The organism is Desulfotruncus arcticus DSM 17038, assembly GCF_900113335.1.
Lineage (GTDB): Bacteria > Bacillota > Desulfotomaculia > Desulfotomaculales > Desulfallaceae > Desulfotruncus > Desulfotruncus arcticus.
Window position 1 is genome coordinate 1 of sequence record NZ_FOOX01000006.1, and the last position, 57,671, is coordinate 57,671.

The window sequence follows — 57,671 nt, forward strand, 5'->3', positions numbered from 1 at the left end:
CGTCAACCTGTTTCCAGAAAAAAATACCATGACCAAGGTAAGTATATGCCAAAACTTTTTTGTATTGACAAGAAATGAATTTATAGGCTATAATCCTGACTTTGACAGCATAAGAAGGTAAAAATAGGCCGCAACCCATATAAATAAAGGGGTTGCGGCATTCACATATTTTCAAAAATATGTAGGGGAATACTTTATTTTTTACTGTTAGCTAAAATATTTTTTATATCACTGAGCCGAAGTCTTTTTCTTGTAAAATCGATGTCGAGAGCATTGCCGATGGCATCGGAGATCTCGCTTCGGTAATCGAACATGTAGAGGTTATCCTGCTCATTGGAGCAGGCGATTCTGTTTAGGCACTCAACAATCCTTTCCGACGAGTAACGCCGATTCGTTTTCTTCTGAATAAGCCGTAAGATAACGAGAGCAATGAAACAGGTGAGGAAGTGCGCAGCGATGCGGTCTTCCCGGGAGACGTATACCGGGCGCGTCTCAAGCGTACCCTTCGTGACCCTGAAGGTTTCCTCAATCTCCCACAGCCCGCGGTATGTGTCAATAATCTCCCCATCGGACATCTGCAGTTCACTGGTAACGATTGCATAATAACCATCGTACAATTCGTCTTGCACAAGTTTATCGGAATGAAAGCATGGACGTTGCTTACTTACAAGGACTTCACCGGTCTCCTTATCGAATTCCAGGTGTTTGACGTACTTGGCCGCGCCGTAGGTTATAGCTTTGTTGTACTTCTTTGGATCCGCCACAAGATCCAAAGCCTTTTTCACAACCTCTTCCCGTTCCGCCCTTGCTTTGTCCGCGTACTTCTTTGCCCAGAACACAACTTGCTTTTCATACACGGTCTTCTTTGCCGTTTTACCGCTTTTCATGTTTACAATTATATCTCGCGCAATCCTCCTGCTTTTGATTTTGAACTCGGCATCCTCGCCGGCCGGCTTGCCGTCAGAACCAACATAACCCTCGTTATCAAGCACATAATTCCTGAAAGCGTCCGTGCCGCCGCGGACAGAAAAACTAAACACATAACCGTTCCTGTTTTTCCCACTAGTCAGATAATAAATGTTGTCGCCTGTGATGATCCCCATGTCGGCGACCACCACGATCCTGCCTGTGCCGTAATTCTTCCTGACTTCGCCGATGACGGAGCGGAATGTTTCCTTATCCAGCTTGTTTCCGGGGAAAAGTTCATAATGGAGCGGAATCCCGTCCGCGTCCATAGCAAGTCCCATTTGGACGACCGGATCGTGACGATGCTCTTTCGATCTGCCGTATTTACGTAATTCATCCGCCTCGTCAATCTCAAAGTAGAAATTCGTGACATCATAATAAATCGTCTTTGTGTTGCTCCCGTATTTTTCAGCGATCTGCCCGTGCAGATACCGCTGGAATTCTCTGAAAATCTTTGCAAAATGCGAAAGGGCACGGTACACGTCCCCCAGCGAAAAATTAAAGCGCTCAAAATAGCGGCGCCGTTCTTCGAACGCCTTCTTCTTGGAGCCGGGCGAGAGTAGCCTGGAGACAACAAGCAGCATCATAATGGAATTAGTGTTGAACTTGAAGTCTTGATTGCGTGCCCGGTTGTTGAAAAAGCGATGCAATCCGAGTTCATGGTAGATCTTTAAGATTGCGACATAGCCGAAGTTTTTCCTGTCATCAGCTCCTTGGGCGAGCTGCTCATCCATGTTGATGGTTAGTGTTAGCTTTTTCTTCGTGTTTTCTTCCTCCGTCATCTTGCGGGCGACTTCCTTGAAATGAGCTATGGGATCGTCATATTCCTTTTCCAGCTCGTCCAAGTAACCCAGGGACTTTATGGTTCGATCAGTCGAAATATTGGTTACGGGGTTTCTGTATTTTTGGGCGATAACAAGATAGGTTCTGCCTGATTCTTTTCGATACGTTTTTTTGAGATACATAACAAGAAACCTCCCATATCTGCATAGTCAGACCATATCTCTATCATAACATATTGTGCCAAATTATGCCACATAAAAATGAATAAAACTTAAAATAAAAAAACCCCTTGCGGCCTTATGTCGCAAGGGGTTTCGAGTTTTATCTAGTCAACTAGGCTGTTAAACTAACGAGGCTTGTAGAGATTTCTATATTAAAGCAAGTGTCAAAGACCCATTTTATACTATACCAGATTTTTTATGCCGTCAACCTGTTTCCAGAAAAAAATACCATGACCAAGGTAAGTATATGCCAAAACTTTTTTGTATTGACAAGAAATGAATTTATAGGCTATAATCTGCAAAATAATAATGTAATACGAAGACGTATTATTTTTTCGCCACAAGCAAAGAAGCTGCCTGGTTAAAGGCAGTTTTTTATTTTTTATAAACTTATACCTAAGCTCATATACGCTACCCCTGGGAGTTGAATATGTTGAATATTATGTACCTGATCTACCTACTGGCCGGAGCTGTCATAGGAGCCGCTTTATGCTTTTGGCTAACCAGCCGGACGGTTAATAAAAAGCAGCAACAACTCCATAAAATGGAAAGGACAATTGAAAGTTGGTCCGCTGTTAGCCTGCCCATGATTAAAGAGCAAACTTTCACAGGTGAATTTTCCAACCTGGGTAAGGCAATATCCCGTATCATTGACATAACCAGATTCCTGGCCCGGGAGATACAGCTTACAGCCCATCAAGTGCGGGCAGGTTCAGAGCAAACAGAAACAGCAGCCCGGTCTGCCGCTGACATTAACCAGGCCTTCCAATCGATGCGCAACATGGCGATAGCCCTGAGCGAAGCCAGTGCTGCAATGGAACAAGATTTCCAAAAAAACTCTCTAGCCATTAATGATATAAGTTGCGCCGTTGAACAGGTAAACAATGCCGTTACGGGCATTACCGGCAACAGCCGCCTGCTGCAAGAACAAACAGGCACGATGGAAACAGCGGTGGCACAGGTAAAACTAATATCTGAGAGCATTGGGGAAATATCCAATCAAACAAAATTGCTGGCTTTAAACGCTTCCATAGAAGCAGCCCGGGCGGGAGATCACGGCCGGGGTTTTTCGGTGGTGGCGGCGGAAATTGGCAAACTTTCCGACCGTACAGCAACGGCAGTGCAGCAAACCTTTAATATACTGTCAGAACTGCAGCAAAACGTGGGCACAGTAGTGGAAAGCATTAATACCAGTCTGGATTCTTCCCATGCAGTAACCAGTCAGGTAAAAAATGTCGGCAACGTACTCTCCCAAAGCCTTGGATCCATTGAAAAGGTTAACAATTCCGCATTGGAGACTTTTAGCAATATCAGCACCAGGCTGCAGCAAACAGCTCAAGTTCTGGAATATCATCTGCAGGATCTGGAATCAGTCATGCAGACAGGACAGTTGATGGCTGATCTCGCTGAAACACTGGAAAAAACTGCAACCGGCAATCAACTGTCTTACACGATGAACAACGAGCTGGCTTCGCATGTTGAAGACATCAGAAATCTGCTGGTGCAAGCCTCAAATCAGGCGGACATTGTAGCCATGAAACCGGATACACATAAGGCCGCATTATCTAAGTTAAAAAACAAATATCAGGATATAGAAGCTATTTGGTCCAATGATAACCATGGAAAGTTCCTTTTTTCTCAGCCGCCGGCCGCCCTGGCCAACGGCAAGGTACGGGAATGGTGGCAAAAGGCCATATCCGGTGAGAGATTTATCTCTCCCGTATACATATCTGCCATTACCCGGCAGCCCTGCCTGACGGTGTCGGTACCTATATTTAACAACGAGCAAATAATCGGGGTTCTTGGCGCAGATGTTAAGCTAAACCAAATTCAAATTAAATTAACGGGTATTTAGTATATGCAAAATTACAGCCAAGCTATCAACATACATCAAATAATTGAAGAAGAATCAATAGACACATATTTTCAACCGCTGGTTTCCGCAAAAATGCGTTCTATCGTAGGGTTAGAGGCTTTAACCAGAGGTTTTTGCCAACCATCAGGCGAAATTATCATGCCCAACCTCTTATTCAAACTTGCTGAAGAAAACAATTTGACACTGGAGCTGGACAGATTATGCCGCAAGAAGGCCCTTGAAAAATTCCGGCAAGTTTTTTCTCAAAACAATGAAATGCTGTTGTTTTTGAACTTTGACACTTCGATTATTGACCTGGGAGTTGTGGGTTCCGGCTACTTGCAGCGCCAGGTAAAACATGCGGGAATCAACCCGTGTAATATCGTGCTGGAAATCATTGAATCCAAAGTTAATGACATTGGTGCCCTGCAGAACTTTATTAACGCACACAAAGAATTAGGATTTTTATTCGCTCTGGATGATATCGGCTGCGGCTATTCCAATTTGGACAGAATTGCTTTTGTAAAACCCGACCTAATTAAGGCTGACCGCGCACTGGTCGATAATATTAATCAAGATTATTACAAACAAGAAGTACTGAAATCTCTGGTCAACCTATCCCAAAAAATAGGCGCGTTAGTAGTGGCTGAAGGGGTGGAGAAAAAAGAAGAAACAATTATGGCCCTTGAATTAGGCGTAGATATGCTGCAGGGTTTTTACTTTGCCAAACCCACATCAAAAACCACATGTTCAGCTGAACTCTATACCCGTATCGCCGAAGTCTCCAGTAATTTTAAAAATCATATGATCGAGCAAATGCATGCCAAGAGGCAACTACACAGGAACTATGATTTACTGATTAAGAAATTCTGTGACAAATTATCGGAACTGACTATTGATGAATTTGACAGCCTGTTGCAGAGGGTGGTCAATAGCCAGTCCAACCTGGAATGCATATACATACTTGACGAAGCAGGCATCCAAGCCAGTGATACTTTTTGCAATCAAGATAACTTAACCAGACGCCAGGGTCCTTTTTTCAAACCTGCCCCCAAAGGAACAGACCACTCCTTAAAAGAATATTATTATTTGCTCGCCCATACCGGCCTTAGTAAATATACCACCGAGCCTTATATATCCCTGGCTTCCGGCAACTTATGCATCACTAAATCTACATTTTTTCAAAGCTATGATTGTAAAAACTACATTTTATGCATCGACGGAAATAGCCCCGTGTAACAACGATTAGCGTTGGACTGTTCTTGGCATGTCAATTGGCAAGCCCGGGATTTTTACCGGCCTGCCCCTTTTTATTCAGCGTTAAGGCAAAAATACCGGCAATTAGCGGCAGCCATAATAATAAGCGCACTGCGGCCATAAGGCTAAAAACATCAGCAAATTTACCCACCAATGTTACTGCCAGGCCACCCACACCTATAGCAAAGCCCATGCTTAGCCCTGCCGCCATAGCTTTATTATCCGGAATAGCCTCCTGGGCCGCTACCACCGTCACAGAAAAGGATGCCAGCAAAGCAGCTCCTCCCAGACCCAAAAAGATATCGCTCAATAATCCCTGAGTAGCTAAAAAACCATAAAAGAACGGTGTCGCTAATACCAGAGAACCGGCAATCAACGGCCGGCGACCGTATTTGTCGGAAATAAAGCCCCCTGCCAGCCCACCGGCCGCACCGGCAAAAAGCATCAGGAATAATAGATAGCTAATTCTGCCGGGGTCCATTTTTTCAGACTTGAAATATAATGGCAGCATGGTGATTAAGCCGGTGTATACCAGAGAGCGCAGAGCCACCACGACCATTAACTTGTTTAATTCACCCAGCGCCGGTCGCATGGAAGAAATTATTTCATTCAAACTTTTTTTCTGAATGGTTTTCTTTTCAGTCCGAGGAGCAAAAATATATAGAAATAGAGCCGCTACAATTCCTGGGATAACCATAACAGTGGTTCCTTTAGCTCCGTAAATGGCAAACAGGGGAACCAAAACTACAGGTGCCACCGCCCAGCCGACATTGCCGGAGGCCACAAAAGCCGACATAATAAAGCCTTTGCGGTTACCGCTTACTGCAGATACCATAGCCGAGGCCTGAGGGTGAAAAGCGGCGGTTCCAATGCCTGCTGCAGCAGCCATTATCAGCAACAACCCATAATTTACGGTCAACCCGGTTAAACTCAATATCACCGCCATCCACAAAGTACCAACAAAGACCAGCCAGCGCTGATTTTTCTGGTCAACCAGGTAGCCGAATACCGGCTGCACCAGTGACGAAGTGATGGTAAAGGCCGATACCAGTGAGCTGGCCTTGGTTACCGAAAACCCGGCCGTAGCCACAATAATAGGCAAGAGCTGTGGCAAAAAGTTATTATACATATCATTAATCAGATGGGCAATAGATAATACTCCAAGGGTCACCGTTCTAAATTTAGTTTCATGCATAGGATATCCTCCCCGCTTTAGCTATCCAGGCTTTAAATTTTCTTGTTCATGTTCTTTTCTTTTAATGATTGGAAATTAGTCAAAAAATAGTTGAGGTTGCGCATCCGCATGATTATATCTGCTTCAAAGTAATCCAGCATCTCCCATCCCTTCTCCGTAATCGTGTAAATTTTTTTAGCCGGCCCAGGCTCTGTAGTATCCCACCGGAAAACCACAGCCCCGTCCTTTTCCAACTCCTGCAGCACCCGGTAAACCGCGCCGCTGTCCACATGGGGCTTAGGAAGCCTCTCCTGGAGCACAGCCAGCAATCCCCCGCCATGCGCGTCTCCTTCGGCCAGGAACAATAATAAAAAGGCCGGAAGATGCCGATAATTCTTTCCTTTTTTAGGGCTGCCCAATACCATTTGCTCCTCTCGTTAAGTTAAAAACAGCATACTGCAAATAACAGTATACTGCAAACGTCATTCAAGGTCAATTAATTGGCATTGTAAAACGCACGACATTAAACTGCATAAAAAATAACTTTCTCTTTTATACAGTCCACCCAGACTTAATATAATAAAAACACGTACGCTTAATCAATTCCATCAGCGCACGTGTTTTATCTTTAATATTACCTCATGTAATATACAAATATGTTACATTTATAATAGCGTAAAAAACTTTGTCATAAGGGCATAGTATATTTGTACATATTGTGAATTTTTTTTCATTCACTTATAATTAACTAAAAAAGTATTACTCAGTTTCGGAAAACCTTCTCATAATCAACGGGATTCCAAACGCACCCAGCAAAACCATTGCTATAGCTGTAAGCATATCACTAACCTCCCGGGTTATTTGATCATTTACTGCTTTAGACTTACCAGCTATCAAAAATGTTCCTTCATTAAGCTAAAAAAAGCAAAAATTTTCATTTTCAAGGAGGTATTATTGATGAAGATATTAATCCCAATCGACGGTTCGGAATATTCTACACGCGCTGTTTGTTTCGCCGCCGGGTTGCTGAAAAAATGTTGCGATATGGAAGCCGTTCTTTTATCCGTTACTTACCCATTTAAAGAGAGTAACGCCGGCAGCATTTTAGAAAATGCCAGAAAAAGCTTCGGTGAAAACAGCGCCAGGGTAAGAGAACTTATTTTGGAAGGTGAACCGGCTGAATCAATTATCAAATACGCCAAGGAAAATGAAATAGAGCTGGTCATCATGGGAAGACGCGGCTTGGGAACTATCAAGGGAATGATGCTGGGAAGCGTCAGTTATAAAGTTTTAAGCGGGGTAAATATACCTGTAACCATTGTCAAATAACTTAAATAATCATATCCCCACGGTTAAAAAACTGCCACAAATTTAAAAACAGCTAATCCAGGTCACCATAATTGAATTGCGCACGGGACATCCCTCCGGCGGTGAAAGAGGCATGTCTCTTTTCATTTTTAACATCTAATGGGGACATTCCTCCAACTGTAAAGCACGGCTCAATATGGAGGCCTGTCCTTTTTCATTTTAAGAAATACTTAAGAGATACTTAAAATAAGTTTAATTTGTATAATCTAATATGAATACAACTTAAAGTTAACTAAGGGGAGGAATTTTAATGACTGAACTAAATCAGGTTTACAAATGTAACGTTTGCGGAAACATCGTAGAGATTGTGCACCCGGGTAAAGGCAGTCTGGTATGCTGCAACCAGCCAATGGTATTATTTAAGGAGAACACGGTTGACGCTGCAAAAGAAAAGCACGTTCCGGTGCTCACCAGAGAAGGTAACATTGTAACTATAAAAGTAGGCAGTGTGGAGCACCCAATGGAGGAAAAACACTACATTGAATGGGTTGAAATTATTGACGGGGGGAAAGTGTACAGGCAGTACCTGAAGCCGGGGGAAAAACCCGAAGCCAAGTTTAATGTTGACGGACCGAGCGTAACGGCCAGAGGATATTGTAACCTGCACGGATTATGGAGCGCCCAGGAATAACCGGGGTAGGACCGGCGCCGGGAAAACCGACCTGCCTGGCCCTGGCTTGCAGCCCCCGCATTAACGGAAATACCTCACAGCTCGCCGCTGCGGCACTGGAAGAGTGCCGTTTAGCGGGCTGTGCTACGGAGTTTATCCAGCTTGCAGATTACCGCTTTGAACCCTGTCGGGCCTGCGGGGCATGCAACACCACCGGAAAATGCGTAATCAAAGATGATGCCCTGCAACTATTTGATAAGATCCGGTCAGTCGACCGTTTAATTGTTGCCGCACCTATTTTTTCAATGGGCATCAATGCGCAGGCTAAAGCGTTGATTGACCGCTCCCAGCAATTCTGGGCCGTAAAATACCTGTTGGATCAAAAAGTGGTTAATTTAGGGGAAAGACCTGCGCGCAACGGAATCTTCATTAGCTGTGCCGGAACTAACCTACCGGGCGTTTTTGATGGAGCTATACGGGTGATTAAATATTTTTTCATGATTATGGAAGTTAAACTGGTTAAAACGTTATGTTACAGTGATGTGGATCTTAAAGGAGAAATATTGGAACATCCCGGAGCGCTGGAGGAAGTAAAAGAATACGGCAGGAAGTTGGCGGAAATTTAAAACCGGCGGGCAAAACCCATATCCCGCCGGACTTCATTATTGTACGACGCGTTTTCTCGAATGGGGAATCTTGTTTAGCATATGATTTGTAATTACGCATATAATCCCGCTTGCCGTATAAGATTCTCGATACAAAAACATTTCCACCTTCATACCTATAAAATATCAGGTAACTGGCACAAACAAGAAAACGATAGTCTGTCTGAATATCCACTATGGAAGATAGCGGTGCCCCAATTCCAGGATGCTCCGCCAGCCTGCGAATTTTTTTCGTAATTTTAGAAATCAGACTTACAGCCGCCTGTGGATTACTAAGTTCCCGGGAAATGTAGCTTTTAATTTTACAAAATCCTCTTTGGCTTCGGGCGAAATTTTTAGCTTATAAGAGCAATGTAATGAAGGAAATAATTAAGAGCACCGAACTGCCCGGTGCTCTTTTTGTCACATTGGCTTTTCAAAGATGTTAGCAAGTTGAGCAATTCTACGAACGTTACGAATTAAGTCTCCTAAAAATGTAATTCCCGCTGATGGGGTGGTGCTGTAAATTTAAGTAAATCTTACGTAGTGGCAAAATAACCACCTTTATTTTTTTATTTCCTGTTTTCATGCGGGTTTGAGCCAGGTTAACTGATAAAGTCAGGAGAAAGATTCTTCGAGTGAGAACTGGCACAACCCCGTGTGCTGATTGCGGGTTTTTTAAAGTCATAATGCCAGATGCTATACAACGCAAATGTCCGCTTTCTTTTTCAAAAAAAGCCATAGCTCGACACGGCCTAGGGCCGCACCATCAGAATATGGTATAATGTAACAAATGTCGTTTTCATGGAGGAATTTTCTATGGATGTGATCAGGGAATGGTACCAGCTGTGGCAGACTTATCCTTATCACAACGAAATTAATTTCATGGTTTTTATCCCTTTGTTCTTTGTCTTGCGCTCCTGGCTAGTCAAAAAACTAAATCTTTATTTTAATTCCAAACAGGAAAACAACGACCTTTCGCCCTTTATTCAATCATTAATTAACTGGGGCACTTTTTACGCCATTATTGTTTATGCTATTATTTACTTCAGGGACACCCTGTGGCTGGGCGAAACGTGGTTTAAAATCGGCGACACGCCGGTGACCACTCTGACTTTTATTGTGCCCGCCATAATCATCAGCCTAAGCATCAAGTTTTCCAATTTCATATCCAGGTTCCTGCTCCACCGGGTCTACAGCCGTTACGAAATGGATCAGGGCATGCAATACACATTTTCTAGGCTGATGCACTACGGGATTATCGTCGTTTCCATCCTGGTAGCCCTGCCGGTGATAGGCTTTGATTTAAGCATTTTGACCGTTTTTGCCGGGGTCGCCGGCATCGGGATCGGCTTCGGTATGCAAAATATCATCTCCAATTTTATCTCGGGCCTAATCGTTCTTTTTGAACGGCCCATCAAGGTAGGGGATAGGATTCAGCTTGGCGACCTGCACTGCGACGTCGAGCACATCAATATCAGGTCCACTATCGTGCGCACCAGAAACAACGAGCACATCATCATCCCCAACAGCCAGTTTATCGAAAACCAAATCATGAACTGGTCTTATGGTGACCCCAAGGTGCGGCAGGAGATACTCATCGGGGTCGCTTACGGCTCCGACGTGCAGCTACTGGAAAGACTGCTGTTGCAGGCAGCACAAGAGCATGAAGAAGTGTTGGACGACCCGCCACCCCGGGTGGACTTTCTTAATTTCGGCGAATCCTCCCTTGACTTTCGCCTGTTGTACTGGATACCGCACCCCGTGCTGCGCACCATGATTAAAAGCGCCCTGAACTTCCGCATCAACGACCTGTTGCAGGAACACGGCGTGGAAATCCCCTTCCCGCAGCGCGACCTGCACCTACGCAGCGTCGACACCTTGCTATTAAGCAACCTGCAAGTGGAAATGGAGCAAAAAAAGGAACTGCAGGCGGAAAATTAGTGGGGTTTATCTCCAGATCGTCATTGAGTATCTGACCGGTTTCGTCCTCCCGGGTATGGAATATATGGTGGTAGCGACTTTCGTCCGGGAACCGGATGAAGCCCAATACATTAACGGTTACCGTTTTGCGCAGGTCGCTGATTGTTGCCCGCTGGTCAACTGTCCGTAATAGAGTCCGGCCCAGTAGTATATTGTCCGCTTGTCTATGTTGTACTGGTTAGCTACCTGAGCTTCTATGTTAATTAGGATTATCTTTTCTTGCCTGGCGGAGGTTGCAGTTTTGGACTATTTGCAATCCGTGCTCTGAATGTCGCACTATCAATTCCGCCTATGACATAGCATGTCGGAAGGATCGCCTGCTCAATCACCAGTTTTGCATCCACTTCTCCAATAGTCACTCATCCATCAAATATGGGTGTTTTCAAACAAAGAATATAGCACCGGAACCAGGACCAGGGTAATGAGAGTATGAAAAATCAAACCGAAGATAACTACAACAGCCATCGTCGACTCCAGATCCGATCCTTCGCCGAAGTTGAGCGCCAAAGGCAGCAAGGCCAGGATGGCGGTCAATTTGGTCATCAAAATCGGCCGCACCCGGTTATGCGCCCCTTCCATTATTGCCGCATGCAGGTCATACCCTCGTGAACACAGTAAATTAAGTCGGTCTATAAGCAAAATTGCATTGGATACCACAATGCCGATAAGCATGAATAGTTAGTATTTCTTATCCCTTTAACTTACGTTTTCAAGCTTCAGCTTATACATTCGTTAAAGTTAAAAGAACTAAATCTTAATCAGCTGCTTTAAAATTGTAGATTGGTTTGATAATTTCTATAATGTCAACCGTGTCTGCGGTGTTATTTACAATATCACTAATGGTTTTATAAGCAAGGGGACATTCGTCTATCGTATCTTTATTGACCGATGTGGTGAAAATACCATCCATTAGTGTTTTATACTGCTTAAGTGTAAAAGAGTGCCTGGCTTGCGTCCTGCTCATAATTCTCCCGGCCCCGTGCGGGGCGGAAAAATTCCAATCCGCATTTCCCTTGCCAAGGCAAATAAGGCTGCCGTCACGCATATTTATTGGTATCAACAGCTTTTCATCCCTTTGGGCTGAAACAGCGCCCTTTCTTAAAATCATGTTTTCGGTATCAATGTAATTATGAATGGTTGTGAACTGTTCAATGACATTAACCTTCAGGCCTTTACTTATTTCCTGCAGGATAGCTTTACGGTTAAGCTCGGCATAACGCTGCACTATTTTCATATCGTGAATGTAATCATTAAAGAGTTCCCCCGACACATAAGCTAATGGCTTGGGAATATCAGTTAAAATCTCTGTTTTTTTTCTCTTTAGTTCCTTTTTAATTTCCTTCTGACGTCCCGCTGCTTTTAGTTCCGCGATATAAGCATCAATGTCGTGTTTAGTATTCTTGTTCAGCGCTTTATAAGCTTCCTCCTGATAGAGTTTGGCAACTTCATTGCCTAAATGGCGGCTGCCGGAGTGGATTACAATATATAAATTCTCCCCGCTGTCCCGGTTGACTTCAATAAAATGATTCCCGCCACCCAAGGTTCCAATACTGCGCCTTGCTCTAACAAGGTTGACTTCACTCTTACATTTCAGATTGTTTAAATCTATAGCATCGTTGAAACTATGTTCTTTATTCCTGATGTTAAATCCACTCGGTACTTTCTCATAAATCAATTTGTCGAGTCTTAGCAGCTCAATATGCCGGTTTTGGAGCTTAACCACCTCCATGCCGCAACCGATATCAACACCAACAAGATTAGGAACCACTTTATCCGTTATCGTCATTGTGGTGCCTATGGTACAGCCAACTCCACTATGTACGTCCGGCATAATCCTTATTTTGCTGCCTTTTACAAACTCTTGATTACACAAGGTTTTGATCTGCGCGATCGCATTGGGATCAATATTATCAATGTAAATTATTGCGTTATTATATTTTCCCTTTATCTCAAACATAACGGTGATCCTTCCAATTACAGCTTTGTAAGGTTTTATCTTTTCTAGCTTCAGGGTTATCGGCCATTTTCCTTCCGCCGTTTGGACAAGAAGAGGGTGTATAGCTTTGTTAATCTGTCATTCATATGTTAGAATAAAGTCAGAATAATACCATACGGGAGGAGCGTTAGAATGCATATTAAACCTTCTACAACAATTCGGCAGGACTATAACGGTTTTTCAAAGCTTTGCCATGAGCTTGACGAGCCGGTAATACTTACGCGAAACGGGGAAGCCGACCTGGTTGTCATGAGTCATGAGGCATTCCGGCGCATGGAGGCCCGCATTAAATTACAATCCAAATTACTGGTCGCCGAAAAACAGATTGCCGAGGGTGAACAATTGATTGAGCATAATGACGTCATGGCCAGAATGCGGAGGAAGATTGATGCCGCCAAAGAATAAAATAAAATACACTCCTGTTGCAGTTGATGATATGGACGAAATTTTTTCTTACATAGCAAAGGATAACGCAGCCGCTGCCGAATCTTTGTTGGAAAGAATAAATATGTCAATATCCAGGCTGGCCGACTTCCCCAACTTAGGCTCGGTACTCTCAGATGAAGAATATACTCTTGTTAATCGTGGGTATCGATTTATAGTTGTTCAGCCATACCTTGTTTTCTACAGAATAATTGACCATACCATTATTATACACCGAATCCTACACGGGCGCAGGGATTACCTGCGGGAGCTGTTTGAGCCATAGAATGAGTTCCATAAATTGCCTTATTGCATTATAATTAAGAGCACCGAACTGCCCGGTGCTCTTTCTGTCACATTAGCTTTTCAAAGTCTGGTAAAAACTTCTTGAATTGTTTTCAAGAAAAACTCAGCATCATTGATGGCCAATAGGATCCGCCGTCTTGACAAAATCGTTCCAATCCCAGTTGCTATCGTCGATTTGCACCTGGGAATTATCCAGTAAGGTTCTATCGGCGGCAATCATATCAATACCGATATTAACCGGCAGCCCATATAGTTTATCTTTATATTCTAAAGCCTTGAAAATATTTTGGTAGTATTTGCCACTGTCGAAGCTTTGATCCGACATGTTTAGAATTGAACAAGTCATAACCAACCTTGTCGACAACGCTATCAAATATACTCCGGCGGGCGGTGTCATTAAGATTTTGGCTGGGGATAAAGACGATCAAGTGCTCATAGAAATAGAGAATCCCGGCGATCACATCCCCGAGACTGAGCTGCAAAAATATCTGGAGTAAATTTTACCGGATTGAAATTCAAGAAACAGGGATCTTGGCGGTACAGGGCTGGGGCTTGCCATTATCAAAAACATCCTCGATCTCCATGGCAGTAAGTATGGAGTAACGAATACAGCGTATGGAGTCAAATTTTTCTTTACCATGGAAAAAGATCCCGAGGGTTCTTAATAATATTTATTTGTTAATCAATATTAGTCCAATGATACAAAATACTGCCCCCAAAACTTTATTCATCCCAAATTCCTCATTATAAAACAATATTCCTATTGGTATAAGCACAACCGCAAGTGATATATTTGCTACTAAAGATCCCAAGCTTATTTTCCAACCTGCTCTGTAAGCCAATAAATATCCTAATTCAAGACCAATAATGGAAACACCAAGCACAACACTTGTCCAGTTTAGATCTTCAAACGACTTAAAGAATCCTTTATCAGTTTTGTAGAACAGCAACGCAACAACAGTCAGAACTGTAGCCGTCAAATATGTAATAATTAAAGCTGAAAAAGGGTTTGCTTTCTCCGGCGTTGATTTCTGGCATACGTTATATACAATATTTGAACCAACTATTAGCACAATTGAAAATACATACATAAACATAATCAACTATCCTCTCATCAAGAACATTTTCCATCATAGTGACATAGAAATAAAGAATCCCGGCGACCATATCCCCGAGACCGAGCTACAAAATATATGGGGATCTGCTTTAGAAACTCATTCCCCTGACAAATTGCCGCTGAAACTTTTTATGCAAAGACAACTCAATATGCTCGGTTCTCTTGGGCAAGTCACAAGCTATTTGCAGTTGTTCTTTGGATTGCAAAGCCATAATAGCTCCGCTACCTGCCGCATTACCCACGGGTCTGATGCGGGTAACATCTATGTCGGGCAGCATCCCGATTCCTTTTAGGCTTTCCGGGCGCAGATGACTGCCAAAAGCCCCCGCCAACAGGATGCCATCTAATTCAGCTATACCAGCCTCGTCTAAAAGTATTTCCACACCGGCCCTAATGGCGCCTTTGGCCAGCTGCAATTCACTTATATCTTTTTGAGTTATCGCAACTTCATTTTTTCCTTCCACCAGCACAAATGTGTTTAAGCCATTACCCCGCGTTTTAATCCTGTTCCGAACTTTCTCCGGCAACTCCATAGGACAATCTTTAGGGCTATTAATCCGGCCGTTTTTTCGAACGACACCCAACCTCACCAGTTCAGAAACCGCATCTACCAGGCCGGAACCGCAAATTCCTCTTGGTTCCTGATCACCCACAACAGCTATATCAACATCATCATTAATGGCAACTTTATAAATTGCTCCCGGTTCCGCCCTCATCCCCTGACTGATGGAGGCCCCCTCAAAAGCCGGCCCCGCTGCCGTTGAACATGTCAATAACCGGTTTTCCGCAGCAAGAACAACTTCACCATTGGTTCCTATATCAACTGCCAGCCAGTTCCCTGACAGCTCATAAATCTTTGTCGCCAGCATTACCCCTACAGTATCCGATCCCACATAGCCGGCAATATTGGGTAAAAGTATAAACCGTGCAGCCGGCAGCAGCGTTTTAAGACCCAGGAAATCCACGGCAGCCGTTATACTTTCAGCAAAAACGGGAACAAATGGCGAAAAAGCAATACCCAACGGGTTCACGCCCAGTAATAAATGACTCATCACAGTGTTCCCAACCAGAGTTATGATATATATATGCTCCGGCGGGATGCCGGAACCGGCTAAAAGCTTGCTTATGATTTCGTCCAGCGTATTAATTACCAATTCCTTCATTTCCGAAAGTCCGTTGGGGTTCTCGATGGTATAGTTGATCCGTGATATGACATCGGCGCCGTGCACCCTCTGTTTGTTGGCCGCAAAAGCGGTTTTTAAAACCTTGCAGCTATGCAAATCAACTAAATAACCGGCAACGCTGGTAGTGCCAATATCAAAAGCGATTCCGTATAGCTGCGAGGTGGTATTACCCGCTTCAAGGGCAATAATTGTATCATTAAAGATAGCAGAGGTTACCCTGTACTCGCCATCTCTTAAAATCACCGGGACCCGGCTCAGCAATCTGAGATCCAATGCCACTTTTCCCGGCACATCCCCGATTATTCTATTCAGGTCTGAAATTTGATCATTAACCGTAGGGAAAGTCAATTGATGAAAAGTCTTGGTCACAATGGGGTCATTCCCGGTAATATTTTCGGCATATGCCCCCTTATCCGGCACAAATTCTTTTTGGCCATTGTTTAAACCATCAAGCTCTATCGTTAAATCACCCGTTGCCTCTTGTTGACACAACAGCACATATCCTTGCTGCATTTCTTCTTCAGACAATAATTTCTTCTCGTTTTCGGTATACTCACTTATCCCTCCTTTTACGACCCTGGCCCGGCATTTGCCGCAAGTTCCTTTACCGCCGCATAGCGCATTGACATCCAACCCCTGGCCATAAGCAACGTTTATAAGCTTCTCACCCCGGGTGGCTTTAACCTCAATACCTAAAGGCATAATAGTTACTTTAATGTTTTTATCAGCGATATTTTTATCAGCCATATTAATTACCTGCCTTTTGATAAGTATACGTTTGCAATTCGTCCCTGACGGCGGCAACAAGCGGTTAAAAAGGCCCGTATTTATTTTATCAGGTGGGGTTAAAACCCCACCTGAACCTTAAGTCGCACTTATTTCGAGTTTATCGCCGCTAAGACTCCCGCCTCTATAGGCGGGAGTCTTAGCGGCGGTTAACGAGATAAAGCAATTGCTTTAAATAGTTCCACTGCTCTTATGGCGTCTGTTTCACAATAATCCGCACCGGTAAATTGCCTTATTCGTTCGTTAGTTGGATACCCCCCAAGCAATACTGTTACTTTTTTTCTAAGACCGGTTTCATATAATAAATCTATCACTTTTTTTACCGCACTAATTGAAAATGTAAGTAGTACGGAAATTCCTAAAATTTTGGCATCTGTTTCCTTAATAGCCTCGATAAATTCCCGCGGTTCAACATCCACACCCAGGTCATACACATCAAATCCATGCGAACGCAGCAAATTGATAATTATATTTTTCCCCAAATCATGAATATCGCCTTCGATTGTCCCCATCACAATTTTTGTCCCGTTTTGCCGGGCTTTTCGTGTAAAGCTCGGTTCCAGGGTTTCCATGATCCTTCTTAAAATTTCCTCGGACATAATTAGATCTGATAAGTAATAAACTTCTTCACTATATTTTTTGCCAACTATTTCAACTCCCTGCCTGCATTGTTCAACAATTTCCAGAGGGGTCTCACCAGCTTTTAGTTTTTGGTTTACTATCTGAAGAGCCGTTTCTTCCTCCAAATCAGAAATAGCTTGAATTAAATCATCCTTCATCTAGAACCACCTTATCCTCTTCATATTGTTATTTAATATTATTTGCAGACCACCCGATATAGCTGGTTAGTTTATACCTATCACCACGGTAAACGGACTTTCCCCAACCAACCGGCTTTTTTTCAGCATCATAAACCGTTTGTTCAACAACAAAAACAGGAGTATTCTCTTTAACTTCCAGAACCGAGGTTTCTTCCTTGGTAGCAATGGACGCGTGTAAAACCCTTTTACTTGTTGTTGGGAAATGTGAACCGTGCGTAACTGCCAGGCTTGACAATGAAGGGTCTTTTAGTTCAACTTCTAAAATAGGCTTTTGCTTGGTATACTTAACGTATTTCTTCTCATACACCAGTGGTTCGTTATCCGCAGCCAACACCAGGCTAAAATAAAGGCAGCTGGTGCCTAAAGGAACCGCCAGCTTTTCAGACAAGGTTTTATTCGCTCTGACTATCCTTACACCCAAAAGCGTTGAGCTTGGAGTCATTCCTTTTTTACTGGTTTCCTCATAAAAATCGCCCAACTCAAATGTAACATCATTTAATTTAGGCTCTGATACAAAAGTCCCTTTGCCCTTTTGAGTAAATACCAGACCCAGGTTAATCAGCTCTGAAATAGCACGCCTAACGGTCATTCTGCTAATGCCAAAATTTTCAGCTATTTCATGCTCCGGCGGCAGTACTTCACCTGGTTTAAGTTTTCCTTCATAGATATATCCTTCAAACATTTTAGCAATTTGATAATATATCGGGATAACAGAATTTTTATCTATTTTTAATTGACTGATCAATTTATTATCCATTGTTCATCATACCTGTCTAGACATGCTTAATTTTATCATAGTAAAATATCATAATTACGAGCAAGAGTCAACCTAAAGTCTAATAGGCTGACCGGATTAACGCTTTAATTTAAACAGGGGCCTCGAATGGCCCCTGTCGTTTACTTTTTAATTAAATATTTCCTCAGCAATTCTTAACCCGTCACTTGCTGTCCTGGCATAGAAATCTGCTCCAACGTGTTCTTTAACGACATCGTCAATATAATTACCGCCAATTAAAACTTTTGTATCCAACCCCGCCGATCTAATTTCCGCAATAGCATCTTTCATGGATTCCTGACATGCAGTTAATAGTACACTCATACCTACCAGAGGCGCTTTTGATTCATTAATGGCTTCAACAAACTTTTCTTTGGGGACATCAACTCCCAAATCGATGATATTATAGCCTGCTCCTTTTAATAGCATTACGACAATGTTTTTGCCCAAATCATGAATGTCTCCTTTGACAGTTCCAATAACAATGGTCCCCTTGTAACTGCCGGATCCTTCGGCAAGGTGCGGTTCCAAAACATCCATAGAATCCTTCATAATTTCGCCGCACATAATTAATTCACTTAAAAAATATTTGCCAGATTCAAAACGTTTGCCAACTTCCGTCATACCCTGCTGTAGCGAGCCTACAATTTCCAAAGGATTAACTCCACTGTCCAAGCGTTCCTTGACCATCTGAACTACTTGTTCCTCTTCCAATTCCGCAATTGCATTTGATAAGGGATCTGTTAGCATAGTTATTCATCCACTCCTTTTGGGTATGTTAACGTTAAAAGATTAAATTGCCATACTATCTAGCGCTGCACCCAAAACCAAATAAAACTATAAGCAAAGGCGTCTAATTTCTCCCATTCTTTTTTGACGATTTCCTCGTTACCGTGGATTTTTTGGAGCTCTTCTTTCTTAACTTCCCAGGGCACACAAGTGCCAGGCTTCGGAACAAACTTTATTTCTTTTTCCGACATGGCTTATCCCTCCTTGTATCCAATTAGTAAACGCCGTACTCTCTTGCCGCTTCAGCCATAGCCAAAATATTTTCTTTTTTGGCATCACCCATAATAACCCCGCCTGCGGCGAGAATAAATCCACCGTCAACAGCCAGTTCATCAATAACTCTTTTAACATGCTCTTTCACTTCTTGCGGGGTTCCGTATGTTAACAGAGTGGTTGGCACACCGCCCTGGAGGCAGAATCTGCCGCCAAGAATCTCTTTGGCCTTTTTGGCATCAGTGGTATCAATATCGAAAATAATGCTTTTTTCAGGTAGTTCAGCGATTTTCTCAAGATACGGGGTCCAATCCCCTTCGGCAAAGAAAAACATTCTTTTCCCTTGCGCCCAAAGACCTTCAATAGTAGCTTTCAAGGAAGGCCAGTAGAAAGTATCCCACTGATACGGATTAAGGAATGGATAAGCTCCGCGATGAAGCGGGGCAAAACAAGGGAAGCGCGTATCCGCTCCCGGTCCGGCAACACCCTGATTGATATTATGAGGCGTTATCGCATCACATGCGGCCAGCACTTTTTCCGGCCGGCGGCGCAGGTCCAGAAGAATACCTTTCATTGATCTTAAAGCATCTCCCAAGGTATCAAAGGGAGCCTTGGTAAATCCCGCTCCTTGTCCAACAACACCATGCTCTTTGGTCCACTTTTCCCAGGCTGCACCCATTAGTCCACCCTGCATAGCAAAAGCAGCCGAACCTTTAATTAATGCCACAGTGGCTCTATAGGATCCCGGATCAGAAAACTCTGTGCTTATCCGCGGCAAAAAGTTGGTGACAAGCCATTCAGTGGGGTTGGCAATAAAATCATCGTAATCTTCCGGTTTCATGTATTCTTCTTCATTATATTGAAATGTGGAATTTTCCTCCAACCCTATGCCGGGAAACTTATATAATTTAGACCCCATGGCATCAAACATGGGCGGCCACCATAAACAAGGTCCGCCGCCAAATATATCCACATCCAAATCCGGCAATAATTCGCTAACGATGTTGTTGCTTAAATCTAAATCATAAAATACTTCCTGCAAAGTCTTATCTTTATGCTTAACAACCCATTCGCCAATGCCAAAGCTAACAGGAACCTTATCCGGTTTGCCGCAATTCATAGCAGTGGTATAACGTTCCAACCTTTCCCGATACAGCTTTTCCTTTTCGTTCATATTTGTTTCCCCCCTTAATTTGGTGCAACATGAACTATTTTTTAATTCTAATTGACAATCATCCATAAACTTGTTTTAAGGTGGTTTGCTAATCATTATCACCTACCCCTCTCTTTTCCATTACTGCTTCTTCCGGCCATAAGATAGGGACTTTGTTAATCCACTAAAGCATCCTTGCGATATGCTTTTAAAAAGTTCTTACTAAAACGATCATTGCCCAGCAATGCGTTAGTAGTAGTGACCGCAGTCATGATTTTCCCGTCCAAGGGATCAAGTATGGCGGCGTCCATACCAAAGGCCATGCAAATTGCCAGGAAATAGCGATTGATGATCTTTCTTTGGGGCATATTAAATGAAATGTTACTTAAACCGGATACTGTTTTTACATTAAACTTTTGCTTAATATTAGTAAGGCATTGGAAGAACATGGCCGCGTTGGTGTGATCAACCGCCAGAGGAAGAACGAGGGGGTCAATGTACAGTTGCGTTAAATCATAATCATTCTTTGTTAAAATCTCCACCAGGCGTTCTGCCAGAATAATCCGCTCTTGCGCGGTTTTGGGGATGCCATTGTCATCAACGGTTAAACCTATTACCGGACACTTGTATTCCAACACCAAAGGAAGTACCCCTTCCAGGCGATTTTTCTCCAAAGAAATAGAATTAATCAGCACTTTATTTTTATCGCCTTTTACTGCTTCCAGTCCCTTCTGGATTGCTAAAGCCGATGTACTGTCAATGCACAATGGCACATCTGTCACTTCTTGAACCTTCTGGACAAGCCACTCCATATCAAGCAGCTCATCACCGTGCGCGGTATTGATGTCCAAATAATCAGCACCTGCTTGAGCTTGTCTTAACGCCAGATCCTGAACAGCAGCGGCATCTCTTTTACTAATAAGCTCACGCACACTGGGTATGGCGCTATTAAGTTTTTCACCAATAATAAGCATACCTATCAATCCCCTTTGAGTTATATCAATATTCACAAAATAACAGGCAGATACATTATAACTTTAGATGCCACAGGTAGGTTTCCCCATGAAGTTTTCACCAATACCGGATATCGCTTGGATTATGCCATTTCTTGTACACGGGCATTTTTTATCCAAAATGAAGCTTATTAAAACCTATAAGTATAGTTGTCTAGACATCCTGATTATGACTCTATTCTAATAAAATTCCATTAACTAATCAAGGTAAATCAAAAGAATTTATCTAAATTTATGAGGCATGTTATTTTAATGGAATAATTAAACAGGGACGGAGGTAGGCATCGTGCTCCTCTACCCCGCCTCTGTCCCTACCGCCCTTTTACAATATTACTTTTATTACTTTTCCAGCCACAAAGGCATTTCTATCATCACTTTAAATAAATCACCGTCGATTTCTATTTTAAACCGGCCCCCCTGGATGTCTGTTAAGCTCTGGGCAATAGAAAGGCCCAAACCCGATCCTTCTGTCGTTCTGGCAGCATCTCCACGGACAAACCGCTCTGTCAACTGTTCAGGGGGGATATCAAGGGACGTAGCCGATATATTTTTGATAACCAACAATCCATTTTGCTTACTTCTGTAAATATTAATATATACTCGCGAATGAGGCATTGAATATTTCAATACATTAGACAATAAGTTTTCAACAATACGCCACATGTATTTACCGTCAGCTGCTATAAATATCTTTTCATCTGCAGCATTAATGTGAAAATCCAGTTCTGCCGTTTTGATTTTTTCCTCATATTCACCGCATGCCTGCATAACAAGTTCGTGTAAATCAACTTTCTCTTTTTCGATGGTAAGATTGCCGCTCGAAGCCTTGCTCGCCTCAATCAAATCCTCAATCAGCTGCTTTAATCTGGCAGACTTCTCATCCAGAATTTCTAAATATCCATTGGCACTTTCGTTGTTTAAATCTTCCTTTTTTAACAAGTCAATATAATTAATAATCGAGGTTAGCGGCGTTTTTAAATCATGTGACACATTGGCAATAAGGTCTGTTTTCATCCGCTCTCCTTTAACCGCCTCGGCAACGGCTTTTTTTAGCCCTCCTTGTATGCTTAGAATGTCTTCTGCAAAGCTTGAAAAGGCCACCGATATTTGAGTTTTATCCAGAGCGTAGTCTAAATTACCCGCAGATATTTCTTTTGCAGCTTCCATAATTTGGGCCAGGGATAATAGGGATTTAGCGGCAAAGTAAATGGCGACGATATTAAAAGCCGCTATTATAATGAAAGAGAACAGAAATAAGGTAAAACCCTGCGAAAAGGCAATTGCGAATAAAATACCGTTTAACGCACCATAGCCCAGCAGCAGGATTATGGTCCAGGTTTTAAACGCCTTTCCGTTAAAGCATAAGTCTAAAATTTTATAGGTTAAAGTATTTTTAATAATTTTTCTGCTTTTAATCTGCCTGATCATTGATAGGATATAGGATAGCCCTATTAATACGTCTACGCCGAAGACCAGGGCGAATACTAATAAATTCATCCATGGTTCGTTAAAAGAAATTGCAATAGTCACTGATAGCAGTGCCGCAATAAATACCAGCATGGAATAAACATCCGTGTAAATCCCGTCCACGAATGAAACCGCTATTTCGGCTCCCTTTTCCCGACGCCCGGTAACGATAACCAGATAGATAAAGGCTAAAATCGTTATGATTATTGATGCAACCAATAATGCAGTAACGTAGGTGGCAATTGTTTTAGCCCTGGTATACGCCATAAAATCATCGTAAAACACATCTCCCTGCTTTAAAGGCTCAATGAGCGCCGCATGAACTTCATATTGCGTACCCATCAACAACTGTTTTATCTCTTCGCCGAATGGATAACCCGGTTCATATGTCAACTGGTTATAATATACACTGGCAGGCTGTTTCTGAATTAAGGCAAGCGCGTCTGTTTTAGTTACATTAGTAATCGTTTCTCCTGTTTTGGTATTCTTTATATAATAAGCCAAGTTAACTGTATTAGACATTTCCTTTTTCAGGTTATAGTAACGTTGCAGATTATTATTTGCAGCATCCTCTGCAGCACCAGAAGATTTAATAGATTCTTCACTTTTAAGTTTAACCTTTAATTCCACAGCATTACGAAGCTGCATATTGAATTTATTTTTAAATTCATAGGTATCATAATAACTTTTACTATTGATAATGCTGTGATTATACAACAGAAACATACCGCTCCCGAAAACGCACATCACGCTTAGCCATACCAAAATAAAAGCCGCAGTTTGCGCTCCGGTCGAATATTTAATATTTTTCAATTTTGTATCCAATTCCCCATACCACCTTTAAATATTTCGGTTCCTTCGGATTGATCTCAATTTTTTCCCTGATCCGTCTAATATGTACCGGAACGGTATTTTCGGCAGAAAATGACGGCTCATGCCAAACATGCTCATATATTTGTTCTGATGAAAATACATGGCCGAGATTTTTCATCAGAAACAGCATTATGCCATATTCCGTAGGGGTCAGTTTAACAGCCTCACCGTCAACTTGGAGTTCTTTTGCTTCCGGATCAAGTTCCAAACTGCCGGTTTTTAAGATATTGCTGTTTGAAACTAAACTACCCAGCGCAGTATAACGGCGCATTTGTGATTTGACTCTGGCCATTAGTTCTAATGGGTTAAAGGGTTTGGTCACATAATCATCCGCACCAAAGTTCAGTCCGGCAATTTTATCTGTATCCTCTGATTTGGCAGATAATATTATAATTGGAATATTCAATTCTTCACGGATCTTTATTGTTATTGACAGGCCATCCAAACCAGGCATCATTATATCCAATAAAACCAGATGGATTTTCTGTTCCGTCAAAACCTTTAAAGCCTGATTTCCTGTATAGGCTTTTACTACCCCATAATTTTCGTGCTTGAGGTATATTTCCAAAGCATCAACTATTGCCGTATCATCATCACACACTAAAACATTCAGTTTATCCACATGATTCACCCCACATTATACTGTTTTATTATAGTACACCTAAATCACCTGCCTTTCATGTAATTTTGACAGGTAATCTTTGCAAAACACTTGATAAAAAGATTAAGACTTTCTTAAGATTGGCCATGTAAAATAATAATGCGTTGGTGAGAATTATTTCTTCTCAGCCAACGCATTATTAATCTTTGAATTAACCTTCAACAATGATTGTCTTTACGGACCGGAACTTATGCTCCTTTTCCCCACTGCTTCGGTCCAGGTATTCTTTTATTGCCTTGCGCTTTAACGGGAATAAAGAATATAAACACCCTCTGACTGCCCAAGTAATGCCCGGGCGGGAGGGTGTGGCGAAAATACATGTCATTCACTTACAGCGTAATAGCACCTTTTAGGCGATATTATTTTTCCTTCTTTCTTTAACTCCTTGATACCTTTATCGACTTCTTTTTTATCAATACCGGCAATTTCTGCAATATCCCCCGCTTTTAAAGGTTCTTTAGAATCTTTTAGAGCTTTCAGAATCATTTCATTGGCACTCACCTTATCACCGCTCCCTTTAATTTACTTTCCCGCATCAATATTGTACCCATCCAGACTTAATAAAACAACATTCTTTTTTCAGCCACAATTGCCGTCATATTAACAGCCACACCAACCAAAACTAATATTAATTAAAAAACTTCTTGACAAATTGAATTTTTTATCCGATAATACTTACTATATAGTAATAATTATTGAATACGGTGATAATCTTATGGACGTTAGAGATTTGTTAAAACAAAAAGGCCTAAGGATTACTCCCCAACGGGAAGCCATTTACAGACTGCTTGCGGCCAGTAAGGCACACCCTACTGCGGAGTGGGTATACCAGGAAGTTAAAAATATCTTTCCTTCCATCAGTTTTAATACCGTTTATAAAACCGTCCAGGCATTTGAAGAGTCGGGACTGCTACAGCGTTTCAATACGGGGGCAAACATCTATCATTATGACGCTAATGTGCGACCTCACCCTCACGTTATTTGCCTTTCATGCGGCAGGGTGGATGATTTGGATGAATTCCCGGACAGCCTTGAAGATTTTATAAGCAAGGCCTCGATGTCTTCACCCTATCTAATTAAACTCGTGAACCTGCATTTTTACGGTTACTGCCCGCAATGCGGCGACAGCAACCCCAAAATAAAATCATAAGGAGGAAATAAAATGGCGGATCTGATTAATGAAGTAAAACTGGGAGTTACCAAAGGAACCGAACTTGAAGGAGCGGTAACTGCGGAATTCAAGGGTGAAACATGGGAGGTAGGAGCGTACCTGGCCATGGCCCGGCAGGCCCAGCGGGAAGGTTATCCCGAAGTAGCGCTGGTGCTTGAATCCATTGCAAAGGACGAAGCCTGGCATGCCGCCCACTTCGCCGAACTTAACGGGATCATATCCGGAAGTACAAAAGAAAACATTGAAAAAATGCTTAAAGGTGAAATTATGGCCAACAAAGGCAAAAGGGAAGCGGCAGTCAAGGCCAAGGAACTCGGTAACGACCACGCCCACGACGTTTTCGATGAGTCTTCCCGGGACGAAGCCAGGCATGCCTGCGCCTTGGAAGGGTTATTAAACCGGTATTTTAAGTAGAGGTTGATCAAAAGGGAAGGGATCATATTTATGATCCCTTCCCTTTTGTTGTTACACATAAGCAGCCACCGTACAGTTGTCCTTGAACTGCAGTTAACACTTAGCTTTTAATTACACCATATTTAATGATATCATCATCTTCATTGACAAAATTATGACTGGCAGTTACTATTATAAATGGTAGTTAGAATAATAAATAAGATTCGGAGATGGTGAGATGAGAGCCAGGCATGAGCGAGAACGGGAATTTAGACGGGAAAGCATAATTGAAGCTACCGAGCAACTTCTTAACGAGAAAACATTTGAGTCCATTACGATGGATGACATAGCAATGCGCTCTGATTTTTCTAAAGCTTCGATTTATCAGTATTTCAAAAACAAGGAAGAATTAATCATTGCAGTTTTTGCCAGGATTCTAAGAACGGAATGCCATTTAATCGAAGAGAGATGTTTATTAGAGACTGACCCTATCCAAGCGATGAGAAACTATATAAAGATTCAATTTGAATCCATTCACCGAAACCCATGGAGTCCCAAGGTCATAGCAACTTTTCCCTTTAGAGATTATCATGCAGAAAACTGTTTAAGTGATTTATATAATCAGAAGAAAAAGCTAATTACAGGTATCATCCAACGAGGCCAAACTGAAGGAATATTTATTATATCCGACCTGGATATTTTTACAAACATGCTTCTATCTGCAAGTGTAGGATTTGCAAATTATTTTTCTACTCGTATGTCCTCTGATATACAAAGCCCGGAAATCGAGATGTTTATCTCAACCATCATTAAAGGGATTACTAAGGGGGAGCAGTAACGAATGACGAATCCAACTACACCAGCTAATATTTCAGTAGATAAACCAAAGAAAAAACTAATATCCAAGGTAATCCGTATGGGTATCTTGACATTAGTGGTAATCGCCATCGCTATTTTCGGTATGCGCTGGTACATTCAACTAAAAACTACGGTCACAACGGATAATGCGAAAGTTTCTGCAGATTTAGTTAATATCAGTGCTGAGGTTTCCGGCAGGCTTACCGATGTTTATGTTCAAGAAGGAGATACCGTAGAAGCAGGGAAGATATTGGCCAGGTTGGATGATTCCCAATATCGTATTAATGCTTCCCAGGCGGAGGCGGCATGGGAGCTTAGTAAAATAGCAGTTACTAATTTATCAAACGATATTAAGTCCGCCCAGTTGACAGTTACCAAGGCAGAAAGCGCCTTATCCGCCGCCAAAGCGCAAGCTGATATTAATAAACTAGCTATGGAAGATGCCCAGCGCATATTGGATAAGAACATGGTTTTATACCAGAACGAAGCTGTTCCCGAGGAAACCTTGGACAACTATACAATTAAATACGAAACAGCGGTAAAGGCCTTGGAAGCTGCCAATGCTAACGTGACTTCTGCTCAAGATTCCGTCGCAGCTGCTCAAACCCAATTAGATACCTTGAATAAAACCGGCAGTGCCACCTATGCAGCCCAGGAAAAGCAGGCCAAAGCGACCTATGATAATGCCCAACTGGCTTTGGCACATACAGCCATTAAATCTCCTATTAGCGGAAGCGTGGTCAAAGTTGTGGCTTTAAAAGGACAAAACATTAACTCAGGAACCTCCTTGTTTACCATCGTAAATCCTGAGCGAGTTTGGGTTTTAGCCAACATTGAAGAAAAAAATATAGCACGGATACATATTGGAGATCAGGTTAAAATTGTGGTCGATGCCTACCCGAATATTGTTTTCGATGGCCTGGTTGAAGAGATTGGCGGAGCTACTCAATCGAGTTTTTCCATCTTACCTACAGAGAACACATCGGGTAACTATACTAAAGTAGCCCAGCGCTTACCAATAAAAATAAGCGTTGCTCAGCAAGATCATAAGTTAAAGCCGGGTATGTCTGCCGTAGTGACTATTAAGACTCAATAAGTGAGGATTTAATCATGAAAACCGGTGAATTACAGAATAGAATTAACTGGGCTGCAACCTCAGTTATCATAATGGGAACCTTTTTGCAAGGCCTTACCGGAAATATCGTTAATGTCGCCATATCAAAGCTGATGGCTGTCTTTGGTACGAATGCCAATGACATTCAATGGGTACTCACAGCTTACATGTTAACCCAGGGAATTGTAATAGCCCTGGCCGGGTACTTGGGGGACAAATACGGATATAAGAAAACCTTTGTTGTTGCGCTAATCCTGTTTACTCTGGGTTCATTCTTATGTGGTGCATCATTTAACTTTAATATGATGATTATCAGCCGGATACTACAGGGGATAGGAGCGGGGATCATCATGCCTTTAGGTATGGCGATATGTTTCAGGATTAATCCCATATCCAAAATTGGCATGGTGCTTGGCGTATGGGGGATTGCCGGAATGGCAACCATGGCTATTGGGCCATCTTTGGGAGGATATCTGATTGAGGTTGCCAGCTGGCGCATGCTTTTTTATATCAATGTACCCGTCGGTCTGCTGGCTATCTTCATGGGAATTACTTTGCTGCCGGAAACTGAGAAAAATGCAAAATCGACACTAGATACCGTAGGTATTGCAACCATCTGCATTGGTTTGTTTTGTCTAATATTTGCATTAAGCAAGGGCAATCAAATGGGTTGGAGAGATCCACTGATAGTCGCCATGTTGTTTTTGGGAATTGTTAACCTGATTATCATGGTAGTTCACGAACTGCGGTGCCCAGAACCGGTGCTGGATATGCGATTATTTAAAAATAAGCTTTTTACTATGTCCACTATTATTTCTTCTTTTATTCAAGTAGCTATGGTAGTGGTAGTTTATCTTTTCCCTCTTTTGATGCAAAGCGTACTCGGGCAAACTGCAATGCAAACAGGATTAGTTTTGTTGCCGCCTGCGTTGGTTACAGCTATAACTATGCCCATCAGCGGTAAGTTGTTCGATAAATATGGTGCTCGGTACCTAATCCTTATCGGCATGGTAATTATGACCGTTTCATCTTACGCCATGAAGGACTTTAATGCTTCTACATCTTTTAACACGATGATGTTTTGGATGTCGGTCCGTGGAATCGGAATTGGATTAGCGTTGTCACCAGCTATTAATGTGGGGATGTTGGGTATTCCGAAAGAATCAACTGGCACCGCCTCTTCCCTGGGGAATGTGATTCGGAGTGTGGCAACCACCTTTGGAATTGCTATTATGACAAATTTGATGCAATCACGTAATACCTTTCACTATGCTAATTTAGCACAGAATGTAGTTTTAGATAAGCCGGACGGTTTGAATATGATATCAGCCTTTCAGGAAATAGGGTTAAATGCCGGTCTTGGGGCACAAGGAGGACAAATCCTTAGTATATCTGTGTTATACAAGTATGTAGCCCAGCAATCCATGGTGATGGCTATTTCCGACTGTTTCATTATTGGTGCAGTTTTATGTGTTGTAGCATTTGCTCTAGCTTTATTCTTATATGACAGGAAAAGATCGAAAATTGCCAGCTTTAGTACAACCAGCACGGAAACTTAGAAATTTTATCGCAAATCAATTAAATACTTGACAAAAGGAACCAACTCCCCTTATTTAGTGCGGCCTGACGAAACCTGCACTGTTTTAACAAACGGAGGAGATTTTTCTACTCATAGCTAAAGCTTTTTAGAACCACCTGGCATAGCAGGTGGTTTTCGTTATACAAAATATAAAGCTACCGCGCTACGGTAGCTTTACTTGTAAACGAATTGTAATTAACTATGATGCAATTGAAAGCGGTCAGATATGACATCCAAACAGTCGGCTATGACTGCACATATACAATCACAATCGACGAATTTGAATTTCCTGTCTACCGTAGCTATTAGAATATTGCCTTTAACAGCCACGACTTTCACCAGTTCTTTGTCGCCTGATTCAAGTATTATAATAACTTTTTCACCCGCTAAATCCTTTAAAATGCCGCATATTTTATCAGGAAAATCAGGAATAAGAGTACTCATTATCCATTTACCCCCCTTCCTATACTTTCTATATTTACTATATTATATGTTGGGAGGTAAAAATTGTTCTTGCTGCCGATAAAAAAAGCGCATTTAGCCAAGCATAAGCGGAATACATAGGCCTAAGACTTTTAGTTAAGCCCAGTGACTCTTCCAGCGTTAGCTATTTTTTTTCTTGTTATGTTTCCGCACCTGCTTGTAAGCACCAATGGATCCCATCATTGCAATTATTTTTTGCTTTTCTGCCTGTGCTGTTGTCATCGTATTTTTGCGCTCAAAAAATGCCATCTCCTGTTGGAGCTTTTTATAATTTGCCAATCGTTTGGCGGATAATACTCCGTCCTCGATAGCTTTCTTTACAGCGCACTTTGGCTCAGATTCATGCTGACAATCCCTGAAATAGCATCTTTCAGCCAACTCCTCAATATCAGGAAAAGATTTTGACAAATCAGCGTTGGCAATCTGAAGCTCTCTCATTCCAGGCGTATCAATAACCACTCCACCGTTAGGCAGCACAAATAACTGCCTGTGCGTTGTTGTGTGCCTGCCCTTGTCATCATCTTCTCTAATTTCTTTTGTGGTAAGCATATTCTCACCTAAAAGCCTATTTATCAGAGTAGACTTACCCACACCTGAAGAACCGATAAAGGCTACGGTTTTACCTTTATTCAAATATTTAAGTAAGTCAGCGTAGCCGTTACCGCGCATACTTGACGTTATTAACACATCCACGCCAACAGCGACAGAATCTATCTCCATGAGCTTTGTTGTCAGGTCATTGCACAGATCTGACTTGGTAAGCACGATAACCGGCGTTGACATGCTGTCCCAGGCAATTGAAAGATACCGTTCGAGACGGCGCAGATTGTAGTCATTATTAAGAGACATACAGATAAATACTGTATCAATATTTGCAGCAACTATCTGACGCTCATATCCTGTTCCCGCAGTCTTTCGCTCAAAACAGCTTTTTCTGGTAAGAATGTGGTGAATAATCGCGTTACCACTTTTCTGGTCTGTTCTATCCACCAATACCCAATCGCCCACAGCAGGATAATCTACCGAAGCAGATGCCAAATAGCTCAGTTTCCCCGCAACCTCGGCCTGTATCTCTCCATTTTCGGTAATAACTTTGTACATATCCTTGTGCTGCGCTGATACTCTGGCCAAATGAAGATTGCCGTCATACATGGTGGCTTCCTGAATATACCGTTCAGAAAGTCCAATATTATATAGATTTATTTTTCTCATTATAATGTGTGTCCTCCCATCTTTTTAAACCGAACAAGGGGAGGGCAGTTTTATTTATCCTGCAAGCACCTCCCCCTTTATTACAATCTCAGCATTATATGCTTTAAACATAAAATTCCAGCTCCTTTCCACGTTAACATTTTAATTTTATTAACCATTTTTATAATATCACATTGTCAATTTTCAAACCTCTAAAAAATAATACTATATATTATTGCAATTTTTACCTATTAATATTATAATCAACTTGGTTAACTACTGAATCAGGTTTAATACTAGACCGAGTACAGGAGGGCAACATGGTGAAAACCAGGCTGGAAAGAAAAAAAGAAGAAACCAAAAAGAAAATCATTTCCGTGGCCATGAATTTATTTAAAAGTCAGGGTTTTGATTCCACCACCGTGGAGCAAATAGCCGAAGAAGCCGACATTGCCAAGGGAACGATTTATCTTCATTTCCCAATGAAAGAAGCTATCATCAGCGAATATTTACGGGCAGCGGTAAGGGAACTAGGGCCCGATGTCATCCAGGCTCTGCGCAAATTGCCTGATATGCGCTCTCGCCTGGTGGCCATTTTTATTAAGTCTCAGGAATGGATAGAAAAAGAAATAACCAGGGATTTGGAAAGGAAATATGTATTTTACAGGATACAAACACTTGAAAAATCCGTAAGAAACGTAATAAGTGCCTATCTGACAGAAATTATTGCGCTTGGACAGAAGGAAGGAGAAATCAGAGATGACGTTCCGGCTGATTTACTTGCCTTACAATTGGAAGCCGTTCACTTTTTTACTGTAATTACCTGGCTGGCGGAGCCAGAAAAATTTTCTCTGGCCGACCGTATCACACTCAACGTTGAATTATTCTTAAATGGATCAGCTGCAGGTGCTCATACGGTCTAAATATGCTAATTCCTAATCCCAGTCGGCGCTATACCACCCTGCACCGGAGTATTAAAATGGGCTGAATTTATGGCACCTAACTTGGTGGAGTGGACTGTTAAATGAAACTATGGAGGGGATAGATATGTTGGAAAATTTATTTGTGGGTATGGCCGAATGGGTTAGATCTGTTATGAACGGCTTGGGCACACCCGTAGAAATTAATGAAACCATTGTGATGCTGGTCAAGCTTGTGTCTATCCTCGTATTTATTTTACTTAACGCTGCATGGCTGGTTTATATGGATCGCAAGGTTGCCGCCTATATGCAAGCCCGTATTGGCCCCAACCGGGTTGGCCCCAAAGGACTATTGCAGCCATTTGCGGATATCGCAAAATTGATCAGCAAAGAGATCCCGATCACTAATAAAGCGGATGTGGTTTTGTTTATGCTTGCTCCGGTGCTGGTTTTCGTGCCCACGGTGATGGTATTTGCCGTAATACCACTTGGTAAGAATATGGCAGCTATTGATATGAATATCGGGGTGTTTTATCTACTGGCCATCACTTCGCTGACCGCGTTATTTATCTGGATGGGTGGCTGGGCTTCAAACAGTAAGTACTCCCTGATTGGCAGTATGCGTGTCGTAGCACAGATGGTAAGCTACGAACTACCGCTGGTGCTGGGGCTTTTGGGAGTAATCATGATCGTGGGCAGCCTAAAGATGTCCGACATTATAGCTGCTCAGGAACACGTCTGGTTTATTTTTACACAGCCGATTGCGTTTCTAATTTATTTTATTGCAGCTATTGCGGAAGTCAACCGTACCCCCTTCTGTTTAGTTGAGGGTGAATCCGAAATTATAGCAGGTCCCTATACCGAGTATGGGGGTATGGCCTTTGCCATGTTCTTCCTGGCTGAATATGCGAACATCATGGTTATCTGCGCTATGGCCACCGTTATGTTTCTTGGCGGGTGGCATGCTCCCTTTGGCCTTACTTTTATCCCGTCATGGTTGTGGTTTTTCCTTAAGATGTATGTCCTAGTATTTGTGGTCATGCAATTCCGTTGGACTTATCCCCGTATCAGGGTGGACCAGCTCATGGGGTTCGGTTGGAAAATACTGCTGCCCCTTGCTCTGGCCAACATCTTTATAACAGGTATAGGGATGATAGTTTATCAGTCAATATGGTAGTGAACATCTTTATTATATTAATGACTTATCTATATGTTTTATCTTCATTGAACCGGGGAATAAATTACCAGCCAGCTCATTTTATCAGTTCCTCCCCCCATTTTGCTAATTCATCAAGTACAGGCAAAAGCTTTTCTCCAGCCTTTGTCAATGAATACTCAACACGTGGTGGTATTTCGTTGAACTGCACTCTTTTAATCAATCCGCTTTCTTCGAGTTCTTTAAGTGAACTTGTCAGCATCATATTGGTTATTCCAACAACACTTTTTTTTAATTCGTTATATCTAAGCGTACCGTTTTGACAAAGCACCCAAATTATTGGTAATTTCCACTTTCCTTCGATTACTTTTAGCGCTGATGCAACAGGACATAAATCATTTTCTATTGAAAAAATTATTTTATCCTTCACACTTTACCCCCGTTACTCACAAAAAACTTACTTAGTCATAAAAAACTGCATACTTGCATATTTTTTATTCGCACTTACAATTATATTAAAGAAAAAATAAAGAGTAAAGGAGATTTGCACTATGCATACATTAGAAGCCATTTCAAAAAGAAAAAGTATCAGAAAATATAAAGCTGAGCAAATTAAGGATTCGGCTTTAGAAGAAATTATTAAAGCAGGTAAAACTGCTCCAAATGCCGGACCTTTTCAAATTACTGTAATCCAAAATGCAAAACTGCTAACAAAAATTTCCGAGACAGCATTAACAGCTATGAAAAATTCCGGGAATGATTTTTTAATGAGCAGAGCAGCATTACCAGGATATACCCCACTCTATGGTGCACCAACTTTACTTGTCCTTTCAGCACCACAAGAAAATCCCTATAGCATGGCCAATACATCAAATGCCGCAACTAATATGACAATTGCCGCAACTGATTTAGGCCTCGGTTCTTGCTATATGATTACGCCACAGCTTGCTTTCACCGCAGACCCTTCTTTGGCTAAAGAAGCTAATCTACCTGAAGGCTTTTCAACTATATGTGCTGTTGCCGTTGGCTACTCCGACGGTAATGCTTTTAGCACCGAAAGACCTGCTGTGGACAACGTAAACTATGTTAAATAATTAGCATATAAGATAAAGCAGCTGTTGTTCAGCTGCTTTATCTTATACAAGCTGCGCGGGGTCCCAGTCAAACAGATCGAGGGTGCCTTGATGGAGCGATGGTTTCTTAATCCTTATTAACATTGAACTTAATCACGTTATTTTGCAGATCTTCGGCAATATTGGCAAGTTCCTGCGCAGTACTGGAAACCTGTTGCACGGTAGATGCTATTCGTTCGCTGGCTGTAGTAAGTTGCTGGGTGCCTTCGCTGGATTGAGTGACACCGACGGCTATATCATTAATTATAGCTGTATTATTCTCAATCACCTTAATGATTTGCTCTATGGCCATACCGGCGCTACCAGCCACTAGCTCATTAAACTCAAAGCTTTGCACCCTGCTTTTCGACAAATTTGTCCAGTTATTGATATGAAAATGCAATATTTACACTTTTTTTTAATTCTTCTTTTGTATTATTTTCCCTCCATCACTTTATTTAAAATTTCAGAATACCATCAATTGCATACCAACAGAAAAATACAGCCAGCATAACAAGCTGAGCTGTATTTTAAAAGGCATAATAAAATCAACGCCCATTTCCAACGTGGAAAATCATCAAATCACATAAAAAAAGCTCTCCAAGAAACGAGAGCTGACTTTTAATAATTCTATTGGACGAAACTGCGCAATGGGTCAAAATCGCAACTGCGGAAAGGCTAAATTAATGTCACTCTTAATAATGTTCTAATATATCAGTATCATCAACAATTAATTGCAAGCTTTCAATAAATTTACTCCTATTGCAGGAGTATTTCTGGAAATTATTGCTTAAAACCTTTAAGTTATCTACAAAATTTTCATAATAACCTAGACTTTTAATTTTACTTTTCAGCTCACCAGAGAGTTTAACAGATTTTAGCATTGTAGATTTAACTTCCGGATTGTTAGTCAAATTTTTTATAGTATTAATAATTTTTTGCTTTTCCAACTGCAATTCTTCTTCAGTAATATTAATCCACTTTTTTATATCCATGGAAACGAATTGTTCATGTTTTATTAAATCTTCTTCAGTTAGCTGTTCATACATCATCTTAATGTCAGATGAATATTTAATATCGTCAATATCATCAAGGAATTTAACTATTTTAATCCAAGCTTCTTCCTTTTCATGGGTATTTACGGGTTCATTTAGAAATGGACTATAATATGTAATCAACATCTTACCAAAGTTCCCGGGAAAAATACGTTGTAACTGACTTCTCATAAAACCTTCCTTACTACGTCCATCCATTTCCATAGCCTTATTTAAGGCTGATAAATGTTTGGTCAATTGTTGTAACCCTGTAAAACTGTCAAGGTCTCTGAGAGATAATTGTAACATGTATCTATTTTTTTCAATTCTCCTCGCTTCATTAGTTAGCCTTTCTAAATGTTGTTTAAGAAAGTCTTTAAGCATTTCCGGATTTGATATAATTTCTTTAATTCTCTTAATTGGTATATCAAATTGTCTCAATACAGATATTTGTACTAATACATCTACATCGCGTTGAGAATAATCTCTGTAATTATTATTGGAATCGGCAATAGGTTTTATCATACCTTCTTGTTCGTAATAATTGATTGCCTTTTTTGTAAGCCCTGTATATTTTTGAACTTCACTAATTTTCATTTATCATCTTCTCCCCTCAAGTAAGAATATAATCCATTACCTTGGGGAACAGTCAAGAATAATTTTTTAATTTTTTAGATGACTTGTTAAGCAAACTTTAAATTGTGGAGGTATAAAATGCTGTGCAATACAAAAGGACAGGAAACGGCTGATTTCTCGGTGTCGTCTTCATGCGTGCTCTCGCCATAGCGGAAGGATTTTACCACCACCGCGAAATAGTCGAAGCCGCCGCAGTCCTTTATAAGCTCTTTTTATAGGTGACAGTTTCTCAGTAGCTTTGTAGAGGCCTTTCTATTTAAGTAAATTTAAACCAGAATACTACACCATCGTCACTGTTTTTTGCACCATACGGAAATTTATATAATTCCAGAATTGTACGTGAAATTGAAAGGCCAAGACCTGTACCTTTTGTATTGCTGCGTGATAGCTCAGCTTTTTTATAAGGCAGCCATATTTCGTTCATCTTTTCTTCAGAAATGCGGCTGCCGCTATTATATAATTCAAGTGTATTGTCAAGTATTTTTATACGAATTGTGCCACCCTCAGGAGTACTGTCAAGCGCATTGATAAAAAAGTTATCAATAACTCTTTCAATTAATGAATGATCAACCTTTATAACTGCATCGCCTTCTAGACTCGTCAGTATGTTTTTTTCATCACAAACTTGGTTGTATCGGTTAATTATTTCAACACACACTTCGCCAAGAGATACATCCTCCAATTTAATTGGAAATAAATCTGACTCTAACCTTGATAACTCAAGCATTTCCCGGATTATCTTGTCCATACGGTTTACATTGGCCTGGATATTACCTGCATAGTACTTCCTTTTCTCGGTATGGATGTTTTCTATTAGGTTTTGGGCATACCCTGAAATAATACTCAAAGGGGTTTTTAAATCATGGGCCAGGGCATTCGTCGTTTCTTTGCGCTGTCTTTCAAGCTCCTCCCTCTTTTGATAGGTTTTATAAGTTTGTCTTGAAAGTATCATGGCTACTATAACAAATGTTATAAAGCAGCTGCCCCACACAAAAGCCAGTGTACCGGCACATTTATCCAATAAATTAACATCACGGGCAATAACTGTCCAAAATTCACTATAATAATTGTGATTGTCAGTCATTTTAACAGTATTCCGATAAGGCATAGGCAGGTAATACCGGTAGGTTAACAAATTTACTCTTTCGTAGGAGACATTCCCTAACTGCTTCACGGCTTCTTTTAACTTTTCTTGATCCAGTACCATATTGCGCAGTTTGACTTGTTTTTCGCTGTTACGATAACTGTTATTATTGGGCTGGATGCTGCCATGTTGAAAATAGGGCAGGCCTTTGGTATTTTTATAGCCTGAAATATAGACCCCATCATTTTGGCGTGTCCCGCTGCTTGAGCTTGCATTTCCGTTTTCATCAAAGGTTTCGGCATACATGGCAATAACACTTATTTTATCAGGAATAATCATTTCATTATCGACCCAAAAGCCTTCCAAAGTAACTGAATATCCTGAAAGATCTCCTGCCTTTTCCGCCTTTGGATTGGCATACAGGTAATTTTCAAGCTCTGTTATTTCTTTTTCGTTAAACCAATGCCTGGGATTTAAATATCCATATCCTGTATAATTTCTGTTTCCTTCACTATATTCCGTATAGCTGCATAACCAGTAGTCGTTGGTATTAAAAATCAGTTTGTAATCACCTGTGAAAATTGCCGCTTCTGTCCCTAAAAGGGTAAAAAGAGATGACTTCCTGACGAATTCTTTTTTTACCTTTGCAATATCCGTAACCTGATTATTACTGTCAATATGATCTTGCAGGACATCTTCAACAGCATTATTTACCTGTAAAGCAAATGCTCGGAGTTCCAAGCTCTCCACTTTCTTTTCCCGAGATATCAGAAATATGCTGAAGCCCGTCATAAGTGCCAGGTAGGTGGCAAAAAAAGCACAAAAGATGCGCATATAGATGGTGCGCTTTGTTTTGTTCTTTTTCAATTTTCCCCCTCCAGTTTGTATCCTCTTTTAAACACGGTTTTAATTTGCTTGGAAGCACCCCCCAAGGCCTTGCGCAATTTTTTGACATGATTGTCCACCACTCTGTCATTACCATCAAAATCATATCCCCAAACCCGGATGAGAAGGCTTTCGCGACTCACTAATCTACCGCAATTCTCCATGAGTATTTTTAAAATTGCAAATTCCATTGGTGCAAGTGTTACTTCCGCCTCATTAACAAAAACCGTACAACGGTAGGGGTTCAATTTTATGCTGCCTGCCGTCATTATTTCATTTCTTACCGTGCCTTTGGAACGTTTGATTAAAGCCGTAACCTTCGCATAAAGCTCTGCCAGCGAAAAAGGTTTGGCTATGTAATCGTCACACCCGAGATGATACCCGTGCAATCTGTCGTTCTCCTTGTGCCTTGCCGTGATAAAGACAATGGGAACATCACTCTTTTTTCTAAGCTCCCTGCAAATTGCAAATCCGTCAACCTCAGGCAGCATGACATCCAAAAGTACTAAATCATATTCGTTGTCAAGACATTTTTGCTGACCTTCATTCCCTGTCTTGGCATCGTCTATATGAAAAGTCCCGCCGCTTTTCTCCATAAAATAGTCTGTAATGATTTCTCTTATCTCTGCATCATCTTCAACCAATAGAAATTTGAAAGCCATTTTTTCACCTCCAAGCATAGGTTAGCACACAAATATATCTTTTTTGTGTCCCTGTAAAACTTACTTTAGACACAACCATGTTTCACGTTTTCTTGTCTGATATAAGCAGAAATTCAAGTTCGCTACAAAAAATGCTTACGAAATCAACCGGAAAATGTTATAGTAATAATATAATGTGCTGTGTTTTCACGTAAGTCCAGTTGGATGACACAGCGCGTTGTTTTTTTGTCCATCATGGGGCTTATCGTAACCTGGAAAGGTTTCTCTTGTATGTTTCTGGTTAAGACGGGAATTGTCACCCTGTCGATCCTGCTATATTACGCGCTTCACGGCAGACACGCTCGCGCAAAAGTTGACACTATTCCGGATCATGGATAGAAAAAGAAAACCGAACACTTCCGCCGACATCTAAGAATTGTCGACGGGTATTCGGTACACTCTTGACCCATACAATAAGAAACTATTAATCGAGAACACTGTGCTACAATACACAGAGGAATTCTCCGACTTTCGAACTATCTACCAAACTAATGGGATCAAACGATAACGTGTCTTTATACAATAATCCTTATATCCCGGAAGGTCTCGTAACAGCACTTCTTCTTCGCCTATTATCCTAAATACATTCATCGGTATACAGAGAAGAGCAGGTATTATGGCCCAATAAGAACCGAGCGCAAGAGGGGTGAACAACATCATTAATAACATCCCCAGGTACATCGGATGGCGGACTATGGCATAGGGACCGGTTGTTATAACCCGTTGTTCTTTCTCGACTTGTATAATAGTAGAAGCATAACTGTTTTCTTTAAAAACTAAGATAATAAATATATACCCTAGAAAAACAATGGCATTCGCTGCAATAACAAGCCAAACCGGTACAGTCGACCAATGAAAACGAAAATCAAGGCCCGGTATTACGTAACAGAGGAAATATAAGTTTAAAAAGGCGGGAGATTTTCTCGTAGTTTCCTTTTCTTTAAACTGCATTCGTCTCGACAAAAGTTCGGGGCTTTTCTTTAGAAAATAGATCGTAATAAAAAGCGTCAAGACAGAGAATTCCGACCAAAAAATCCAGGCCTCCCAAAACCGAAACGAACCTGCGGGGACAAATAAGACAACGCCCAGCACAATCAAAATTATTGTCGGCACAAGAAAGGCTTTTTGCTTTGACAATTTAGAATTATCTTCCACGAAAATTGCCTCCTAATCTTTTCCAGCAGCTTCTGGATAAATAAATCTGGAGATATCTTTTCCATCCCCCGGCAGCAATTTACCGGCTATCTTTTATTATCCTTTAACAAAGCCGGGGTTTTACAATCGCCTGCTATGTTAGTCTCTGAAGCGAGATATTTTTGGAGAAGCTGCCCGTGCTTTACCTGGGCCGGCGAGATAACGTTCGCCACCATGTCATTATATAAGCTGGCAAGAGGAGTTTTTATTCCCGCTTGTTTGCCTAATATCTCCATTAATTGAGGCATACTTTTGATAAACTCTGCAGATTCACGGGCGAGAGCTTCAACCTCCGGATCATCTTCCGACAGTTGGGCCAGACTGGCAAGACGCGCCCCGTAATCTAAGGAGATTTGATATTCTTGGGGATGTGCCTTAAAAAACTCTGCCAAAGCTCGAAAAGTTTCCTGGTAATCCTCACCCCACTGGAAATCATCCAAAATGCTATACACTTTCCGTTGCTGCTCAAAGAGTTCCGGGCAGGTTCGGGCATATTTTTCGATTTTATCCGGTCCCAGTATATCCATAATCATTTGAAAAGAAGGAGATGCAAAACTATCCTCGTCCAGGGGAACTGTATCTTCACTCAGCAACTTTTCAATTTTCGCTATTCTTTCTTCGTGGCTTTTTTTCTCACTTAGAAGCTCCGCTCGCAAGGACTGCAAGACTTCCCGCAATGTTTTGTGATTGTTTATGTCTCCCAATATTTCTTTGATACGCTTCAGACCCAGCCCCAAAGATTTTAAATGTTTTATTGACTGCATACGAGATAGCTCCGCAGGTCCATATAAGCGATATCCCCCCAAAGAGCGCTCCGGTTCTTGAAGTAAACCAATCTTATGGTAATAAAGAACGGTTTTTAATGTACTTCCCGTTAATTTAACAAAATCACTTATTTTTACTCGATTTTCAATCATTTTCTCACCTTTGCAATCATTATAAACCCCACCCTAAGGATCGAGTCAACTTGATTTTTGAAACTTTGGAACTATAAACAGTAAAAACCCAATCATTTTAAAATAAGATGGTTATTACTGCGGAACCTGTAGCACCTAACAACGAGGAATACAAGGAAATCCGCATCAAGGCAATAACCATATGTTTCAGCATAAATCGCAATAATGATTAAAAATTATCTCTTCAAGTCTGCTATAATTGACTCGGTCATTTTACCGTATGTACTGTTGCAAAAAAGTAATCAGGTGACTCGAGCCAGTTAACAGGGGCATGCTCGAAAAAAAATTATAGCATGATAAGCGCAAGATTTATTAAAGGGTAGAATTTTGATATTGCTATAATGGATTCGCATTATAACGGGAAGGAGGCGCTATGAAAAACCTTGAAACTGTTATAGCCACAATCCACTATATTGAAACACATTTGACAAGCGAAAAGATCGACCCGGATATTGTTGCCGCTGCAGTACATTATTCGAAATACCACCTGCACCGCATCTTCACCGATGCGGTGGGGCTTTCTATTCATGATTATGCGCAACGCAGGCAATTAACGGAAGCTGCTAAACTGCTGGTTTTTTCAGATAAGCCAATTATAGACATTGCTATTCTGGCCGGTTACGACAGCCAACAGGCTTTCAGCAATGTGTTCAAGGCTATGTATAAACAGCCTCCTCACCAATTCAGAAAAAATGAGGTGTTTTATCCATTGCAACTCGAATACAACTTCAAAGGCCAGCGCAAATCGCTTGAGAATGCGCAGAAAAATACCAAGAGAGAAATCCGCTTTGCCAAAGAAGCGGATATTCCGATATGGATGGAATTGGTTCACCTTGCCATTGACGGGTTCCCCCATCTGGAAGAAGATGAGCACTTAACGGTTCTGAAACGTTATATTGCCAACAAAGGCGCGCTGCTTATGACCGAGGGCGGCATGTCAATTGGCGGTATGATGATTAACTACGAAACCGGCAGCATAGATTTCCTTGCAGTACATCCGCTTTATCGAAAACAGGGTATTTCTCGAGACTTCTTGAATGTGGCGCTCACCGAGCTGCTGAAGAATAAGGAAATCAGCATTACCACATTCCGAGAGGGGGACAAAGCAGATACAGGATATCGCAAAGCTCTTAAGGAGCTGGGCTTTGCCGAAGCGGAACTGCTAACAGAATTTGGATATCCAACACAAAGGATGGTTTTACCCAAGGAGGATTCAAATGACTGATGCACAGCAAGTGGGCAGGCGCGCCCTGCATGCGCCTGCCCGTATCAACAAAGACAAAAAGAAAGAACCAGATGTAACGCAGGATTTTCCCGATGAAATCGCGCATCTTGACGATATCAAGGGCAAACTGGATGATGCCATAAAGCAAGCAAATGATTCAGTCGAGCAATTTGACAAAGAATATATGGATACCAAGCGGTACATGGTAGAGCATCACGGTGAAATCGACCCGCACGAGATGTTCCAAAATGAACTCGCTTTAAAGCAAATTGACAGCCGTGGGGCCTTTGCTGTTGAGATTCGGGACAAACTCGCCAAGCTGCTGGACTCGCCTTACTTTGCCCGGATTGACTTTCGAGAAGCATCCAAAGAAACACCTGCCACCTTCTACATTGGCAGATTTGCTTTCAGCCACGCCAATGAGCTGCTGATATCCGATTGGCGCTCCCCGATCGCAGGCATGTTTTATGATTGCGAGGTTGGGCCTGCGGGATACGATGCCCCGGCTGGACGAATCGACGGCGAGCTGAGGCGAAAGCGGCAATTTAAAATCAAGAATGGCGAGATGGAATATGCGTTGGAAAGCTCGGTTAATATTCAAGATGATATTCTGCAGCGTGAATTGAGCCACACTTCGGACGAAAAAATGAAATCCATCATTACAACCATTCAAAAGGAACAAAACCTGATAATTCGGAACGAAAAGGCCGCAGCCCTTCTTATTCAAGGGGTCGCAGGTTCTGGTAAGACATCCATTGCGCTGCATCGGATCGCTTACTTACTCTACCGCTTCAAAGACAGGTTATCGGCAAAGAACGTGACCATTCTATCGCCCAACAAGGTGTTTGTGGATTATATTTCCAATGTCCTACCCGAATTAGGCGAGGAGCCGATTTATGGGATGAGCTTTGCGGATATTGCCGAGGTTCAGCTTGAGGGCATCATCCATTTCAAGCCCGACAAGGACCCTCTTGAAACAGACGACCCCAAATGGGCGAAGCGGGTGCGCTTCAAATCCACATTGGATTTTATAAAACTGATGGATGAGTATCTGACCCGGATGCCTGAGAGCGTCTTTGAGCCATCTGATTACTCTTTTGGAAGATTCTGTGCCAAAAGTGAATGGATACAAAACCGCTTTGCCGCTTATGATAAGCACCCGGTCAAGCGACGGCTTCAAATGATTGCGGACGATATTCATGACCGCTTTGAAACCGACAACTTCATGGAGGAGCCTTTACCAAATACCAGGGCCGTCTTAAAAAGTCTGACCGCGATGCTAAAGGTGAAGAATACTCTGTCGCTCTATAAGGATTTTTATAAACAGATGAATATCTCAGACAAATTTGTGATGCCTGCAAAGAAAACCCTCGAATGGGCCGACGTATACCCATTTATGTACCTCCACGCCGCTTTTGAGGGTTTGCAGGAGAGCCAAGTTATACGCCATCTGGTTATCGACGAAATGCAAGATTACACACCGGTTCAATACGCGGTGATGAATATCCTATTTAAGTGTCAGAAAACGATCCTTGGAGACTTCGGGCAGTTTATCAATCCAAACCATTTACATACGCTCGGAGATCTGCGCCAGATATATAAAGGCGCGGAATTGGTAGAGCTGAATAAGAGCTACCGCTCAACCTATGAGATTATCACATTCGCCAAACGCATCCAAAATGTCGCCTCGCTCGAGGCGGTTGAGCGCCATGGGGATGCCCCCGACCTCATATATTGCCGTAACGAGCAGGAAGAACTCGCGCAGATAAAGGGAAAAATCAACACATTTCAAAGTAGTGAGAATGTGACCCTGGGAATTATCCTGAAAACGAACAGCATGGCTAAAGCTCTTTATGATGTACTATCTCGAAACTACGAGGTTCATTTGATTTCGCCGGAAAGCACAACTTTTATGAATGGCATATCAATCACTTCGATTCAAATGTCAAAAGGGCTGGAATTTGACGAGGTCATCATCCCTGCGGCCAACAACGAAACCTACTCCAGCCAATACGACCGCAGCCTGCTTTACATTGCCTGCACTCGAGCAATGCACCGGCTGTCTTTAACATATACCGGCGAACTGACCCGGCTAATTGGTGCATAAGGTAGCTTTTTAAATTCCACACTGTAATGTCCTTGGAATGCTGACTTTACTAGCAAAGTTCAGCTTATCAAAAATCAATTTCCGATCTCACACAAAGTCCTGTTCATAGATTCCTGCTTGCGCGCGGGCGCGGATTGCATATCGGCCTCGATAATGTGAGGAAGTTCTCCAAGACAGCGTCAGAAGGCTGGTTGTCGATAATCGCGCAAATGGCGAGCGCAAAGCCTACCCGTCCAACATACTCCTCCGGCGAACCAACCCATTCGTGTATCAGTTTATCGGCAAAAGCGGTGGACATCGGGATTCGTGGCCTGTACCACTGCTATTTCCCCAATTTTTCCTCCATGATGCGGCAGCGTTCTTCAAAGCTGACCTCGCGCACGATTTGATGGAGCATCCACATATAGCCGAATGGGTCCGTGAATATCGCGTTTATCACACCGAAATCGTCAAGTTCGGTTATCGGCTGTACTTCGATGCATCCTGCGTCAAGCGCCTTTGAGAAAGTCTCTCTTATATTGGGTACGATGATGTTGCACCACATAGGCTTGGGATCGCTGGGTTTCGGAGCTGCAAGCATAAAATCAGGGTTTTCATCGAGCATGTGAAACCGTGTGCCATACATATTAAAAACAGCCTCATTTTTCCCTTTGCTGTAGGCTGTGACCTCAATGCACTCCGCATCAAAAATTTTTTCGTATAAATCCAATGCTTTTAGGCTGTCAGATACGATCATGTCGATTTCTACACCTATCATCGCATATTTCCTCCCTTGGACATTTAAGAAATATTGCACTATTTCCCAAAGCTTTTATCAATGACAAGTCAATGCATGAAACATTTTTAAAGGGGCACCACTTCAATCGGCAGAGTTTCCCCTTTTAATCCCCTCCTTGTCTGGCGCAGGATTCCGTTCCTAGCGTTTCCAGGGCCTATGCCTTGTATTGTTCGGCCGCCTCTAACGCCTTACTTCGACTTGGATTCACTATCAAGTGACTGTGAAATTAACTCTATAAAAGACTAAGGCTGATTTCCTTGCCACACTCTGAGATGAAAATTCTCCCACATCCAGTAATCTACCCTTTTTATAAATGAGCAGTATGGGGTATGTGTCACTAAAAACTAAAGTTTGAGACCGCAATCCTTTACACTGCAGCCTCAACGAAAACGAGTACAAAGATTTTTTCTATTCCGTTCCTGCTTTCAGCGCCTCACTCATGGAAACCGTGTTCACCTTCTTTGCACACAGCAGCTTGCTGAGCTGATAGGTTAGCATGATAGCCGCAAAACAGACAACCACATAAAGCGGACTAATGATCGTTGGCAGCACTAAATTTATCATAGCACCAAGATAGCCGTACATTGCGCTCATTGATGCAGCCATAACAGGAATGCTAATAATAAATCCGGCCAATATAACAAAGGTTGAGCTGCTTAGTATCAGGGACCGGATTTCGCGACGTCTGTAGCCAAATATCTTAAAAAGCGAGATGGTGTTTTTATTCTCCTCTATAATCAACGAGGTTACAAGATAGATGATAATCAAACCCACAACACAGGCGATAAGAGTCATCGCCACCACCATGGAAATCATCGGCCCCAGCAGTTCATCCATAGCGTTCACGGTCTCACTCAGCGACTTTGTTCCTGAAAGCAGCTCTTCAGGAATATCAAGCTTTTTTGTGCTCCAAAGCCCCGTATAGCTATTTTCGAGAAATCCGAGCTGTGCGTTAAACTCATCGATGGGTATAAAGATAAACTGACCCGCATAGGAATCGGCAACAGCATCAATATGAAACGTGTATGCCTTCCCATCCTGCTTGTTTACGAAGCTTACGCTGTCGCCCGCCTTAATGCCCAGCCGGTCTGCTAAAGGCTTTGTGATGTTTGTCTGGTTATTGGGAAGCGGACTGCCTGCTCTGCTGTTCAGCGTCAAAATTGTCGAATCCGGTTCTACGCCGGTTATATAAAACTCAATTCCCTCGTTGTTTTCAGGGTAAAACCTTCCGGCGGAGAAAACCTCCGCACCTTCCGGCGCCTTACCGTGTTGTATGTCCTTAAATGCGTATTCATATTCAAACCGGTAAGTATCCGTGGTGCCGTTTTTGAATACATAATCCATAGAGTTCATAATCGTGAAGCCTAAAAGCATGAGCACAGATGCACTGGTAATGCCCAAAAGCAGGAACAAAAGCCGCGAAATGCTTCTAAGCTGCTCCCGGAGCTTGAATTTTGTGCTGAACTTAAACCTTTCCAGTTTAAGCGCGCGCTCAAAGGCGTTAACCTTGGTTTTTTGTTTGTCGCCCTTCATAAGCTCCGCCGGAGAGCGTTTCAGTTCCGAACGTATAACGAGATAGCTGCTGAGGCCCAAAAACAGTACGGGCGTCAGTATTCCGATTAAGACATTCAAAACGCTCAGTTCAATGCCAGTAACAGGAACATTATAATATGAAACCATAGCCACAACAGATGGCGCGATGGACGGCAGCGCCAACACGCTTCCTATCACTCCACCCGCAATAGCAAGCAGCAAAGGAATGGCCATATAGTGGCGCATTAACTCACGTCGCCGGTAGCCTTGCGCATAGAGTGTCCCGATAATCACCGATTCATTTCGTATCATACGCCATATCATGATGCCGATAATCAGGCAACACAGAAGAAACATTGCCGCCGGTACCGGTACACTCATCGTCTTTAAGCCGGTTATGGACGCCCAAGCCATTCTTGCACGTTTGTTGTTCATAATGTCAATCCAGTCCGACTCTGTTATGCCTTTCTCATGTAAACGCTCCCGAAACTCAGCTGCCTGTTTATTAAGGCTCTGCGTTCTGTCATTAAACCTGACGGAATAAATGCTGTAGGCATTGTCTATCCCCGCAAAATCTTCGCGATTTATAACCCCTACACCGAAATTATTTGGTGATACCATGATATCGTATACGTTTTTCAACGGATAAATATAGTGAGGCAAGGAGACGAAGCCCACGACTTTGAAGGTTTTCCCCGCTGCTTCTATTTGGCTTCCCACGGGATAGCCGTTCGCTTTGGCAAACGCTGGATCAAGTAGTATTTCTCCCGGGCCGGAAAGCGTCCGCCCCTCTATGACAGCCGGGATGTTCAGCTTTTCTGTTTTACTTAGCAGCCGCAGGGTAAGCGAGTCGGATAGAACGGCGTCAAAGCTCATATACTCTTCGAGGATGGCGTCAACCGCTTTCTCTAATTCCGCGCTATCGGTAATAGCCTTGTCGGTTGAAAAGGACAGATCTTCCTGCATATGCCCCTCTGTAAACGTATTGACCAAAGTAGCGAGATTCTGAGAGATCCCCGCCGCCACAACAAACGTATAACTTCCCAGGATGATAAGCATTAGAATGCCGAGGTATCGTAGTACATTTTCTTTCAGTATCCGCAAAACTCTTTTATTTAAAGGCATTACCACTCAATCCTTTCCGCTGGAACAGTCACCTGATTAACCGCTGCTTCTACAATTTCACCGCTTCGCAGCTTAAATATCCTGTTTGCCATAGCGGCAATTGCAGCATTGTGGGTTATCATCAAAATAGTTGTTCCGTATTTTTTGTTGACCTGCTGCAAAAGCTTCAGAATACTGCGGGACGTCTGATAATCAAGTGCACCGGTTGGCTCGTCGCAAAGCAGCAGCTTCGGATTCCTGACAATCGCCCTGGCAATGGAGACCCGTTGTTGCTCACCCCCGGAGAGTTCCCTGGGAAAGCGGTGCTTTTTATCATGCATTCCGACAGCCGTTAGAACTTCATCAATGTTCAGAGGTGATTTGCTGATGTTGGAAACAACTTCAATGTTTTCCCCAACTGTAAGGTTGGGAACCAGGTTATAGAACTGGAAAACGAAACCTATTTGCTCACGCCTATAATCCGTTAACTGCTCGTCATTCAAATTGTTAATCTCGACCCCGTCAACGATGACCCTGCCGCTGTCACCACGATCAATGCCGCCGATAATATTCATCAGCGTAGATTTTCCTGAACCAGATGGCCCAAGAATAACACCGATTTCTCCCTTATCCAGCTTCATCTCGATCCCCTTCAGAACGTCATTTATAATCGCGCCGGATGTATAGCTCTTCTTCAACCTTAAAACGTCAATAAGCATATTATTGTTCCTCCTTTTTGTAGAAACACCGTTTCAAGATATCAAAATACTCGTCCCATTCACTAAGCACATCAATGCTGATATCTCCAAAGGAATCGACTTTGTTTCTTTGATGCTCTGCAAAACTCATGATAGTCCAGTTAATAATGTTCATCATTTTTTCTCTATCCATATCATCGCGGAATTTTGTCAAATCAATGTTTTTATAGCCTAATCCTAAACCGCTTTCAATAATTTTTTTACCTATTGCATTGATTTCAGATTCTACCTCTGGTGCGGTTTCGTTGAAAGCGTTTTTAAGAAAATCAAATGCCTGCGGGTATTGCTTCATTATTTTAAATTTAATCAAGCCTATTTGTCTCATTCTTTCAAAAAGATCAGTTTCATTCCAATCTACTTCAGTATAGATTTTATCGATAATCTCCTGGATATAATCAAACAAAAATAAATACAATTCCTTTTTACTGTTAAAATAGTTGAATAATGATCCTTTGGATATTTCTGCTTTCCTGATAATCTCGTTTGTAGAAGCCTTTTCAAAACCAATGTGGGCAAATTCTTTAAGAGCCGCGTTGATTATACGTTCACGCTTTTCTGGTTCTAAACTATAAAATTTCGGATAAATGATAAGCACCTCATTTCTGTATTCATGAAAAAATCAAATGACCACTTGGGTCATTTATTATTATATACCAAATGACCACCTGGGTCAAATTGTCCATTTCCTTAACATAGGGTATGAAGCCAAACTTATCCAGAATCAAACAAGAACCAATAATCCGGACTTTCAAAACAACGGTCAGAAAAAATACTTCCAGAAAATCATCCTCTTGCATTACTGGGCCAGGTTTTACAAATATACCTTGTTGTACATGATGATTACTCTTTTCAAGCTGAATCTGGATTGAGATCATGTCTTTGATTATCTGGTTTCTGGTCACTGAGTGGTAGTGTTCCACATTGTCCTGCATTTTGTAATCGACAAAAAAGCCAGAGGAATATCCCCTGACTTGTTACGCAATATAAAATATAACACGCAATTTACAAAAGTTGTCGCAACTCATTCAGCTCTTGCGCTTTTCGTATATACTCTTCATTAAGACTTTTCTTATCATCCTCTCCTAACCTTTGATTTAGTTTTCCGCCAATGAAGGCCAAGTCACATTCAAGTTGCAGGATGCGGTTATGAATAGTTATAAAATCCAATTCGCCGGTATTTTGTACAGATTCATTTTTTCTCTTACGTAGATAATAATCATAATTTCCGTCATAAAATTTTAACGCTCCATGCTCCAACAGCATGATTTTGGCAGCAATCCTTTGTACAAAATAGATATCGTGTGAAACAAATAGGATGCCGCCCGAATATTGCTCTAAGACTTCTTCAATTTTTTCCTTAGCCGCGATATCTAAATAGTTGGTAGGTTCATCCAAAACAAGAAAGTTTACACCTGACAAAATCAGCCTGGCAAATGCGACCCGGCATTTTTCTCCCATACTCAGCCCCTTAACCTTCTTAAAAACATCGTTTTTCCTGAAAAGAAGGCAGGCAAGCAGGGTCCGGATATCTTCTGTTGATCTATTCGCACTCTCAATGCTTTCAAGGATAGTACTATGGACGTCAAGCTCTTCAAATTCCTGCGAAAAGTAACCTATTCGAAGAGCAGGGTCTAAGGATAGTTGGCCTTGAAAATTATGGTCAACACCACAAAGAATTTTTAAAAGCGTTGTTTTACCCGCTCCATTTTCACCCAGCAAGGCTACTTTTTCACCCCTGCCAATCGTAAACGACAAATTTGAAAATACGACATTGCCTTCATAAGCCTTAGATAATTGGCTAGCGCGTATTATAACGGAAGATAATTTGTTACTCTGGACAGGAAATTTGTTAATAAAGTCAAATGCCGGGAGCGGAACTTGCCGCGGTTTTTCTATTTTATTGCTTAATAATCGGGCAAGCTCTTTTTCTTTTGCCTTAATTGCGCTGGCCTGTGTTTTGGCTGCGTTTTTATAGTCAGAGTTTTTTTGAGCGCTCGCTAGCCAGCTTCTTCTACTGCAGATAGCTTGATTCAGTTGCTCAATTCGTAATTGTTGCTTTTCATATTCTTTAGCGGCATGCTTATCTTCATTTTCTTTTTGTATTTTATAAACGGAATAATTGCCTTTATAGGACTTTAAGCCCGTGGAAGTTAATTCCCATATCCGATCTGCCACACGATCCAATAGATATCTGTTATGCGATATGATTAAAATGGATTGTTTGATTCGATTAATGATCTTTTCCAGTGATGCAGCACTATCCATATCTAAATGATTCGTGGGTTCATCAAGAATCAACAAATCAAAATCTCTTGTAAGGACTTTACATAGCATAAGTTTTGTTTTTTCTCCACCGCTTAAGCTTGTTGCTTGCCGCCCCCACAAAGATTCATGGATTTCAAATTGATGCAACGACTTTTTCACAATCGTATCAATTGGTTCATATACATTAGGATTTTTATTGATTGTTTGATATAATTCTTCGTACACGGAAGCACCTGGTTGAAAATCCGGATATTGTTGCAAATATATGATGAGCGCATTATGTGGCGTGTACTCAATACTGCCTCTATCAGGAGTTTCCACACCAGCTAGGATTCTTGAAAGTGTTGTTTTACCTATCCCGTTGCTGCCAATAAAGCCAATCTTCACACCATTACTAATTCCTCCGCTGATGTTTGCCAATACCATCCTATCATGGTAACTCTTGTATAATCCATCAAATAGTACACTCATTTTGCCCTCTCTCCTTTTCTGATGATTTACGGAGAAGGGCACAAAAAAAGACGATAGAGAACATCTTCGTCTTTGTTTCTTAACCGGATTTATAGCATAGGAAAAAAACAGTCAGCAAACTAAAGATGTGCCTCCTCCTGAATTTCTAAATTTAGTTTGTGATTCTTCAAGATTAATTCAGTTTTACACATCTTTCTGTACCTCCTGTTCTTAATGATAGATTAAAAGTACCATATTTAATTTCATATTGCAAATGGAGAAACTTATGCTCAAAAAAGACCTTGGCGGTGGGATATCTTTTAAAACTACAGCTTAAAAATTTATTGGTTCCGTGAGACAAGCATTTGTCGCCCAAGTTGAGTCAGCCATTGGCAGAGTTCCTGTCCACAGTGAAGTAATAAAAATCACCCTTTAAATAAAATTTGATTGGAGCCTTTCTGAATATGAACCCAAAAGTTTCGAAAAGGGAACTGATCAGAAAAATATAATTCAACTTTAGTCTCATAACTGCCATTTAATACTTTTTCAATATGAAAAACAGGCCATTGTGCTAAGTAACGTCGCTCCTCTTTGGAAAAGGTTTTATCCGGCAGGGCCAGATGCAATATAAACATAGCAAGTATAAATAAAAGCGGAAACATACCCACGATATTCTGTATTATAGCCAAATTTAAACTTGGCTGTAACATCTTTTGCAGCAGTTTTATTCCCGCAGGCAGTCATAGTCAATGCTGATTGGACTTGCCTGGATATATGGAATCGTACAAAAAATTTTATGTTAATTAGTTAAATAACCTTGACTAAAAATGTTAATATATTTACAATGTGGTTAGTAGTATGTTAATACCTACATAGGGAGATATTGTGAGCCATTGGTATTTATCCTGCCTTGAGAACCAGTAATACAAGCACTTTGCACAATTACTGCAGCTTATTCCACAGTGTAACAATAGGGGTGTGTATAAAGAATTAACTCAGTCTATAGCTACGTTATGCTTTCGTAGAGAATGGAGGAAAGATGGATTATAAACAAATGACCGCACCATGTGGTCTCGATTGCTTTAATTGTATTGGCTATTTGGCAAATGAAGACCCCAAATTGATTCCTATAATTGCTAATGCACTTAATATTACTGCCGAACAAGCAGAGAGAGCTGTTTGCAAGGGATGCCGTAATCAAAATGGAAAAATACCATTCATTCCCATGGAATGTAATGTTTATCCATGTGTAAAAAATAAAAACATTACATTTTGCTATGAATGCCCTGAATTCCCCTGTGACAACCTTCACCCATACGCAGACCAAGCCTCAAAGGTGCCACATAATACAAAGGTTTTTAACTTATGTCTTATTAAAAAATTAGGATTAGAAAACTGGGCAAAAGATAAAGCCAAGCACGTCAAAGAGACCTATTTTAATGGGAATTGGAAGCTATAGAGCATAAAATTATCATCCCTACAATATGAATACAAAGAAGCCAATTACCAAACGCAACCGGCTTCTACAATGAACTTTATTTAATTTTCAGAGCCCAATTACCGTTTACCACAAAGTGAGGCCATCCCACGTCAAACGTAGCATCTTTTAATTTTTCGTCAAAGCTGATACACATTGTGCATTCATCACCTTGCCAAATACTGTCGCCTCTTTGCACATCTTTACTGTAAAGGTTAACCTCTCGAACAGCAACCCCTGCTGTGTCTCCCGTGTTCAAAGCAAATTTCAACTCGGCTGTTGTTGCGGAGGTTCTTTTAATACTTGCCAAGATGATTTTTTGCAATTTCAGGTCGATTTCCCGGTCGATTCTTTTTTCTTCGTTTAGCCCCGGAATTGCCACGTCAATATTGCCAAAGCTTTTTTCATAACCGACAAGCAGACTTGGTATTTTCAGCTCAATTTCTTTGCCGGCAGGAGCCTGGGATTCAAATTGGGTAACTGGCCTGCCGACGGCATTTTTAGCCTGATTGAAGGTATAAACGTTTTTGTCTTTGTCATATCCAAGAAGGGGCTTGGTCATTGAAGAAGTGCTGCTGCCTATGATGCCGTTTTCGTTTTTGAACATTTTTGTCACAGTTTTTTGAGCCGGTTCGCCAATGCCTACCAGTTTTAAATCCTTGTCAGTAAAGCTAGTTAAAATCTGCACACCCTGGTTAGTTTTTTTATAACCAACGTTTACCCAATCAATATCCGTTTGTTCAGCAGGTATAATTTCACCGCTGCCAACTACAGGCACACCTTCTGTTAAATTAATACTATAACTTTTTTCTCCAATCATCAATTTCAATTCTTTTGTTGGCGAGAACACGTAGTTATGCTCCGCTTCATTCCAAAAGCTGAGGTACAAATGATCATTGTCGTAGCCGTAACCGCCCGGTTTATAAATTTCGCCGTTTGCCGCAACAACTGACATTTTAGGAAGTTTATCTTCTGTTAAAGGAAAAGTTAAATTCATTTCCAACTTATCCTTTGCAAAAATAACGTTCTCCAGTTTGCTTTCCTTATCCAATTGCAGAGGGGATTCCAGATAATAGGCACTTCCATCTATAACAGTTGAATAGATTGCTTTTTGATTGAAAAAAGATCTGACAAAATCCGAAATCTCTGCGGCATAGACGTTGGATATACCGATAACCGTAATTAAACACGCTGCCACAAAGGGATAAATTCTTTTTCTTTTCAATTTAATCCGCGCCTTATTCAGCTTGTTGAATGCTTTTTGGGTAATAGAGTCCAGATCGACTTCCAAGTCGCCCATTAAATCATCCAGTTCCTTGCCCAGCAAATCATTATCAAGATTTTGCATTAGCATCTGAATTTGCTTTTCAGTCATAGGATAAAACCTCCTTGATTATTTTCCTGCCCCTTAATAGCCTGTTGTCCAGCGCCGAACGGCTCAACCCCAAAGATTGCATGATATCGCTAACCTTCTCGTTATAAAAATATCTACGGATAAAAAGTTCCTTATCCGTTTTATTAAAGCTATTGATTGTTTCCAGCAGTTTTTTCTGTGTTTCTCTATCGATAATTTGTTTTTCAACGGTATCAAACTCCATAAGCTGGTAATCATTAATATTTTCCACATGATTTTTTTTAAGCTTGCGCTTATATGTAAGGGCTTTATATTTTGTTTGGATTAAAATCCAGGTTTTGAAACTGCTTCTCTCGTTGTCAAATTCGTTTATTTTTAGCCAGACCTCCAAAAAAACGTCGGATACACACTCTTCTATGTCTTCTTTACTGTTGCCAATGCTTAAAATGTTATAGGTTAAATAATAAACAAGTTTGGAATACTCTTTGATTAAAAATGCATAAGCGTTCAAGTTTCGCTTTTTTATTTCAGATATGAGCTCAATCTCTGAAAAGTTCATTTTTTCATCTCCTTTCATAGAATACTACGTTCTCTATCCATGATTTCTCTTAACTTTTTCATAAAAAACATCGCCGTTATTTTGCTGTAATAAATAAGCAGAATAAAGCTCTCAATTACTCAGAAAGACTTATTCTAATTAGTTCTGAATTGCCGGATTACATAGATTGCATAATTAACTCTGAACAGGCTATCCTCTAAAAGCGCATCATTATGTTTTATGTGCATACAATTTGATAACACTAAAACTTTAGTGGTTTTTTTCCAACCTAAAACAATAAGACCCAACGTAATCTGTTGGGCCTCTGTGGTTTGTCATCAATTTTCACTTTATTCTATGGATTGATACACAATACCATATACCTAGGCTCATCGAAATGGTTCTTTAGGAATTAAAAGAATGACTATTCAATAGATATTTTACTACAAACTTTGGTTAAAGATACTAAAAAAGCCAGCAAAAGCAATTCCCGCTTCTACTGACTTTATAGTTAATTTGGAAATAATAGCAAAGTCTATTCTGCTAACAAATTGTTCAGCACCTGTGCCATTTCGGACCTAGTCGTCGTACTCGCCGGAGCGAGCCTTGCGGCATCTCCTCCGATGGTTCCGGTTTCAGCCAGCAGCCTCATGGCATCCTGTGCCCAGGTGGAGATCTGTCCGGCGTCGGTGAAGTCGGAAAGCGTCCTGCCGGAGTCGCCCTGTGGGAGCTGTCCGATGACTTTCAATGCGTTATACAGCAGAGTGAACATCTCCTGACGGGTGATTTCCTGACCCGGCGCATACTGATTGTTGCCAACTCCTGTGGATATGCCCAACCGTTTCGCCGCCGCGAGGTAGCCGGCGTAATTCGTATTGCCTGCGTCGGAGAAGTTATCCGTTGGATTCACATCCGGAGATATGCCATAGGCGCGCATCAACATGACGATGAATTCGCCGCGCGTCAGCTTCGATTCGGGGTTGTATCTTCCGTTGCCCGTACCTGTTGTGATTTCTCTAGCAGCGATGAAGCTGACCGCCTTGTTGTACCATGCATTGACTGACACGTCATTGAAGCTCACCTTGTTATAACCCACCGCGTAGTTGCTGAAGTGGGTGGTGCTGAAGGTCACGGTGCCGGTGGTGGGATCATAGTGCCCGTTAGGGATTGAGACCAGATTGCCGCCACCGTCGATGTACCAGACGACAATGCTATCGGACTTATTGAGTTCCTCCACCGTTGGCGTATAGGGGATGGAAACCGTCACCGGGGCTGCAGGATTGTTCCACTCGGTCTGCTTCCCGTCTATCGTCATCGCCAATTGTATTAGCGGTCTATCACCTATAGCTGCTTTTGCATCTCCCGGCAGGCTGGAAGGTTCCGCCTCCTGTGGAAGTCCATTGGCTGAAGCTGTAATTTGCAGCTGCGGTTGCGGTGATATTGATTACCGTACCTGCGGCATAATCACCGTTGCTGCCAGTGGTTATGCTGCCGCCCGTTCCAGCCGTGATAGTCAGCACATAAGTCGGTACCGGAGAGAGCGGCAATGGCATCGTTCCTGTCACCGACGTCCTCCATGGACATGGCGACCGCAACCATTGCCGCAGCCCAGCCTTCCGTATAATTCTCCACCCTTTTCACATCATCATTTTCAAGAGTATAACCCCTTGCCTGATAGAATCGGAAAATCTCCTCCGTTTCAAAGCGCAGGTCTTTTTCCTCCAGCTCCTGCATCTGCCATTTGATTCTGTGCCTGGCCAGTCCAAGCTCAGGCTCCGTACGGCTGATGATGATCATGTGCATTTTTGATGGCAAATAATCAATCAGATAGGACAGCCCATTTAGGATAGAAGAATCGGTAATCAAATGCAGATCATCAAGCACAAGCAGGAAATCGGATTGAACCTCCAACAGCCGGTCAATAAGGACGCTGACATGAATATTCGATTTTAACAGTTCTTGCGAGGAAAAAACATATCCCGTGTTTTTGCTGATTCCTTCAGAAATGCTATCCAGCGCGGTACATACATATCGCCAGAATACCACGGGGTTATTATCGTAGGAATCCACCGACAACCACGCCGCAGGCAGGCCGCATTTGCCAAGCCAATCAAGAACAACGGTGGTCTTTCCGTAGCCGGCAGGAGCTATCACCATTGTAAGCTTGCACATCAGCGAATCATTCAATTTCTGATGCAAGCGCTGGCGGGAAATCAAATACCGGTTGATTTCAGGCTTGCTGTATTTAGTTATGATCAATCCGGTTCCGGACATCTTTTCCACCATGATTCGAACAGCACCTCGTACAATAAATTCTTTCTATTGTACAATATCAGATTAAACGAATAATATTTTAATAGTATCGTCATCCACTCAGCCTGCTTGAATTAAATTTAAATATCCAGAAAGTTTAATTTCGAACATCAAACTCAACCCTCAATCTCTTTTAAAAAAATTTGAAAAAAGGCTCGGATTTCTCAGCACTTTAAACTAAATTCCTTTTATGCTCATTCTATTCTTCAATAAACTGTATTAATTCTCTGTTGAATCTTTCACGCTGGTCATAGAACAAGAAATGTCCGCATGACTCAAAGGGTACAAGCTTGGAATTTTTAATACTCTTATTCTGGGCAATAGCTAAAGGAAATAGACATACTTGGTCATTGATACCGTGCAGGATCAGAGTTGGAACTTTAATTGTTTTCAAGTCGTTAAATAAACCTTCTTCATCCAGCCATGTGTTTGCAATAGCCGCAGTAGACCAACCGGCTGCCTGCAGACCTAATTGGAAAATCCAATCCGACAGTGGTTCGCTAACATAATTATGGAAGATCATATTCCCAAAATCTCTCAACGTTTTGGGCCGATCGGTATAAACACCTTGGATAATGTTAATCACAGCTTCTTTTTTTAGACCATATGGGAAATATGGACGTTGGATAAGACTCGGTGCCGCTGCGGCAAAAAGAGCAAGCTTCGATACTCCGTAACCATTGTGTCTGGCCATGTATCGGACGCAAATCGCTCCCCCTGTTGAATGTCCGCCAAACGTGAAATTCTGTAATTTAAGTGCGTCTACCACACTACGGATATCATCGGATAAACGGTTATAGTCGTAGCCAAACCAGGGTTTGTCTGATAATCCGAATCCCCTACAGTCTATACCGATGCACCTAT

Annotated in this window: 63 protein-coding genes and 1 pseudogene (1 of these 64 running past the window's edge); 21 read left to right on the forward strand and 43 right to left on the reverse strand. The window is 41.7% G+C overall.

Annotated elements, in window-relative coordinates; genetic code table 11:
• Positions 1–194: 194 nt before the first annotated feature.
• On the reverse strand, positions 195–1,931 hold the full coding sequence (locus tag BM056_RS09325; protein ID WP_092471023.1) for an IS1634 family transposase: 1,737 nt from the start codon (positions 1,929–1,931) through the stop codon (positions 195–197).
• A gap of 469 nt (positions 1,932–2,400) precedes the next feature.
• On the opposite strand from BM056_RS09325, the gene BM056_RS09330 reads away from it, so the two are divergent.
• Positions 2,401–3,825 carry a methyl-accepting chemotaxis protein gene (locus BM056_RS09330; protein ID WP_092471025.1) on the forward strand — a complete coding sequence of 475 codons (1,425 nt, stop codon included), beginning with the start codon at positions 2,401–2,403 and terminating at the stop codon, positions 3,823–3,825.
• A gap of 3 nt (positions 3,826–3,828) precedes the next feature.
• Positions 3,829–5,064 (forward strand): EAL domain-containing protein, encoded by a 1,236-nt coding sequence (locus tag BM056_RS09335; RefSeq protein ID WP_092471027.1) that lies wholly within the window; start codon positions 3,829–3,831, stop codon positions 5,062–5,064.
• A gap of 31 nt (positions 5,065–5,095) precedes the next feature.
• Here the strand turns inward: BM056_RS09335 and BM056_RS09340 are convergent, their stop codons facing one another.
• The 3 genes from BM056_RS09340 to BM056_RS26155 form a co-directional block, all read right to left on the reverse strand.
• The gene (locus BM056_RS09340) at positions 5,096–6,277 is read right to left on the reverse strand and encodes an MFS transporter (protein WP_092471029.1); all 1,182 of its coding nucleotides are present in this window, start codon (positions 6,275–6,277) and stop codon (positions 5,096–5,098) included.
• A gap of 32 nt (positions 6,278–6,309) precedes the next feature.
• Positions 6,310–6,675 (reverse strand): PadR family transcriptional regulator, encoded by a 366-nt coding sequence (locus BM056_RS09345; RefSeq protein WP_238456390.1) that lies wholly within the window; start codon positions 6,673–6,675, stop codon positions 6,310–6,312.
• Between the two features lie 340 nt (positions 6,676–7,015).
• The gene (locus BM056_RS26155) at positions 7,016–7,153 is read right to left on the reverse strand and encodes a hypothetical protein (RefSeq protein ID WP_165613452.1); all 138 of its coding nucleotides are present in this window, start codon (positions 7,151–7,153) and stop codon (positions 7,016–7,018) included.
• A gap of 60 nt (positions 7,154–7,213) precedes the next feature.
• On the opposite strand from BM056_RS26155, the gene BM056_RS09350 reads away from it, so the two are divergent.
• From BM056_RS09350 to BM056_RS09360, 3 genes are all read left to right on the forward strand, one after another.
• Positions 7,214–7,585: a universal stress protein gene (locus BM056_RS09350; protein ID WP_092471033.1), complete on the forward strand. Its 372-nt coding sequence runs from the start codon at positions 7,214–7,216 to the stop codon at positions 7,583–7,585.
• 289 nt (positions 7,586–7,874) lie between these two features.
• Complete coding sequence (locus BM056_RS09355) at positions 7,875–8,255, forward strand: desulfoferrodoxin (protein WP_092471035.1); 381 nt, start codon at positions 7,875–7,877, stop codon at positions 8,253–8,255.
• On the forward strand, positions 8,237–8,860 hold the full coding sequence (locus tag BM056_RS09360) for a flavodoxin family protein (protein ID WP_092471037.1): 624 nt from the start codon (positions 8,237–8,239) through the stop codon (positions 8,858–8,860). Before BM056_RS09355 ends, BM056_RS09360 begins: the two co-directional genes overlap by 19 nt.
• Here the strand turns inward: BM056_RS09360 and BM056_RS27485 are convergent.
• Together BM056_RS27485 and BM056_RS25860 are read right to left on the reverse strand one after the other, a co-directional pair.
• On the reverse strand, positions 8,784–9,200 hold the full coding sequence (locus tag BM056_RS27485) for a type II toxin-antitoxin system RelE/ParE family toxin (RefSeq protein ID WP_092471039.1): 417 nt from the start codon (positions 9,198–9,200) through the stop codon (positions 8,784–8,786). The two genes, BM056_RS09360 and BM056_RS27485, sit on opposite strands and share 77 nt — an antisense overlap.
• Before the next feature lie 150 nt (positions 9,201–9,350).
• Positions 9,351–9,620 carry a hypothetical protein gene (locus BM056_RS25860; protein ID WP_131820748.1) on the reverse strand — a complete coding sequence of 90 codons (270 nt, stop codon included), beginning with the start codon at positions 9,618–9,620 and terminating at the stop codon, positions 9,351–9,353.
• A gap of 77 nt (positions 9,621–9,697) precedes the next feature.
• Here BM056_RS25860 and BM056_RS09370 point away from each other — a divergent pair, with 77 nt between their 5' ends.
• Complete coding sequence (locus BM056_RS09370) at positions 9,698–10,822, forward strand: mechanosensitive ion channel family protein (RefSeq protein WP_092471041.1); 1,125 nt, start codon at positions 9,698–9,700, stop codon at positions 10,820–10,822.
• A 195-nt stretch (positions 10,823–11,017) separates the two neighbouring features.
• On the opposite strand, the pseudogene BM056_RS27490 reads toward BM056_RS09370, so the two are convergent.
• The 3 genes and pseudogenes from BM056_RS27490 to BM056_RS09385 all read right to left on the reverse strand — a co-directional run.
• Positions 11,018–11,074 (reverse strand): annotated as a pseudogene (locus BM056_RS27490) (hypothetical protein); the annotation flags it as partial.
• Between the two features lie 153 nt (positions 11,075–11,227).
• Positions 11,228–11,533, reverse strand: a complete 306-nt coding sequence (locus tag BM056_RS09380) for an efflux RND transporter permease subunit (RefSeq protein ID WP_092471043.1) — start codon at positions 11,531–11,533, stop codon at positions 11,228–11,230.
• A gap of 82 nt (positions 11,534–11,615) precedes the next feature.
• The gene (locus BM056_RS09385) at positions 11,616–12,818 is read right to left on the reverse strand and encodes an RtcB family protein (protein WP_092471045.1); all 1,203 of its coding nucleotides are present in this window, start codon (positions 12,816–12,818) and stop codon (positions 11,616–11,618) included.
• 171 nt (positions 12,819–12,989) lie between these two features.
• Here BM056_RS09385 and BM056_RS09390 point away from each other — a divergent pair, with 171 nt between their 5' ends.
• Complete coding sequence (locus BM056_RS09390) at positions 12,990–13,262, forward strand: type II toxin-antitoxin system Phd/YefM family antitoxin (protein WP_092471047.1); 273 nt, start codon at positions 12,990–12,992, stop codon at positions 13,260–13,262.
• Positions 13,246–13,566, forward strand: a complete 321-nt coding sequence (locus tag BM056_RS09395) for a type II toxin-antitoxin system RelE/ParE family toxin (RefSeq protein WP_092471049.1) — start codon at positions 13,246–13,248, stop codon at positions 13,564–13,566. The genes BM056_RS09390 and BM056_RS09395 overlap by 17 nt, the downstream gene beginning before the upstream one ends.
• A gap of 129 nt (positions 13,567–13,695) precedes the next feature.
• Here the strand turns inward: BM056_RS09395 and BM056_RS09400 are convergent, their stop codons facing one another.
• Complete coding sequence (locus tag BM056_RS09400; protein ID WP_238456410.1) at positions 13,696–13,911, reverse strand: hypothetical protein; 216 nt, start codon at positions 13,909–13,911, stop codon at positions 13,696–13,698.
• Between BM056_RS09400 and BM056_RS26705 the strand changes: the two genes are divergently transcribed.
• Positions 13,910–14,083, forward strand: coding sequence for an ATP-binding protein (locus BM056_RS26705; RefSeq protein ID WP_220427538.1), 174 nt, complete (start codon positions 13,910–13,912; stop codon positions 14,081–14,083). The genes BM056_RS09400 and BM056_RS26705 overlap by 2 nt on opposite strands.
• Positions 14,084–14,257: 174 nt before the next feature.
• Here the strand turns inward: BM056_RS26705 and BM056_RS09410 are convergent, their stop codons facing one another.
• From BM056_RS09410 to BM056_RS09455, 11 genes are all read right to left on the reverse strand, one after another.
• Positions 14,258–14,683 (reverse strand): EamA family transporter, encoded by a 426-nt coding sequence (locus tag BM056_RS09410; protein ID WP_092471051.1) that lies wholly within the window; start codon positions 14,681–14,683, stop codon positions 14,258–14,260.
• Between the two features lie 109 nt (positions 14,684–14,792).
• Positions 14,793–16,634, reverse strand: coding sequence for an ASKHA domain-containing protein (locus BM056_RS09415; RefSeq protein WP_092471053.1), 1,842 nt, complete (start codon positions 16,632–16,634; stop codon positions 14,793–14,795).
• Between the two features lie 188 nt (positions 16,635–16,822).
• On the reverse strand, positions 16,823–17,452 hold the full coding sequence (locus tag BM056_RS09420) for a cobalamin B12-binding domain-containing protein (protein ID WP_092471055.1): 630 nt from the start codon (positions 17,450–17,452) through the stop codon (positions 16,823–16,825).
• A 28-nt stretch (positions 17,453–17,480) separates the two neighbouring features.
• Positions 17,481–18,251 (reverse strand): GntR family transcriptional regulator, encoded by a 771-nt coding sequence (locus BM056_RS09425; RefSeq protein ID WP_092471057.1) that lies wholly within the window; start codon positions 18,249–18,251, stop codon positions 17,481–17,483.
• 147 nt (positions 18,252–18,398) lie between these two features.
• The gene (locus BM056_RS09430) at positions 18,399–19,019 is read right to left on the reverse strand and encodes a cobalamin B12-binding domain-containing protein (protein ID WP_092471059.1); all 621 of its coding nucleotides are present in this window, start codon (positions 19,017–19,019) and stop codon (positions 18,399–18,401) included.
• 59 nt (positions 19,020–19,078) lie between these two features.
• Entirely contained in the window at positions 19,079–19,249 is a 171-nt protein-coding gene (locus BM056_RS26160; protein ID WP_165613453.1) for a hypothetical protein, read from the reverse strand.
• Between the two features lie 23 nt (positions 19,250–19,272).
• The gene (locus tag BM056_RS09435) at positions 19,273–20,445 is read right to left on the reverse strand and encodes a uroporphyrinogen decarboxylase family protein (RefSeq protein ID WP_092471061.1); all 1,173 of its coding nucleotides are present in this window, start codon (positions 20,443–20,445) and stop codon (positions 19,273–19,275) included.
• A 155-nt stretch (positions 20,446–20,600) separates the two neighbouring features.
• Positions 20,601–21,398 carry a dihydropteroate synthase gene (locus tag BM056_RS09440; protein ID WP_092471063.1) on the reverse strand — a complete coding sequence of 266 codons (798 nt, stop codon included), beginning with the start codon at positions 21,396–21,398 and terminating at the stop codon, positions 20,601–20,603.
• A gap of 378 nt (positions 21,399–21,776) precedes the next feature.
• Positions 21,777–23,729 carry a sensor histidine kinase gene (locus tag BM056_RS09445; protein WP_092471066.1) on the reverse strand — a complete coding sequence of 651 codons (1,953 nt, stop codon included), beginning with the start codon at positions 23,727–23,729 and terminating at the stop codon, positions 21,777–21,779.
• Positions 23,704–24,390: a response regulator transcription factor gene (locus tag BM056_RS09450; RefSeq protein WP_092471333.1), complete on the reverse strand. Its 687-nt coding sequence runs from the start codon at positions 24,388–24,390 to the stop codon at positions 23,704–23,706. The genes BM056_RS09445 and BM056_RS09450 overlap by 26 nt, the downstream gene beginning before the upstream one ends.
• Positions 24,391–24,759: 369 nt before the next feature.
• On the reverse strand, positions 24,760–24,939 hold the full coding sequence (locus BM056_RS09455) for an HTH domain-containing protein (protein ID WP_092471068.1): 180 nt from the start codon (positions 24,937–24,939) through the stop codon (positions 24,760–24,762).
• Between the two features lie 214 nt (positions 24,940–25,153).
• On the opposite strand from BM056_RS09455, the gene BM056_RS09460 reads away from it, so the two are divergent.
• From BM056_RS09460 to BM056_RS09480, 5 genes are all read left to right on the forward strand, one after another.
• Positions 25,154–25,588, forward strand: a complete 435-nt coding sequence (locus BM056_RS09460; protein ID WP_092471070.1) for a Fur family transcriptional regulator — start codon at positions 25,154–25,156, stop codon at positions 25,586–25,588.
• Between the two features lie 12 nt (positions 25,589–25,600).
• Positions 25,601–26,023: a ferritin-like domain-containing protein gene (locus BM056_RS09465; protein ID WP_092471072.1), complete on the forward strand. Its 423-nt coding sequence runs from the start codon at positions 25,601–25,603 to the stop codon at positions 26,021–26,023.
• A 217-nt stretch (positions 26,024–26,240) separates the two neighbouring features.
• Entirely contained in the window at positions 26,241–26,840 is a 600-nt protein-coding gene (locus BM056_RS09470) for a TetR/AcrR family transcriptional regulator (RefSeq protein WP_092471074.1), read from the forward strand.
• Between the two features lie 3 nt (positions 26,841–26,843).
• A complete protein-coding gene (locus BM056_RS09475; protein WP_092471076.1) occupies positions 26,844–27,956 on the forward strand; it encodes an HlyD family secretion protein in 1,113 nt (370 codons plus the stop codon).
• A 14-nt stretch (positions 27,957–27,970) separates the two neighbouring features.
• A complete protein-coding gene (locus BM056_RS09480; RefSeq protein ID WP_092471078.1) occupies positions 27,971–29,533 on the forward strand; it encodes a DHA2 family efflux MFS transporter permease subunit in 1,563 nt (520 codons plus the stop codon).
• Positions 29,534–29,748: 215 nt separating this feature from the next.
• Here the strand turns inward: BM056_RS09480 and BM056_RS09485 are convergent, their stop codons facing one another.
• Both BM056_RS09485 and rsgA read right to left on the reverse strand, forming a co-directional pair.
• A complete protein-coding gene (locus tag BM056_RS09485) occupies positions 29,749–29,997 on the reverse strand; it encodes a hypothetical protein (protein ID WP_092471080.1) in 249 nt (82 codons plus the stop codon).
• 159 nt (positions 29,998–30,156) lie between these two features.
• Positions 30,157–31,248 carry a ribosome small subunit-dependent GTPase A gene (gene rsgA, locus BM056_RS09490; protein WP_092471082.1) on the reverse strand — a complete coding sequence of 364 codons (1,092 nt, stop codon included), beginning with the start codon at positions 31,246–31,248 and terminating at the stop codon, positions 30,157–30,159.
• Positions 31,249–31,547: 299 nt separating this feature from the next.
• Here rsgA and BM056_RS09495 point away from each other — a divergent pair, with 299 nt between their 5' ends.
• Together BM056_RS09495 and nuoH are read left to right on the forward strand one after the other, a co-directional pair.
• Positions 31,548–32,150: a TetR/AcrR family transcriptional regulator gene (locus tag BM056_RS09495; protein ID WP_092471083.1), complete on the forward strand. Its 603-nt coding sequence runs from the start codon at positions 31,548–31,550 to the stop codon at positions 32,148–32,150.
• A 124-nt stretch (positions 32,151–32,274) separates the two neighbouring features.
• A complete protein-coding gene (nuoH, locus tag BM056_RS09500) occupies positions 32,275–33,324 on the forward strand; it encodes an NADH-quinone oxidoreductase subunit NuoH (protein ID WP_092471085.1) in 1,050 nt (349 codons plus the stop codon).
• Between the two features lie 76 nt (positions 33,325–33,400).
• On the opposite strand, the gene BM056_RS09505 is transcribed toward nuoH, so the two are convergent.
• A complete protein-coding gene (locus BM056_RS09505) occupies positions 33,401–33,733 on the reverse strand; it encodes a winged helix-turn-helix transcriptional regulator (protein ID WP_092471086.1) in 333 nt (110 codons plus the stop codon).
• Between the two features lie 121 nt (positions 33,734–33,854).
• Here BM056_RS09505 and BM056_RS09510 point away from each other — a divergent pair, with 121 nt between their 5' ends.
• On the forward strand, positions 33,855–34,397 hold the full coding sequence (locus BM056_RS09510; RefSeq protein ID WP_092471088.1) for a nitroreductase family protein: 543 nt from the start codon (positions 33,855–33,857) through the stop codon (positions 34,395–34,397).
• A gap of 106 nt (positions 34,398–34,503) precedes the next feature.
• Here the strand turns inward: BM056_RS09510 and BM056_RS09515 are convergent, their stop codons facing one another.
• From BM056_RS09515 to BM056_RS09530, 4 genes are all read right to left on the reverse strand, one after another.
• A complete protein-coding gene (locus BM056_RS09515) occupies positions 34,504–34,788 on the reverse strand; it encodes a hypothetical protein (RefSeq protein ID WP_131820749.1) in 285 nt (94 codons plus the stop codon).
• A 322-nt stretch (positions 34,789–35,110) separates the two neighbouring features.
• Positions 35,111–36,046 (reverse strand): helix-turn-helix domain-containing protein, encoded by a 936-nt coding sequence (locus tag BM056_RS09520; protein ID WP_092471091.1) that lies wholly within the window; start codon positions 36,044–36,046, stop codon positions 35,111–35,113.
• A 295-nt stretch (positions 36,047–36,341) separates the two neighbouring features.
• Positions 36,342–38,036 (reverse strand): sensor histidine kinase, encoded by a 1,695-nt coding sequence (locus BM056_RS09525; protein ID WP_092471092.1) that lies wholly within the window; start codon positions 38,034–38,036, stop codon positions 36,342–36,344.
• On the reverse strand, positions 38,033–38,716 hold the full coding sequence (locus BM056_RS09530) for a response regulator transcription factor (protein ID WP_092471094.1): 684 nt from the start codon (positions 38,714–38,716) through the stop codon (positions 38,033–38,035). The genes BM056_RS09525 and BM056_RS09530 overlap by 4 nt, the downstream gene beginning before the upstream one ends.
• 204 nt (positions 38,717–38,920) lie before the next feature.
• On the opposite strand from BM056_RS09530, the gene BM056_RS26165 reads away from it, so the two are divergent.
• The gene (locus BM056_RS26165) at positions 38,921–39,094 is read left to right on the forward strand and encodes a hypothetical protein (protein ID WP_165613454.1); all 174 of its coding nucleotides are present in this window, start codon (positions 38,921–38,923) and stop codon (positions 39,092–39,094) included.
• A gap of 141 nt (positions 39,095–39,235) precedes the next feature.
• Here BM056_RS26165 and BM056_RS09535 read toward each other — a convergent pair whose 3' ends face one another.
• Entirely contained in the window at positions 39,236–39,910 is a 675-nt protein-coding gene (locus BM056_RS09535) for a methyltransferase family protein (RefSeq protein ID WP_092471095.1), read from the reverse strand.
• A gap of 86 nt (positions 39,911–39,996) precedes the next feature.
• Complete coding sequence (locus BM056_RS09540; RefSeq protein ID WP_337833499.1) at positions 39,997–40,866, reverse strand: MerR family transcriptional regulator; 870 nt, start codon at positions 40,864–40,866, stop codon at positions 39,997–39,999.
• Between the two features lie 412 nt (positions 40,867–41,278).
• On the opposite strand from BM056_RS09540, the gene BM056_RS09545 reads away from it, so the two are divergent.
• Both BM056_RS09545 and BM056_RS09550 read left to right on the forward strand, forming a co-directional pair.
• Positions 41,279–42,130, forward strand: a complete 852-nt coding sequence (locus BM056_RS09545) for a helix-turn-helix domain-containing protein (RefSeq protein ID WP_092471097.1) — start codon at positions 41,279–41,281, stop codon at positions 42,128–42,130.
• Positions 42,123–44,237: a HelD family protein gene (locus BM056_RS09550; RefSeq protein WP_092471098.1), complete on the forward strand. Its 2,115-nt coding sequence runs from the start codon at positions 42,123–42,125 to the stop codon at positions 44,235–44,237. Before BM056_RS09545 ends, BM056_RS09550 begins: the two co-directional genes overlap by 8 nt.
• 322 nt (positions 44,238–44,559) lie before the next feature.
• Here the strand turns inward: BM056_RS09550 and BM056_RS09555 are convergent, their stop codons facing one another.
• From BM056_RS09555 to BM056_RS09585, 7 genes are all read right to left on the reverse strand, one after another.
• Positions 44,560–44,994, reverse strand: a complete 435-nt coding sequence (locus tag BM056_RS09555) for a VOC family protein (RefSeq protein ID WP_092471100.1) — start codon at positions 44,992–44,994, stop codon at positions 44,560–44,562.
• Between the two features lie 429 nt (positions 44,995–45,423).
• On the reverse strand, positions 45,424–47,652 hold the full coding sequence (locus tag BM056_RS09560; protein ID WP_238456392.1) for an ABC transporter permease: 2,229 nt from the start codon (positions 47,650–47,652) through the stop codon (positions 45,424–45,426).
• A 20-nt stretch (positions 47,653–47,672) separates the two neighbouring features.
• On the reverse strand, positions 47,673–48,371 hold the full coding sequence (locus tag BM056_RS09565) for an ABC transporter ATP-binding protein (RefSeq protein ID WP_092471103.1): 699 nt from the start codon (positions 48,369–48,371) through the stop codon (positions 47,673–47,675).
• 1 nt (position 48,372) lies between these two features.
• Positions 48,373–49,005, reverse strand: a complete 633-nt coding sequence (locus tag BM056_RS09570; RefSeq protein WP_092471105.1) for a TetR/AcrR family transcriptional regulator — start codon at positions 49,003–49,005, stop codon at positions 48,373–48,375.
• Between the two features lie 13 nt (positions 49,006–49,018).
• A complete protein-coding gene (locus tag BM056_RS09575) occupies positions 49,019–49,342 on the reverse strand; it encodes a hypothetical protein (protein WP_092471107.1) in 324 nt (107 codons plus the stop codon).
• A gap of 70 nt (positions 49,343–49,412) precedes the next feature.
• The gene (gene abc-f, locus BM056_RS09580; protein WP_092471109.1) at positions 49,413–51,146 is read right to left on the reverse strand and encodes a ribosomal protection-like ABC-F family protein; all 1,734 of its coding nucleotides are present in this window, start codon (positions 51,144–51,146) and stop codon (positions 49,413–49,415) included.
• A gap of 404 nt (positions 51,147–51,550) precedes the next feature.
• Positions 51,551–51,835, reverse strand: a complete 285-nt coding sequence (locus BM056_RS09585) for a DHHW family protein (protein ID WP_092471111.1) — start codon at positions 51,833–51,835, stop codon at positions 51,551–51,553.
• Positions 51,836–52,164: 329 nt separating this feature from the next.
• On the opposite strand from BM056_RS09585, the gene BM056_RS09590 reads away from it, so the two are divergent.
• Positions 52,165–52,584, forward strand: a complete 420-nt coding sequence (locus BM056_RS09590; RefSeq protein ID WP_092471113.1) for a DUF3795 domain-containing protein — start codon at positions 52,165–52,167, stop codon at positions 52,582–52,584.
• 76 nt (positions 52,585–52,660) lie between these two features.
• Here the strand turns inward: BM056_RS09590 and BM056_RS09595 are convergent, their stop codons facing one another.
• The 6 genes from BM056_RS09595 to BM056_RS09615 all read right to left on the reverse strand — a co-directional run.
• Complete coding sequence (locus tag BM056_RS09595; protein ID WP_092471115.1) at positions 52,661–53,977, reverse strand: hypothetical protein; 1,317 nt, start codon at positions 53,975–53,977, stop codon at positions 52,661–52,663.
• Complete coding sequence (locus tag BM056_RS09600; protein WP_092471117.1) at positions 53,970–54,515, reverse strand: sigma-70 family RNA polymerase sigma factor; 546 nt, start codon at positions 54,513–54,515, stop codon at positions 53,970–53,972. Before BM056_RS09600 ends, BM056_RS09595 begins: the two co-directional genes overlap by 8 nt.
• Positions 54,516–55,029: 514 nt before the next feature.
• Complete coding sequence (locus tag BM056_RS09605) at positions 55,030–55,809, reverse strand: S-layer homology domain-containing protein (protein WP_092471335.1); 780 nt, start codon at positions 55,807–55,809, stop codon at positions 55,030–55,032.
• Positions 55,810–55,831: 22 nt separating this feature from the next.
• Positions 55,832–56,047 carry an InlB B-repeat-containing protein gene (locus BM056_RS27640; RefSeq protein WP_353740147.1) on the reverse strand — a complete coding sequence of 72 codons (216 nt, stop codon included), beginning with the start codon at positions 56,045–56,047 and terminating at the stop codon, positions 55,832–55,834.
• Positions 55,959–56,768 (reverse strand): MalT transcriptional regulator family protein, encoded by an 810-nt coding sequence (locus BM056_RS09610; protein WP_131820750.1) that lies wholly within the window; start codon positions 56,766–56,768, stop codon positions 55,959–55,961. Before BM056_RS09610 ends, BM056_RS27640 begins: the two co-directional genes overlap by 89 nt.
• Positions 56,769–57,006: 238 nt before the next feature.
• Positions 57,007–57,671, reverse strand: the 3' portion of a protein-coding gene (locus tag BM056_RS09615) for an alpha/beta fold hydrolase (RefSeq protein ID WP_092471121.1). Its footprint extends 151 nt past the window's final position; only the last 665 of its 816 coding nucleotides appear in the window; its start codon lies off the right edge, out of view — the gene reads right to left on this strand; the stop codon is at positions 57,007–57,009.

Coding starts and splice junctions, on each gene's coding strand:
- BM056_RS09325 (WP_092471023.1), bottom strand. CDS start 1,931: ATGTATCTCAAAAAAACGTATCGAAAAGAATCAGGCAGAACCTATCTT.
- BM056_RS09330 (WP_092471025.1), top strand. CDS start 2,401: ATGTTGAATATTATGTACCTGATCTACCTACTGGCCGGAGCTGTCATA.
- BM056_RS09335 (WP_092471027.1), top strand. CDS start 3,829: ATGCAAAATTACAGCCAAGCTATCAACATACATCAAATAATTGAAGAA.
- BM056_RS09340 (WP_092471029.1), bottom strand. CDS start 6,277: ATGCATGAAACTAAATTTAGAACGGTGACCCTTGGAGTATTATCTATT.
- BM056_RS09350 (WP_092471033.1), top strand. CDS start 7,214: ATGAAGATATTAATCCCAATCGACGGTTCGGAATATTCTACACGCGCT.
- BM056_RS09355 (WP_092471035.1), top strand. CDS start 7,875: ATGACTGAACTAAATCAGGTTTACAAATGTAACGTTTGCGGAAACATC.
- BM056_RS09360 (WP_092471037.1), top strand. CDS start 8,237: ATGGAGCGCCCAGGAATAACCGGGGTAGGACCGGCGCCGGGAAAACCG.
- BM056_RS25860 (WP_131820748.1), bottom strand. CDS start 9,620: ATGGCTTTTTTTGAAAAAGAAAGCGGACATTTGCGTTGTATAGCATCT.
- BM056_RS09370 (WP_092471041.1), top strand. CDS start 9,698: ATGGATGTGATCAGGGAATGGTACCAGCTGTGGCAGACTTATCCTTAT.
- BM056_RS09380 (WP_092471043.1), bottom strand. CDS start 11,533: ATGCTTATCGGCATTGTGGTATCCAATGCAATTTTGCTTATAGACCGA.
- BM056_RS09385 (WP_092471045.1), bottom strand. CDS start 12,818: ATGTTTGAGATAAAGGGAAAATATAATAACGCAATAATTTACATTGAT.
- BM056_RS09390 (WP_092471047.1), top strand. CDS start 12,990: ATGCATATTAAACCTTCTACAACAATTCGGCAGGACTATAACGGTTTT.
- BM056_RS09395 (WP_092471049.1), top strand. CDS start 13,246: ATGCCGCCAAAGAATAAAATAAAATACACTCCTGTTGCAGTTGATGAT.
- BM056_RS26705 (WP_220427538.1), top strand. CDS start 13,910: ATGTTTAGAATTGAACAAGTCATAACCAACCTTGTCGACAACGCTATC.
- BM056_RS09400 (WP_238456410.1), bottom strand. CDS start 13,911: ATGTCGGATCAAAGCTTCGACAGTGGCAAATACTACCAAAATATTTTC.
- BM056_RS09410 (WP_092471051.1), bottom strand. CDS start 14,683: ATGTTTATGTATGTATTTTCAATTGTGCTAATAGTTGGTTCAAATATT.
- BM056_RS09415 (WP_092471053.1), bottom strand. CDS start 16,634: ATGGCTGATAAAAATATCGCTGATAAAAACATTAAAGTAACTATTATG.
- BM056_RS09420 (WP_092471055.1), bottom strand. CDS start 17,452: ATGAAGGATGATTTAATTCAAGCTATTTCTGATTTGGAGGAAGAAACG.
- BM056_RS09425 (WP_092471057.1), bottom strand. CDS start 18,251: ATGGATAATAAATTGATCAGTCAATTAAAAATAGATAAAAATTCTGTT.
- BM056_RS09430 (WP_092471059.1), bottom strand. CDS start 19,019: ATGCTAACAGATCCCTTATCAAATGCAATTGCGGAATTGGAAGAGGAA.
- BM056_RS26160 (WP_165613453.1), bottom strand. CDS start 19,249: ATGTCGGAAAAAGAAATAAAGTTTGTTCCGAAGCCTGGCACTTGTGTG.
- BM056_RS09435 (WP_092471061.1), bottom strand. CDS start 20,445: ATGAACGAAAAGGAAAAGCTGTATCGGGAAAGGTTGGAACGTTATACC.
- BM056_RS09440 (WP_092471063.1), bottom strand. CDS start 21,398: ATGCTTATTATTGGTGAAAAACTTAATAGCGCCATACCCAGTGTGCGT.
- BM056_RS09460 (WP_092471070.1), top strand. CDS start 25,154: ATGGACGTTAGAGATTTGTTAAAACAAAAAGGCCTAAGGATTACTCCC.
- BM056_RS09465 (WP_092471072.1), top strand. CDS start 25,601: ATGGCGGATCTGATTAATGAAGTAAAACTGGGAGTTACCAAAGGAACC.
- BM056_RS09470 (WP_092471074.1), top strand. CDS start 26,241: ATGAGAGCCAGGCATGAGCGAGAACGGGAATTTAGACGGGAAAGCATA.
- BM056_RS09475 (WP_092471076.1), top strand. CDS start 26,844: ATGACGAATCCAACTACACCAGCTAATATTTCAGTAGATAAACCAAAG.
- BM056_RS09480 (WP_092471078.1), top strand. CDS start 27,971: ATGAAAACCGGTGAATTACAGAATAGAATTAACTGGGCTGCAACCTCA.
- BM056_RS09485 (WP_092471080.1), bottom strand. CDS start 29,997: ATGAGTACTCTTATTCCTGATTTTCCTGATAAAATATGCGGCATTTTA.
- rsgA (WP_092471082.1), bottom strand. CDS start 31,248: ATGAGAAAAATAAATCTATATAATATTGGACTTTCTGAACGGTATATT.
- BM056_RS09495 (WP_092471083.1), top strand. CDS start 31,548: ATGGTGAAAACCAGGCTGGAAAGAAAAAAAGAAGAAACCAAAAAGAAA.
- nuoH (WP_092471085.1), top strand. CDS start 32,275: ATGTTGGAAAATTTATTTGTGGGTATGGCCGAATGGGTTAGATCTGTT.
- BM056_RS09510 (WP_092471088.1), top strand. CDS start 33,855: ATGCATACATTAGAAGCCATTTCAAAAAGAAAAAGTATCAGAAAATAT.
- BM056_RS09520 (WP_092471091.1), bottom strand. CDS start 36,046: ATGAAAATTAGTGAAGTTCAAAAATATACAGGGCTTACAAAAAAGGCA.
- BM056_RS09530 (WP_092471094.1), bottom strand. CDS start 38,716: ATGGCTTTCAAATTTCTATTGGTTGAAGATGATGCAGAGATAAGAGAA.
- BM056_RS26165 (WP_165613454.1), top strand. CDS start 38,921: ATGACACAGCGCGTTGTTTTTTTGTCCATCATGGGGCTTATCGTAACC.
- BM056_RS09540 (WP_337833499.1), bottom strand. CDS start 40,866: ATGATTGAAAATCGAGTAAAAATAAGTGATTTTGTTAAATTAACGGGA.
- BM056_RS09545 (WP_092471097.1), top strand. CDS start 41,279: ATGAAAAACCTTGAAACTGTTATAGCCACAATCCACTATATTGAAACA.
- BM056_RS09550 (WP_092471098.1), top strand. CDS start 42,123: ATGACTGATGCACAGCAAGTGGGCAGGCGCGCCCTGCATGCGCCTGCC.
- BM056_RS09555 (WP_092471100.1), bottom strand. CDS start 44,994: ATGATAGGTGTAGAAATCGACATGATCGTATCTGACAGCCTAAAAGCA.
- BM056_RS09565 (WP_092471103.1), bottom strand. CDS start 48,371: ATGCTTATTGACGTTTTAAGGTTGAAGAAGAGCTATACATCCGGCGCG.
- BM056_RS09575 (WP_092471107.1), bottom strand. CDS start 49,342: ATGCAGGACAATGTGGAACACTACCACTCAGTGACCAGAAACCAGATA.
- abc-f (WP_092471109.1), bottom strand. CDS start 51,146: ATGAGTGTACTATTTGATGGATTATACAAGAGTTACCATGATAGGATG.
- BM056_RS09585 (WP_092471111.1), bottom strand. CDS start 51,835: ATGTTACAGCCAAGTTTAAATTTGGCTATAATACAGAATATCGTGGGT.
- BM056_RS09590 (WP_092471113.1), top strand. CDS start 52,165: ATGGATTATAAACAAATGACCGCACCATGTGGTCTCGATTGCTTTAAT.
- BM056_RS09595 (WP_092471115.1), bottom strand. CDS start 53,977: ATGACTGAAAAGCAAATTCAGATGCTAATGCAAAATCTTGATAATGAT.
- BM056_RS09600 (WP_092471117.1), bottom strand. CDS start 54,515: ATGAACTTTTCAGAGATTGAGCTCATATCTGAAATAAAAAAGCGAAAC.
- BM056_RS09605 (WP_092471335.1), bottom strand. CDS start 55,809: ATGACGATAGACGGGAAGCAGACCGAGTGGAACAATCCTGCAGCCCCG.
- BM056_RS27640 (WP_353740147.1), bottom strand. CDS start 56,047: ATGCCATTGCCGCTCTCTCCGGTACCGACTTATGTGCTGACTATCACG.
- BM056_RS09610 (WP_131820750.1), bottom strand. CDS start 56,768: ATGTCCGGAACCGGATTGATCATAACTAAATACAGCAAGCCTGAAATC.